The sequence below is a fragment of the Acidiphilium sp. JA12-A1 genome (assembly GCF_000724705.2).
GTDB lineage: Bacteria > Pseudomonadota > Alphaproteobacteria > Acetobacterales > Acetobacteraceae > Acidiphilium > Acidiphilium multivorum.
The window spans coordinates 57,212-105,781 of sequence record NZ_JFHO01000063.1 but is presented as its reverse complement, the minus strand read 5'-3'; the positions used below and the strand labels follow the sequence as shown (position 1 = coordinate 105,781).

Sequence of the window (48,570 nt, the reverse complement as noted above, 5' to 3'; positions counted from 1 at the left end):
CTCTGCCACGCCCTCGGCCTGCGCCCGCCGCCGGCGCTGCGCCGCCTCAAAATCCCCGATCCAGCTCCCGATCCGGCAGCCGATACCGCGCCCGATCCCGCCGCCCTGCGGCCACCGTGCGCCGCGCCACCGGCTTCGGCCGCGGGCCCGCCGCCCGCCACGCGATGCGCGCCTTCTCCCCCCGCAAGCCGGCGCCGCCGAAACGGCGCCTGACCCGCGCCGCCTCACCACGCCATTTTCGTTACGTTATCAAAACAAGATACGGCTGACCCGGCTCAGGCCGCCCGGCCGAGCCGGGCGGTATCCTGCCGGCGCAGCAGCTCGCGATAGGGGCCGGGACGCGACGCCAGCGCCGCCGGCGATCCCTCGTCGACGATCCGCCCCTCCGCCATCACCACGATGCGGTCGAAATCGCGCAGCGTCGCCAGCCGGTGCGCCACCGCGATCACCGTCCGGTTGCGCGCCAGCCGGTCGATCGCCTCCTGCACCGCCGCCTCGCTTTCGGAATCGAGCGCCGACGTCGCCTCGTCGAGCAGCAGCACCGGCGCGTCGCGCAGCACCGCCCGCGCGATCGCGAGGCGCTGCCGCTGCCCGCCCGACAGCTTCATCCCCCGCTCGCCGACCAGCGTGTCATACCCCTGCGGCAGGGCCATGATGAAGTCATGCGCGTTGGCCGCCCGCGCCGCCGCCTCCACCTCGGCATCGCCGGCATCGGGCCGGCCATAGCGGATATTCTCCCGCACCGAGCGATGGAACAGCTGCACGTCCTGCGAGACGACCGACAGGATTTCCGCGAGGCCCTGGCGGCTGAGCGCGGCGATGTCGGTGCCATCGATCGTCACCCGCCCGCGCGCCGGATCGTATTGCCGTTGCAGCAGGGCGAGCAGCGTCGTCTTGCCCGAGCCCGACCGGCCGACCAGGCCGACCTTCTCGCCGGGCGCCACGGTCAGATTCACCTCCTTCAGCACCGCCCGCCCGTCCGGATAGGCGAAATCGAGATCGGCGAAGCTCACCGCCCCGCGCGCCTGCGGCAGGGCCCGCGCGTCCGCCGCGTCCATCATGTCGTGCGGGATCAGGAGCGAGGCCAGCGCCTCGTGCAGCCGCGCCCAGTCCTGCACCATCTCGACCAGCGCGATCGCGAGATCGCGCGTGCCGTGCAGGACGGTGAAGCCGAGCGTCGTCACCAGCACGACGTCGCCGGGACTCGCCGCATGGTCGAGCCAGCGGTCGATGATCCAGGCGAGCATGCCGGCCGTCAGCAGCGCCGTGGTGACCGCGTGGAAGCTCCGCAGCCCTTCAAGGTAGTTCAGGCTCGCCCGGCGCGCGCGCATCTCGCGCCCGACATCCTCGGCGAAGCGCTGCCGCTCGCGGAACATCGCGCCGAAGGCGCGGACGACGGCGACGTTGTTGATCACATCGACCAGCTCGCCATCCACCGAGGCCGCGGCCTCGGCATAGTCGCGATGCAGCCGCCGCCCCTTCGCCGCCAGCCAGGCCAGCACCGCCCCCAGCGCCAGCGCGATGCCCAGCAGCGCCAGCCCCATCGCCGGATCGACGCTGGTGATCATCACGATCGCGAGAACGACCGCCAGCGCCGGCGGCAGCACGTTCCACACCATCAGGTTCTCGAGCCGGAAGACCGCATTGCCGGTGACGCCGATGCGGCCGGCCAGCATGCCGGGCCGGCGGTCGGCGAAGAAGCCGGGCGAATGGCCGAGCGTGTGGTTGAACAGCGCGCGCCGCAATTCCCCCGTCACCGCCACGAAACTGCGCGCCGCGACGAACCCGCCGATCCGCCATGCGAGATTGTCCGCGGCGATCAGCCCGGCGAGGAGCATGAAAGCCCCCCAGACCGCGCCGCGCTGATTGGCGGTCAGCACATCGACCAGGTTCTTCACGGCATATTGCGACAGCACAGAACAGGCGACCGCGGCGACGACGGAAAGCACGATCGTCGCATGTCCCGGCGCGTGCCGCAGGATCGCCCGCAGCAGAAAGCGCTGCGGACGCGATGCCGGCGGTGCGGAGAGCGGAATGGCAAGCGGCGCCGATGCTTCCGGCGCCGGCGATCGGCGGGGTGCGCTTTCGATTCCTTCCGCTTCTGCAATCGCCTTTTTGTGATCCGGCATGGTCTCGGGCTCCATCGGTGCGGGTCTTTATCGAGGGGCGCCGCCAAATTTCCTGTCTTCATGTGGCATTTCGGCAATAGCGCCAGCCGGCGGCGCCACCGGCAGTCCCTACCTTGGCATCGAATGCGGCAGCATTTGGGCAAATACCGCCCGATGACTGCCACATCGGGGCGTCCTGCTAACGCTCGTAAAAACAATCCAGCAGCGAGGAGTCAGGCACTCATGAAAATCGCCCAGATTGCACCTCTGACTGAAGCGGTTCCGCCGAAATTCTATGGCGGCACCGAACGTGTCGTCTCCTTCCTGACGGAAGAACTCGTCGCGATGGGTCACGACGTCACGCTGTTCGCGAGCGGGGATTCGGTAACCGCCGCCGAACTCGACGCCGTGTGGCCGCGCGCGCTGCGGCTCGACCCCGGCATCCGCGATACGCTCGCGCCGCATTTCATGCTGATGGAACGGGTCTACCGGCGGGCCCACGAGTTCGACGTGTTGCACTTCCATAACGATTACTGGCCGGCCTCGCTGTTCGCGCGTCAGCGCACCCCCTTCGTCACCACGCTGCACGGCCGGCTCGACCTGCCCGAACTCGGCCCCGTCTACGACGAGCTGCCGGTGATGAACCTGATCTCGATTTCCGACTCCCAGCGCCAGCCGCTGCCGGAAGCGAATTTCGTCGCCACGGTCCAGCACGGCCTGCCGAAGGACCTGCTGACGCCGCGCGAGCGTTCGCGCGACTATGTCGCCTTTCTCGGCCGCATCTGCCCCGAAAAGCGGCCCGACCGCGCGATCCGAATCGCCCGCGCCGCCGGCATGGATCTGCGCCTCGCCGCGAAAGTAGACCGTGTCGACGAGGAATATTTCGAAACCGGGATCAAGCCGATGCTGGGCCCCGATGCCTGCCTGATCGGCGAAATCGGCGAGGGAGAAAAATCCGAATTTCTCTCCGGTGCCCGTGCGCTGCTGATGCCGATCGACTGGCCGGAACCCTTCGGCCTGGTGATGATCGAGGCCATGGCCTGCGGCACGCCGGTGATCGCCTGGCGGCACGGCTCGGTGCCCGAGATCGTCGAGGATGGCGTCACCGGCTTCATCGTCGAGAGCGAGGCGGAGGCGGTCGCCGCGCTCGACCGGGTGCACCAGCTCTCCCCGTCCCGCATCCGCGCGACGTTCGAGGCCCGCTTCACCGCGCGGCGGATGGCGGAGAACTATCTCGAGATCTACGAAACCCTCGCGCGCCCGCGCGTCGGGCGTCTCCGCCTCGCGGTCTGACCGCCAGCGGCCGATCGCACGCGCCCCGGCGGCATGGCCCGCCGGGGCGTCGGCGCGGGCGTGAGAAGATCGGCCGGTCCATCGTTCGGGGCAATTCCGCATTGCCGGCATGGCCATGGCACACCGGCGATGCCGGCAAGCCGCGCCAGCTCACTGCATGATAGAATGAATAACTGACGCGGGCGCGACGCTGTCGCGACATCGTGCGGATCGCGGTCGATTGACATGCTCCCATGTCAGTCTAGTGTCACGGCAGGGAAACGTTTGGGACGCACTCCATGCCAACCGAACTGCCGGTCACGCCCGATCCGCATCCGCCGGCGCCGGCCGCGAACCCGGAAGCGCCGGTGCTGCGGGTGTCGGGCATCGGCAAGTCCTACGGTCATATCCGCGCCCTCACCGATGTCAGCCTCGACATCCATCCGGGCGAAGTCGTCGGCCTCGTGGGCGATAACGGCGCCGGCAAGTCCACCCTCGTCAACATCATCGCCGGCGCGATCCGTCCCTCCGCCGGGCGGCTCGCCGTCGATGGGCGCGAGGTGCAGTTCGGCTCGGCGCTCGATGCCCGCCTCGCCGGGATCGAGGCGGTGTATCAGGATCTCGCCCTCGCCCTCGATCTCGACATCTGGGCCAATGTCTTTCTCGGCCGCGAAAGGCTGCGGCCCGGCCTGCTCGGGCGCCTCGGCTTTCTCGACAAGGCGGCGATGCGGGAAACCGCGCTCGGCGGATTGCGGCGCACCGGCATCCGCATCGGCTCGGTCCGCACGCCCTGCCGCGCGCTGTCCGGCGGCCAGCGCCAGGCCGTCGCGGTCGCGCGCGGGCTGATCTGGGGGTCGCGCCTGCTGCTGCTGGACGAACCGACCGCGGCCCTCGGCGTCGAGCAGCAGGCCAAGGTCGGCGAACTCATCGCCGCCGTGCGCGACCAGGGCATTCCCGTGATCCTGGTCAGCCACAACATGCCGCAGGTCCATGCGCTGTGCGACCGGATCGTGGTGCTGTTCCGCGGCCGCAAGGTGGCCGACCGGGACGCGCGGTCGATGACGATCGAGGACACGATCGCCTGCATCACCGGCGCCGGCCTGGCGAGCGCGGATGCGGCGGGGAGCGCGCCGTGAGCGGCCCGTCGAACCCGCCGCGCGGCGCGGAGGCGGCGGTCGTGGCGCCGGGTGCGCGGGACGGCTCGCGCGCGCTGCTCGAATTCCTCTCCCGGCACGGCGAGATCTGGACGCTGTTCATCCTGCTCGCGCTCATCGCCGTGTTCGGCATCGCGAGTCCGGATTTCTTCAGCCGCGCGAGCTGGCTCGCCACCTCGCAATTCGCGGTCGAATACCTGCTGCTCGGGCTTGGCGAGACCTTCGTGATCATCACCGGCGGCATCGATCTCTCGGTCGGCGCCATTCTCGGCCTCTCCGGCATGGTCGGCGGCCTGGTCATGCGCGCGCTGATCCATGCCCATGCGGCGAATGGCGTGACCATCGCCGCCGGCATCGCCGCGGCACTGGCGAGCGGCGCGCTGGTCGGCTGGGTGAACGGCACGCTGATCACCCGGCTGCGGCTCACCCCCTTCGTCGTCACGCTCGGCATGCTGTCGATCTGCACCGGCGGGATCTACCTGCTCAATGGCGGGCGCAATGTCGGCACGATTCCGGACATCGTCGGCGCCGCCGGCTCCTTCGCGATTGGCGGCTGGATGCCGGTGACCGTGCTGGTCGCCGCGGTGTTCTGCATCATCTGCGCCGTGGTGCTGGCGCAGACCCGCTTCGGGCTGCGGACCTACGCGGTGGGCTCGAACCCGCTGGGGGCGGGGCGCGCCGGCATCGACGTGCGGCGGCATCTGGTGAGGATCTACACGCTGGCGGGATTTCTTGCCGCCGTCGCCGGGCTGATGGTGATGGCGCGCTTCGCCTCGGCCTCGGTCCAGGCCGGCGCGAACGACGAACTCGACGCGATCACCGCCGTCGTCATCGGTGGCGCCAGCCTGTTCGGCGGTCGCGGCACCATCCTTGGAACCGTGGTCGGCGGCTTCGTGATCACGGTCATGGTCACCGGGCTGATCCTGATCGGCGTGCAGCCGTTCTGGCAGCAGGTGGCCGTCGGCGCGATCCTGATCCTGGCCGTCGCCATGGACCAGCTTCGCGACAGGCTGCTGGAGTCGATCTGACCGGAAACGGCCGCCGCGAACCCGGCGGCAAAGGGGAGGACATCATGGCCACAACACGCAGACAACGGATTTCCCGCCGCGGCGCCACGCTGGCGCTCGGCATCGCCGGCGGCCTCGCGCTGGCCGGCGGCGCGGCCCGGGCGGGGGGCAAGACGATCGCGCTGGTGCCGGGCATCGCCACCGATCCGTTCTACATCACGATGCAGCATGGGGCGGCGGCGGAAGCGAAGAAGCTCGGCCTGCACCTGATCTGGCAGGGCGGCAGCAGCTTCTCGCCGGAGACGCAGATCCCGGTGCTGCAGGCGCTGCTCGCCAAGCACCCGGCCGCCCTGCTCGTGGCGCCGACCAACGAGAAGGCGCTGATCAACCCGATCAGGCAGTTCATCGCCGCCGGCATTCCGGTGATCTCGGTCGACACCACGATCAGCGATACCGCGATCCTGAAAAGCCGGATCACGTCGAACAACGTCCAGGGCGGCGCCTCGGCGGCGCGGGCGATCGCCGGCTTCGCGCACGGGAAGGGCGATGTCGCGGTGATCAACGTCAAGCCCGGCATCTCGACGACCGATGCGCGCCAGAAGGGCTTCCTCGCGCAGATGAAGCACTACAAGGGCATGAAGGTCGTCGCCATCGAATACGATGACGACAGCCCGACCAAGGCCTTCACCGAAGCCCAGCTGCTGCTGCTCAAGTATCCTCACCTCAAGGGCATCTTCGCCACCAACGTGTTCTCCGGCGAGGGCGTCGGCAAGGCGGTGGTCGCCGCCGGCAAGAAGGGCAAGGTGGATGTCGTCGGCTACGACGCCGAGCCGGGCGAGGTGAAGCTGCTCAAGCAGGGGGTGATCAGCACCCTGATCGTCCAGCGCCCGGCCGAAGAAGGCCGCCTCGGCGTGAAATACGCCTATGACATCCTGACCGGAAAGAGCGCGCAGGTGCCCGCCTCGAAGCGGCTCGCCAATATCACGGTCACGACGGCCGAGGCGTCGAACCCGACCTACGCCAAATACTTCTACAGCGCGCATCTGTCGCACTGAGGCGGCCGGCCGGGCGTCCTGGCCGGGGCGTCCGGAAACGGCGGTCCGCCGGGCCATCATGTCCGAAAACGGCGAGCATCCGGCGTCGCGCCGTGCCATGATGCGTTCATGGAACTCGACCCCGATGCCTGCTACCGCGCCCTCGCCACGCGCGACGCCCGGTTCGACGGGCGCTTCTTCACCGGCGTGCGCACCACCGGAATCTATTGCCGGCCGGTCTGCCCGGCGCGCACGCCGCGGCGCGAGAATGTCCGCTTCTTCGGCTCCGCCGCCGCCGCCGAGGCCGCCGGGTTCCGCTCCTGCCTGCGCTGCCGGCCGGAATCCTCGCCCGATCTCGCCGCCTGGCGGGGCACGTCGAACACGGTCAGCCGCGCCCTCGCCCTGATCGCCGAGGGCGGGCTCGACGGCGCGGCGGTCGACACGCTGGCCTTCCGGCTCGGCCTCGGCGAGCGGCAGTTGCGGCGGCTGTTCCGCCAGCATCTCGGCGCCTCGCCGATCGCCGTGGCGCAGACAAGGCGGGTGCTGTTCGCCCGGCAACTGCTCACCGAAACCGCGATGCCGCTGGCCGACGTGGCGCTCGCCGCCGGCTTCGGCAGCGTGCGCCGCTTCAACGCGACCTTCCGCGCGCTCTATGGCAGCGCGCCGGGCGCGCTGCGCCGCGCGGGACAGGTAGCGGCGGCAGAACCGTCGGGCATCACCCTCACCCTGCCCTACGCGCCGCCCTATGACTGGGCGGCGATGGCGGATTTCCTCGCCGCGCGGGCGATCGACCAGGTCGAACGGATGGACGATGCCGGGCGATACCACCGCAGCGTCGCGCTCGGCGGCGCGCGGGGGACGGTCAGCATCGCGCATGACGCGCAGGCCTGCGGGCTGAGGGCGACGATCCGGTTTCCCGCCGTGGCGGCGCTGGCGACGCTGGTCGGCCGCATCCGCCGGGTCTTCGATCTCGGCGCGGACCCGCTCGCCATCGGCCGCCACCTCGCCGCCGACCGGCTGCTCGCGCCGCTGGCCGCGGCCCGGCCGGGGCTGCGCGTGCCGGGCGGCTGGGACGGGTTCGAACTCGCGGTGCGCGCCGTGCTCGGCCAGCAGGTGAGCGTGCGCGCGGCGGCGCGGCTGGCGGGACGGCTGGTCGCCGCCCATGGCGCGCCCCTGGACGGCGGCGGGCCGGCCGGACTCGCGCGCGTCTTTCCCGAACCCGCCGCACTGCTACAGCTCGATGCCGTCGCGCTCGGCATGCCGCGCGCCCGCGCCCGCACGATCGAGACGCTGGCCGCCGCCGCGCTGCGCGACCCCGGCCTGTTCCGGGCCGGGCGCTCGCTCGACGAGACGGTGGGCCGGCTCGTGGCGCTGCCCGGGATCGGGGAATGGACCGCGCATTACATCGCGCTGCGCGCCGCCCGCGAGCCGGATGCGTTCCCGGCGTCCGACGCCGCCCTGCTGCGGGTGGCGGCGCGGCTGACCGGCGCGCGGCCGAACCCGGCCGACCTCGCCGCGCGGGCGGAAGCCTGGCGGCCCTGGCGCGCCTATGCCGCGCAGCATCTGTGGGCGGCGGATGCGGCGCATCATGCACGGGCGGCATCCGCCGCCCTGGCCGAAGGAGACGACGATGGCACCTGAACCGCTGTTCCTCGACCGGATCGACTGCCCGATCGGGACGATGCTGGTCATCACCGATGCGGCGGGCGCACTGCGCGCGCTCGACTGGCCGGATCACGAGGCGCGGATGCGCCGCCTGCTGCGGCGCCATTACAGCGCCGAGGGGACGGGCTTCACGCTCGCGGCGCGGCCGGCCCCCGCCGCGCTGCGCGAGGCGCTTCTCGCCTATTTCGCGGGGCGGGCGGACGCGCTGGGCGGCATCGCGGTGCGGACCGGCGGCACCGCGTTCCAGCGCGCGGTCTGGGCGGCGCTGCGGGGCATTCCGGCGGGGGAGACGCTGAGCTATGGCGCCCTCGCCGCGCGGATTGGCCGGCCGCGCGCCGTCCGCGCCGTGGGGCTGGCCAATGGCGCCAATCCGGTCGCCATCGTCGTGCCGTGCCACCGCGTCACCGGCGCCGACGGATCGCTGACCGGCTATGCCGGCGGGCTGGAGCGCAAGCGCTGGCTGCTCGCGCACGAGGCGGCGATGCAACCGCGCGGGTGGGCAAACGCCGGCACTCCGGGGTAGGTTTCGGTATCGTCACCCCGGAAGGAAATGAGGCCGATGACCCCCGAGTCCCCCGCCCCCCGCAAGCCAGGCCGCCTGTTCTTCGCCAACCCCGGCCCGACCAACATTCCCGACTCCGTGCTGCGGGCGATGGACCGGCCGACGACCGATTTCATGAGCGCCGATTTCATCGAGGTCTATGACCGCGCGGTGGCGGGGCTGAAGCGGCTGCTGTTCACCACCGGCGAGGTGTTCATCTACACCTCCAGCGGCCACGGCGCCTGGGAGGCGACGCTGCAGAACCTGTTCTCGCCGGGCGACCGCATCCTGATGCCGGAGGCCGGGTATTTCTCCCGCGTCTGGGGCGCGATGGCGCGCGCGCTCGGCCTCGAGGTCGAAATGCCGGAGGCCGACTGGCGGCGCGGCCCCGATATCGGCGCGATCGCGGAGCGTCTCGCCGCCGACACGGCGCACGAGATCAAGGCGGTCTGCATCGTCCATAACGAGACCTCGACCGGTGTTGCCGTGCCGCTGCCCGAGATCCGCGCCGCACTCGACGCCGCCGGCCACCCGGCGCTGCTGCTCGCGGACACGATCTCCTCCTTCGGCTCGATCGAATTCCGCATGGCCGACTGGGGGATCGACGCCGTGGTGGGCGGCAGCCAGAAGGGGCTGATGCTGCCCGCCGGCCTCGCCTTCACCGCGGTGAGCGAAAAGGCGCTCGCCGCCCACGCCCAGGCGCGGCTGACGCGGTTCTATTTCGACTGGACCAGGATGATGGCGCGCCGGCACCGCAGCTTCACCGGCACCGTGCCGATCGCGCCGTTCTACGGCCTGCTGGAATCCGTGCGGCTGATCGAGGCGGAGGGGATCGAGGCGGTGTGGCGCCGGCATCACCGCCTCGCGGAAGCGACGCGGCGGGCGGTTTCGGTCTGGAGCGGCAACCAGGGCGTGGCCTTCTATTGCGCCGATCCGGCCAGGCGGTCGGATTCGGTGACGGCGATCCGCATGCCCGAGGGGCACGATGGCGAGGCGGTGCGCCGGATCGCCTATGACCGGTTCAACGTCTCGCTCGGCGCCGGGCTCGATCCGCTCGGCGGCAAGGTGTTCCGCATCGGCCATATGGGCGATCTCAACGAGGCGATGCTGCTCGGCACGCTCGGCGTGGTCGAGATGGCGCTGCGCCTCGCCCGCGTGCCGCACGCGCGCGGCGGCGTGGACGCGGCGATCGAATATCTCGGCGCCGGCTGAACCCGGCCCCGCCGGTTTCGATCACGAACTGTTTACAGGCAGGACATTTTGTGGGAGACCCGGTTCATCGAAGAATCGTAATGAAATGCTTTTCTAAAAGTCGAGGAATTTAATGTGATAATTATTTGTCAATTTTGATTTCCATCTGCCGCGACGGGCATGTCGTGTTTTCAGTATCGTGATGCCCGGCCGCGGCGATCCTTCCGATCAGTCACGCTTTTCAAGAAGAAGAATTTTCCCGTGAGAATCATTCAAAAGACTGCCCTGACGATGATCCCGCTGCTCGCGCTGGCCGGGTGCGGCCGGACCGGCCCCAGTCCGAAAGAGGCGAAGCAGGCGATCAAGAATCAGATCAACGCCGCGCTGCAAAAGGAAATGGCCGCCGCCGGCAGCAACGCCATGGCCCGGAGCATGGCCACCGACGTCGCCCATTCGGCGATTGCCGGGATCGACAAGATCAAGTTCAAGGCGGTTTCGTGCAAGTCCGCGGAGCAGGGCATCTACCGATGCCAGATCAAGATGGCCGCGCCGGACGGCAGCACCGCCACCAAGCCCTTCGACTTCAGGAAGCATGACGGTCACTGGGAATATATCGTCCATCCGGCCGGCATTCTCCCTTAACGCACACGGAACAATCGACATGCAGATGAAACATCTCGCTGCTGCCGCCCTCGCGGCGGCAGCGCTCGCCGGCGGCTGCGCGCCAGCCTCCGCCGCCACGCCCGCGGCGAAGCCGGCCATCGACATCATGGGCATCAAGTTCGGCATGACACCCGCCGATGTGCGGCAGCTGATCGGCGCCCACAAGGACATGTTCCCCAACGCCGCCATCCAGCAGGGGCAGTACCGCATGCCGGACGGCAAGACCTTCGTTGCCGACATGACGGTGACCAGCCATTCCGACCCGCGGAATTTCGCGGATGACATCTCCCAGACGATCTTCATCCAGTACACCTCGCCGGCAAGCGGCAACAAGGTTGTCGCGGTCAACCGCGAGGCGACGTTCCCGTCCGACGCGAAGGATCTCGGCAAGGCGCCGGGCGTGCATGACCTGTTCGCGGCCATGCTGTCGCAATACGGCACGCCGGACGGCTTCACGATCGGCGCGGTCGACTGGACCGGGGCGAACCCGGCCCACAAGCTGGCCGACAATATCTACACGCTGCAGAGCGGCTGCATCTCCGGCGCGTTCAACGCGGTGCCGTCCCAGCTCTACAACGGGTCGAAGGACTGCCCGCAGGTGCTGCAGATCACCATGTCGGCCAACAACAGCTTCGGCGGGCATGTCCAGTTCCTGTCGGAACTGATGCTCGATGCCGGCAGCATCTATAGCGACATCGCGCGCGAGCGCGCGGCCGCGGCAAGCCAGCAGGCGAAGACCGTCTCCCACGCCAACCAGCAGCCGGCGGCGAAGCCCTCGCTCTGAATTCAGGCTTGCCGCCATTCCAGACCGGAGTTCCAACATGTCAGACCAGAATGCCATCGCCAGCGATCTTGCCGCCACCAACGATCGCAACTTCGTCGTGATCTTCACCCTGGCCAGCCTTTTCTTCGGCGTATTCTCGCCGCTCGTCGGCTATTTCGTCGCGAAGGACGGCACCACGACCAGAAAGCAGATCGTCGAACTGCTCAATTTCCAGATCACCGTGCTCGGCCTGATGCTGATCGCCTATCTCCTGACCGCGACGCTGATTCTCTCGGTCGTCGGCATTCCGCTCGCGATCATCGTCGGGGTCGCCGACGTGATCATGCTGATCCTCGGCGCGATCCGGGCCTCCCGCGGCGAGAGCGTGCGCTACCGCTTCACCTTGCGCCTGTTGTCGTGACGCCGGGCGGCGCCTCGCCGGCGCCGCTCACCGCCGCCAGCGGACCGGCGAATTCAGCGGCGCTGCCGCCCACCACGAGCACCAGCTTGTCGCGCGCCTGACCGCCGGCACGCAATGCGAGGCGCGCGGCGCCGACGCCAAGCCACGCGGCCAGCGCCTTCAGAACCGCGTCATTGGCACGGCCGTCTTCCGGCGGCACAACCACGGCCAGGCGGAGACGCGCCGGCGGCCAGCCCGGTGCCGCCGCGGCCGGGACGACCGGGCCAAGCCGCGCCCGGCGCGCGCCAGGCTGAACCTTGAGGGCAACGAGCAACCCCGCCTCGCTCTCCAGCCAGAACGGCACGGATGCGGCTGCCCTCATCGCCGGCGCCATCTTTCCGCGGCATCATGTGAAAGCGGCTCCCGCGATGGCGGCCTGCGGCCGGGCGGATTGTCGGCTGTCTCGATCATGGCTGAGCCCGTACGTGCGCTTCCTTTTGCGGCGTCGCAAGAGCTGCGCCGAATCGGAACATCGCGGCGCGTGCGGAAACACTTTGAAATTTCCGCATCTTTCCGAAAGATGATGATATTTCCTTGGTCATTTCAAACCGTTACCTGAATTGCCGAAGCGGGGCATCCGGATACCACCAATTCATCAAACATCCATCGTACCTGAAGCAGTCGTCGGACGAGATAGCGGCTGATCCGCAGGAAAAATGAACGGCGACACAGCGGCCTGAGGATTCTTGTGGGAGGAACCATGGTCACCATCGTCACCAAAACCCAGGGCCCGCGCCCTGAAGACGTCCGGATGCGGGAGATTCTCCGGCGCAACCAGGGAACGATCACGCGCATCGCCGACCACATCACCGCCGGCGGCTACTCGGCGCGCAAGGCACCGAAGCCGGCCCCCGAGGCCAGCGGCCTGATCATCAGCACGGGCGCTGCCTCGCGCCCCGACACCACGGCGGCCGCCCCATCCGTGCGGATCAGCGTGAATGGGCGTGTCTGCCTCGTCGACGGGAACACCGGCTACCAGCTGCATCACCTGGGAACCCTGCAGCGGCGTGGCGGCGAGGAGATTTTCGTGCTGGCCACCGATGCCAACGGATTCATCGCGCCCGTGGCGCCCGAGATCGCGGCGCCGCTCGGCACGCTGGACGGCACGCGGCTTTCCTCGTCCTATGGCGAGGACGAACTGGCCGCCGAAATCGGCGTTCGGCTGGGCATTGGCTGACGCGATCTCCGCGCCGCGCCGCGCGACCCGCCCGCCGGACGACCTGAAAGGCGGCGATGCGGCGGCACGCGGGCCGCGCACGGAGGAGTTCAGCACCCCCTACGACGAGCACACCACGATGAAGGCGTGGGAGTGCCTGCTCTCCGGCGAGGCCGGGGACGGGCAGCGCCGCTTTCCGGTGCGGCCGCTGATCGGCGATTCATGGTCGCGTTGCGCCTCCTGCGGCATCGATGCGCGGCAGCGGGAAGCTCCCCTGAACCACGGCATCGATGCGCTGATCGAACAGAACCGGGACCTCCTCGCGGCGGCCCGGCGCAGCTTCGGCACGATCGGCCGGCTGCTCGACGGCACCGGCGCGATGCTCGTCCTCGCCGACCGCAACGGCGTGCTGATCGATGCGATCGGCGACCGGCGGACGCTGCATGACGGCATGGACATCAATCTCTCGATCGGCGGCAAATGGACCGAGGATGTCGTCGGCACCAACGGAATCGGAACGGCGCTGTGGGCGGGCGCGCCGGTCTTCGTGCATGCGGCCGAACATTTCTGCGCCGGCATCAAGAGCTGGACCTGCGCCGGCGCGCCGATCCGCGAACCGTTCGACAACAGCATCATCGGCGTCGTCGACCTGTCCGGCCATCCGGACATCTTCCGGCCGCACAATATCGGCCTCGTCGCCGCGGCGGCGCAGGAAATCGAGAAGGCGCTCGCCGAGCAGCGCAACGAGGAGCGCGCGCGGCTGCTGGAGGCATTCATCTCATCCGCGCCCGAATATCGGCGCAGCGACGGATTGCTGATCGTCGATCATCGGGGGCGGCCGATCTATTGCCACAACGTCGCCGAAAGCACGCTGCGCGCGTTCCGCGCCAATCCGCCGACGCCGGCGGCGGAGCGGCGCCTGGTGCGCTTCCTTGAAAGCGGCAACGGCGCCGAACTGGACAATGACGCGATGCTCGCGCTGCAGAACTGCCATTTCAGCCCGCTGCAGGCGGATAATGGCATGCGCGGTGCGGCGCTGGTGTTTCCGACGCGCGAGGCCCGGCCATCCCCCGCGGCGCGGCGCGCCGATGCGGATGCCAGCGACAGCCAGGCCAACTGCATCATCGGCGAAAGCCCGGCGCTGCGGCGTGCGATCGAGATCGCCAGCCGGGTGGCGGCGACGGCGGACGTCACCTCCGTGCTGATCGAGGGGGAAACCGGCGTCGGCAAGGAACTCTTCACCCGGCTGATCCACGGCGGCACCCGCCATCGCTCTGACAGCCCGTTCGTGACACTGAACTGCGGCGCGATCACACGCGAGCTGTTCGGCAGCGAACTCTTCGGCCATGTGCCAGGCGCCTTTACCGGCGCGAGCCGGGACGGCAAGCCGGGCGTGTTCGAACTCGCGAATGGCGGCGCGCTCTGCCTCGACGAGATCGGCGAAATGCCACCCGAGATCCAGCCCTTCCTGCTCAGGGTGCTGGAGGAACGGGTTGTCCGGCGCCTCGGCGACAGCCGGGCCAGGCCGGTGGATGTGCGACTGATCGCCTCGACGAACCGCGACCTGCGACAGGAGGTCGAACAGGGACGCTTCCGGCGCGACCTGTTCTACCGGATCAGCGCGGTGACCATTCACGTCCCGCCGCTGCGCGAGCGCGGCGATGATGTGCTGCTGCTGATCGAGCATTTCAATTCCCGGTTCGCAGCACGCCTCGGCACAGCCCCGCTGACGTTCGCCGCGGAGGCGCTCGATATCCTGCGCGCCTATCGCTGGCCGGGCAATGTGCGCGAATTGCGCAATCTCGTTGAAAAACTCCACATCCTCTGGCGCGGCACGCGCGTGGGCCCGGAGGACCTGCCGGCGGAATTCCACGCCCGGCCGGAGGAGGCCGCCCTTTTGCCCGCAACAGCGCCGCGGCCGCACAGCATCGAGGAAGCCGAGTGCCAGGCGATCCGCGACGTGCTGCTCGCGGAAAAGGGGAACCTGAGCCGCGCCGCGCAGAAGCTCGGAATCTCGCGGCCGACGCTCTACCGGAAGCTCGACCAGTTCGGAATCAGGCGCGGCTTCGTCTGAACGGCAAGGGCGGCCGGAATCCAGCCGCCCTTGACGCCGGAGATCATGCGCGGCCGAGACGCTCGGCGCCGCCGCCGCGGGCGGGAGACGCGGTCGGGTCTTCCTCGTCCTCACCCAGATCGCCCACCAGCGTTTCCGTGGTCAGGATCAGCTTGGCGACCGAGGCGGCGTTGCGCAGCGCCGTGCAGGTGACGCGGACGGGATCGATGATGCCGGCATCGTACATGTTCTGGAACGTGCCGATGGCGGCATTGTAGCCGAAACCGCCATTCACCGCCGAGACCTGAGCGACCACGTGGTCGGGGTCGCCGCCGGCATTGGTCACGATGCGCCAGAGCGGGCGGGTGAGGATGGAGCGGACGAGCTTCACCCCTTCCGCGACATCGCCGCCGACGCCGGCCAGAACCTCGTCGAGCACCGGGCCGATCTGCGCCAGTGCGGTGCCGCCGCCGGCAACCACCCCCTCCTCGCTCGCGGCGCGCACGGCGGCGAGCGAATCCTCGATCAGCTGGATGGTGCGCTTCTGCTCGACCGGCGTCGCTCCGCCGGCATAAAGTATGGCGGTACCGCCGGAAAGCTTCGCGAGGCGCTCGCGCAGCTTGTCCTGCTCGATATTGGGCGGGGCGACATCGTGCATCCGCTGCACCTGCGCCCGGCGCGCGGCGATCGCCGCCGGATCGCCGGCGCCGCCGATGATCGCGGTGTGCGTCGCACTGGTGCGCACCCGCTCGGCGGCGCCGAGATCGGCCGCGGTGACGTCCTCGACCCGGCCGCCAAGATCGCGGGCGATGACGCGGCCGCCGGTGATGATGGCGATATCCTCCATCATCGCCTTGCGCCAGTTGCCATATTCGGGCGGATGCACGACGAGGTAGCGGCCCGGCCCGTCGCGCCCGAGCAGGCTGACGACGACCTCCGGCGCCACCTCCTCGGCGATCACGAGAAGCGGGCGGTGGGCGTCGGCGGCGAGCGCGCGCGCCGCATCGAGCGCATGGGGATCGCGGATCTTGAGATCCGTCATCAGGATCAGCGGCCGTTCGAGCACGGCTTCCATCTTCTCCTGATCGGTCACCATGTGATGCGAGATATAGCCGCGATCGAAGGACATGCCTTCGACGACCTCGAGCGTCGTTGCGGTGGTCACGCTGAAGTCGGTAGTGATCACGCCCTCGGCGCCGACGCGCGCGAAGGCCTCGGCGACCAGCGCGCCGAGATGCGGCTCGGTTGCGGCGATGTTGGCCACCGCGGCGAGCATGCCGTTGCCGGAAGCCGGCCGGGCCGCTTCCTTGAGGGACGATGCCACGCGCTCGACCGCGAGATCGATCCCGCGGATGAGATCGACCGCGCGGGCGCCGCGCTCGCTGGCCTCGACGCCGGCCTGGACGAGCGCGTTGGCGAGCACGATCGCGGTGGTGGTGCCGTCGCCCGCGAGTTCGTTGGTCTGCATCGAGACCTCGCGGACGACCTGCGCGCCCATGTTCTCGAACCGGTTCGGCAGCTCGATCTCCACCGCGATGCTGACGCCATCGCGCGTGACCATCGGCGTGCCGATCGGCCGGTCGATCATCGCGTTCATGCCTTTAGGCCCGAGCGTGGGCTCGACGGCCGCCGCGAGCCGGCCCACACCGCGGGCCAGCGCACGCCGGGCTTCGGAATTATGCAGAAGCAGCTTAGCCATTTTGTCTCCCTTCGGCCGATGGCCGGCGTGCTGCGTGGACCGGCCTATTCGGCGGCGACCGCGAGCGGCGAGGCCGCAAGCGCCGCCTTCTTCGCCGCGATGTCGATGCCGTAGAGCTTCGCGGCGTTGAGGCCGAGGATCTTTTCCTTGATCGCCGGGGTGAGGTCGATGCCGCGCTCCTGCTTCACATCTTCAGGCAGCTCGAAGTTCCAGAATTTCTCGACCAGCCAGCGCGGCGTCCAGATCGCGTAGTCGGAGCCGAACAGGATGCGGTCCTCGCCGAGCCAGAACAGCAGCTCGCCCATGATTTCGGCGAAGTAGCGCGGCCGGGAATGGATGAAGGGCAGGACGACCGCGAGGCCGCCATAGACGTTGGCCTCCTGCACCGCGATCCAGCAGAAATCGTCGATGCGCGGCTGGCCGCAATGCTCGACCACCCAGTTGAGATTGGGGAAGTCGGTCGCCGCATAATCGACGTCGTGAACGTCGAAAGCGTCCTTGCTCAGCGGGATGATGGTCGGGCCCTTGTGGACGTGCATGTTCCTGATGCCGAGCTTCTCGCAAAGCTCGAAGCATTTGTATGCCTCGGGATCGTTCAGACGCCAGCCGCGGGAGGCTCCGTTCCATTCGGCGGTGTAGAGTTTCACGCCCTGGATATTGTATGTTTCTTTCATGTAATGGATGTATTCGAGCGCCTTCTCGCCGTCCCGCGGGTCGAACGCGCCATTGACGATGAAGCGCTCGGGGTAGCGGGCGGCGACGTCCGCATTGCGTTCGATCGTGTTGAAACCTGTCTTGTAGAAATCCTTGAGGTAGGTCGACTGCACGATCGCGACATCGTCGGGGCCGTCGATGAAGAGGTCGCGATAGAGATCATCGGCGCTGTATTTCTCGAACTTCTCCTTCGGCCACAATTTGTCGGCGGGGCTGAGCGCGTTGTGATAGGCGAAGAAGCATTCGATGAACTGCTTGCCGTGAATGTTGCTCTGGTTCGCCGGGCTGCCGTCCCAGAAATGGGTGTGGCCGTCCACGATGAAGATTTCCTTACCCTCAGGCGTTACGAACATGGTTTCCTCCACGTGTTGATTGCTTGCTGGGCGGCGCGCCACGCGCTTGCCGCGCGGGCGCGCCGGAGTGCCGCGGTTCAGATATATTCGAAGACGTCGTCCATGTTGCCGAACAGGATCACGGTGTTGTCATCGACGCGGACCATGCGGCCGTAATGGGTCGAGGTGTTCACCTCGAAGATTTCCGCCGTCATCTCGCGGCCGAGATAATCGCCGATCTCGTCCATCTTGAAGATCAGCTTGCCGTGACCGTCGATACGGATCAGCGCCGGCTGGTAGGTGACGGTGACGCCGGGCTTGTCGCTCATGAATTCGGCGATGGCGCGGGCCTCGACCGAATCGTTCATGGTGACACCGCACTGATCCGAGATCGTCTGCTCGAAGGTGATGTCCTTCATCTGCTTGAAGATGGTCGAATGGGTCGCGTCGCGTGCTGCTGTTGACATGATGTTATCTCCTGTGCGGGGCGTCAGGCGAGGCCGAGTTCGCCGAGGATCTTGCCGATGCGCTCCTGCGACTGCGCCCTGACATCCTGGAACGAGACGGGTTTGGAATGGGGCATCGACCAGATCGGTTGCAGGCCGAGGGCCGCCTTGTCGGCGAGGGCGCGGTGTTTTTCGAGCCAGCCATGGAGAATCGCCCGGTTCTCGCCGCCATGTGTCTCGTCGTTGGCGAGGAGGTAGATGAGGTCGATCGTGTTCGCGAGGTTGCGTTCGTAATCGGCCTCGGCGGCGGAGATCACCGGCGGGGTGACGAAATCGTTGTTGGCGGCGGCGACCTGCATCAGGAAGCCGGAGCGGAACAGCTCGCCCACCAGCGGCTCGAAGACGATGTTGATCGCGAAATACTGTTCGAGATAGTCGCTCGACCCCATGATCGTCTCGACCGCCTCGCGCGTGCCCTGCCAGATCGGGTCTTCGAGCCAGGCGACCTTGCCGAGCTCGTCGTTCCAGCCGGGAATGTCCATGCCGATTTCGGCGAGGTAGAGCGTGATGTCCTGCGCGAGGCGCATCTTGTAGGACGAGTTGGTCAGCGTCGCGTTGTTGATCATCTGCGTGTAGCCATAGCGCTGCGCCTGCATCAGCGAGGTGCCGAGCCCGAATTCGGCATGTTTCCAGGCGCCGAGATGCGTTTGCAGGATGCGCTGCCAGGCCTTGTCGAAATTCGCCGGCGCGCCGGCGCGGCGGGCATTGGCGATCACGCTCTGCACCATGGTCTCGATGCGGGACTGGCGCTGGTAATGCGTGCGCTCCCATTCCTGGTCCGGCGCGCGGAAGGCATGCCAGTTGCTGCTTTTCAGCGCCGTGGCGTCCTTCACATAAGCACCCTTGCCGTTCGCGAAGGAGATGATCCAGTTCTGGATCAGGTAGCGCTCGGGATCGGGCTGGACATCGACCGTGACGTCTTCGTAATGGGTGGCGCGCTTGCCGCGCGGCTCGAAGTAGCGGTAGCGGCGGCTGTCGGAATCCGCGAAGATCGCCGCTCCCGCGGCACCCGATCCGACTGAACTCGACAAGGCTGGCATTGTTTCTCTCCCTGGGTTTCGGTTGGCCCGTGCGGCGCGCGATCAGTGACCGGCGGGTACGGGAACGCTCGAGGATGTGGTGAACCTGTCAAAGAAGACGCGCTCGTTTTCGAAGCCGTTCATGAACAGCACCGGCTGCAGCGCATCGATCATGGGGGGTGGTCCGCAGGCATAGACGTCGCCCTCGCCGTCGATGCCGAGCGCCTTCAGCCTGGCGTCGACACATTCATGCACGAAGCCGCGTTCACCCTCCCAGCCGGCATCGCCGCTCGCGTGCGAGAGAACGGGGATGAATTCCAGCTCCGGGTGGCGGTCCGCAAGCTGCGCGATGCGGTCCAGATGGAACAGATCCTCCCGCGTGCGCGCGCCGTAGAAGAAGTAGACCGGCCGGCTTTCGCCGCTGGCGAAATGGTCGTTCAGGATCGACCAGATCGGCGACATGCCGGAGCCGGCGCCGACCAGGATCAGCGGTCCGGTTCGTCCTTCCCGTCGGAAGCAGGTGCCGTAGGGCCCGGTGAGGGAGACATCGGCGCCGATCCTGATTCCGCCGCTGTCGAGTTCTCCGGAGAATTTTCCTTCGGGATATTTCTTGATGATGAAGGAGAGGCTTTTGGCTTGGTCCGGCGTATTTGCCATGGAAAACGAGCGCGTAATCGTCTCCCCTTTTTCCGTGGTGACGGTAATGTCGACATATTGTCCGGCCCAGAACTTGATCGGGGAGTCGAGGTCGATCGTGATTCCGCGAATGTCGTGCGTCAGCCGCGAAATCTCGCTGATCCGGCCGCTGAAGGTCCGCACCGCGATCGACCGCGACAGAACCTCCTCGTCATAGTTGAGAAGCTCGACCTCCATGTCGGAATAGGCGATCGCGCGGCAGAGCAGGATATGGCCGCTCTCCCGCTCCGTGTCGTTGAGCGCGAAGGTCGAGTACCTGAGCATGTCTACCTCGCCATCCGTCAGGATGCACTTGCAGGCCGAACACTGGCCCTCCTTGCAGCCATGCGGCAGGGCGATGCCCTGGCGGAACGCGGCGTTGAGCACCGTCTCGCCATCCTCGACCTCGAACTCGACCCCGACCGGTTCGAGCCTGACCGTATGCGTACCACCCATCTGGCCGATCTCCCGAAAGTCCATCACGCTCCGGCTGGGTTGCCGGAGATGTCGCGTTGAGAAGGAAGCGGGAGCCGGGGCGAACGGCTCCCGCGAAGTGCGCCGGATCAGTTGAACGGCGTGATCGTGAAGCCCGCGCGATATTCGGCGATATGCTTCGCGCGATCCTCCGGGCTCATCTCCCGCAGCAAGGTGAGCGGCGAGAGCAGGGTGTGGCCGCGCACGTCATCGAGCGTCCACAGTTCGCTGTCCTCAAAGCGCAGATGCGGCTGGGGCACCAGGGTCTTGCCGTCGGAGCGGACGAAGTTGAGATCCTTGATCGCGTCCGCGAGATCCCAGCCGTGATAGACCGTCTCCCACTCGCGCTTGCCGCTGAAGCGGCCCATCGCGGGGGTCGGGCGGCCCTGATATTCGTCGGCGAAGGCCTCGACGGCGGTCCAGCGATCGAGCTCGTGGGCGAAGGTGTGCAGCTTGCCGTCGATTTCGTCGACCACCATGTCCTCGCGGATCAGGCAGGGGACGAGGCAGCTCCAGCAGCGATGCGGATAGACGTAGCCGACATCCTGGTTGAAGGTGATGACCGTCTCGCCGCGATGGCTGAGCTTGTCGTACCACTTCCAGAAATCGCCGAACTTCGCGTACCACCCGGGGTATTTGTGTTCGAACCACTCGAAGTCCGCCTCGCGCTGGGCCTCGATGCGCCAGAAGTTCACCGGCCAGCCGACGGCGAAGAACTGGGCGACGTGGTGGACATAGAGCTTCTCGGTCAGCCGCTTCCACGCGGCCTGGACGTCGTCGTGATGCACCTTGATGCCGTATTTCTCGAGCGGCAGCATGTAGGTGCGGTAGTAATCCTCGAAGATCCAGCGGTGCCACATCTCCGCATAGGATTCCTTCGACTTGTCGCGATTGGTGGTGCCGTATTCGATGAAGGTGCCGATCGCGGCATCGACGATCGCGTGGTTCTGCCAGAAGGCGTAGCGCAGGTCGCGTTCGAGCAGGAGATGGTTGTCCGGCTCCTTGAGGGCGGCCATCAGCATCGAGTGGCCGTTGCCGATATGCCGGCTCTCGTCGGACTGCACCGAGAGGAAGACGGTCGGCAGCGCGTAGTCGCCGTTGCGGGCGGCCTCGGAAGGCATGGCGACGAACAGCGTGTTGGTGAACGCGGTTTCAGCGACGACGGTGAGATACATGCAGGCGGCGGTCATCGTGTCGCCGGTGATGAACCCCTCGCCGAACTGGCGGCCGATCGTGGTCGCGTAGCATTTGCCGAAGGCTTCCTCGGTGATGTCGAAGCCCGCCGGGTCGATGTAGTTCTCCATGTACCATTTCTTGAGGTTCATCTGGATCGTCGAGTGGCGGAACTCGTCGACCATCTGCATGGTGAACCCGGTGCGCAGATCCTCGCCCGGCGCGAGGCGCGCGACCATCGCCATCGAGCGCGCCGCCGAGATTTCCGGGAAGGGGATGATCGCCAGGAACAGCTTCATCCATTCGACCCAGCGCGGCTCGACATTGCGGAACATGTCGCCGCGCAGCGCCGCATCGAGCGCGCCGTAGACGCGGTTGTCCTTCTCTTCCTGCATCGGGAAGTAGGAGCGCAGCACCTGCTTCATCGGATCGCGCGGTGCCTTGGTGATCTTGTAGTCCGTCGGGAAGGTCATCGCTTCCTGGACATAGGTCGGGTTCCACCCGAGGTCGGAAATCTTCCTGGTCGCCTCGCCGACGGATATGCCGCGCTGCGAGGTAATCTTGTTGAGCGTCAAGGACGTCATGTCTTCAAACCTCCACCTTGTTTGCGCCCGGGTCCCCTGACCCCGGCGGAAAGCGGCCACACACGCCGCCGTTCGAGTTGTCGGCGGGATCGAGCCCGCCCAGTGGATCACGGCAAAGGTCTGCGAACGATCCGGTCTGGCAACGACGAAAGCGCGTCGGCCGCCAGCCATGTTTCCTCCGTTCCTTCGTTCTTGTGGCACCGCGCCTGGCGCGATGGGTTTCTTCTGCCCGATGTTCTGCAAGTCGTGTGCCAAGCGGGGCGGGCCGCGCAAAGCCGGCGCCAGGGCCGTTTAGGGCACAGGGCGGCACTGCGCCGGACACATGGGCTGTAAAGAAATCTTACACCTGTAAATGACAGCTGTAATACTGTTGTCATTCCGAACATCTTCGTCTTTTTCTATGAGTTATCAAATTGACTTTGCCGCGGACCGGAAGCTAAGTCTTGGCCCCAGAAGATCGGCGCGGCTCTGCCGGCCGATCGGGCCGAGGAGACGAAGGTGTCCGAAAAGAAGCGGCGAACCCGAAATCCGGCTGCATCCACGTGGAACGAGGACGACGCGGTCGATCAGCTCATGCGGCTGATGTCGCGCGATCTGGTGTTCACCATGACATTTCTCGGCGAGAGCCAGCATAGGATGCAGCGGCATTTCGAGACATTCATCACCGATGCCCTCGCCGCGGCCGGAGTGACTCAGGAGACGCACCCGATGATCCGGCTGTTCATCGAGCGGCATGCCGCCCTGCTGCGGGAATTCGTGTTTGCCGGCGTGGCACTTTCACGGCAGTTCGGGATCGGCGAGATCGAGCGGCTGATCGGCGATGCGTCGTCGCTGCTGCGGATCGATATCTGGGACCAGCTCAGGAGCCATATCGAGATGGCGGAAACCCGGTTCCGCGCCCAGCTTCCCGACCTGCCGCGGCAGCTCGCCGATTTCGAGGCGCCCGCGCCGCCGGAGGCCAGGCCATGAGCGGCGCGATGGCCGAACGGCGGCGGCTGTTGGGCCGCCGCCTCGAACTCGTCGGCGTGATGTGCGGGCTGAATGCCGAGGCATTGCGCGTGTTGCAGAACCTTGCCGCCATCGAGATCGACATCCAGCGGCTGGAGGCCGAGGACGATGGCGATGCGCCGCCGGCGCCGGAGCAGTTGCGCGCCGCCACCGATGAAGCCGCCGCGCTGCGCGATGCGCAGGCCGCGTGCGAGATGCGGATCGAGACGGTGGAGGCGGAGATGTCCGAGATCGACCGGTTGCTGGCGGCGATGACGGACGACTGAACGGAGGAAAGGTGCGATGAACCAGGCTGGCCCGCGAACGCTCACCCTTTTCGATCTGCTCGGACGCGTCTGGCACTGCGGCGCGCCGGCCGGCGCGCTGTGCTTCGGCGGCGATGGCACGGCCGTCGCCTTTGCCTGCGCCGACGGCACGGTGGCGGTGGCGGCGATCGAGGATCCCGAACCGCCGGAGACGCGGATCCGGATCAGCGGCGATGTCGGGCAGGCGACGATCCGCCCGCGCGCGCGACCACCCGCACCGCTTGCCATCTCGCCTTCCCTGCATGACGGCGCGCCGCCGATCGCGGCCGGCGATGGCGGAGGCTTTCTGGCCGGCACGCGGGACGGCGAGATCGTCGTGCTGGGGGCGGACGGCGCGGTGCGCGGCACGCGGGCGCGGATCCACGGCCCGGTGATCGCGCTTGATCATGCGGCTGCGGTGGCGATCACCGCGGTCGCGGGCAGCGACGCGGTGCAGCTGTGCCAGGGCGTGGGTGCGCTATCCGACGAGCTGGCCGACGATGGCGAAGGCGAGATCGTCGGCATCCGCCTCTCGCCCTCCGGACGGCATCTCGCCATTGCGCGGAGCGAGAGCCTGAGCATCGTGGCGATCGACGGCAGCGGCCGGGCGCCAATGGTGTTTGGCCTGCTGTCGCGCCCGCTGTCGCTCGCCTGGCGGGAGGACGAGGCCTGGCTCGCCTGCACGCTGGCCGAGGGCGGGTTCCTGATGATCGATTGCGAGGGCGGACGCAGCGGCACCGTCACCGGGTTTCCGATGGCGACGCGCGATGCCGCCTGGAGCGGGCCGGCCGCGGCGTTCGTGGCATCCGGGGCGTTTCGCGTCGCTGCATGGTCGATGGCGACGCCGCCGCTCGATGGCGACATGACCGGCGCGCTGGTCAGCGGCCGGGCGGGGCTGGTGGCGGTGGAGAGCGTTGCGGCCCATCCGGCGCGGCCGCTCGTCGCGGCGGGTTACGCCAACGGCCAGATCCTGCTCGTCCAGATCGGCGGGCGGGACGAACTGCTCGTGCGCCCCGGCGGCAGCGCGGTGACGGCACTCGGCTGGTCGGCTGACGGGCACCACCTCGCCGCCATCGGGGCGGACGGGATGGTGAGCATCACGGCGTTTCCGGACCGGATGTTCAAATGACCACAGGCGGAGAAAGGGAGACGGACATGCAGGTGCAGATGACCGACGAGGAACGGAGCAAGGACGAGTTCTTCCAGCGCGTTGCCCAGCTTTCGGAAGAGATGGTGGCGCGGCACGGGCGGGAATTCACGATGGGCACGCTTGTGCTCGCCGCGCGCTGGATCGCGGAGAACCGGATCGGCAGCGAGACGGCGCCGTCCTGACGGCGTTTCAGGGGCTCCGCCGGCGATAGAGAATGCACGCGGCGCGCAGCAGCGAGGCGAGATTGTCGATATCGCCGAACCAGTCCTCCGCCTCATCGTGGAGCAGGGCGATCAGACGCGGGACGGAGACGCCTTCCGCCGTGGCGATCTCGCCCAGCGCGTCCCAGAAGACGCGTTCGAGCCGCACGCTGGTCGACCGGCCGGAGAGCCGGACCGAGCGGCTGGTCTGGGCGAAATCCGCAGGGTCGCGGCCTTGCAGAAGATTGCACATCGTTCCTCCCTGCCGCCGCCTTGGTGGCGCCGGCTTCGGGTTCATGACCCGGTTCAGGCACAACCCGTGCAAACGCGGTGCCAGCGCGGCAAGGACAACCGGAACCGAAGGATTTCGTGCCGGACCGGTGATCGGCGCCTGGCGCTCGCTGCTCAGAAACGGAACGATCGTGCGCGGGTTCTGTTCTGCTTCAGGTCAAAGCCGGGCCGCCGCGGAAGCCGCGGGATGGACGGGTTGGGCTGCGGGCGGGACGCCCGTATAACCCGCATCGGAGAAAAGGAGAGACGACGCATGGCCAAAGCGATCCACAGCATGATCCGCGTGCTCGACGAGGCGCGCTCGATCGCGTTCTACGCGCAGGCTTTCGGCCTGGAGATCGCAGATCGGCTCGATTTCGACACGTTCACGCTGGTCTACATGAGCAATGCGGAAAATGATTTTGAACTCGAACTGACGATCAACAAGGGCCGCACCGAACCCTATGCGCTCGGCGATGGCTATGGCCATATCGCCTTCTGCGTCGACGATCTCGACGCCGAGCACGCGCGGTTCGACGCGGCGGGCTGGGCGCCGCGCAAGATCGTCGAGTTCAGGCGCGACGGCACGCTGCTCGCGCGGTTCTTTTTCGTTGCCGATCCGGACGGATATCAGATCGAGGTGCTGCAACGCCACGGCCGCTATCGCTGAGCGGCCGGGGACGGCTCAGCGGAAGGCGCAGCCCGGCTTCATGCCAAGCCGCCGCAGCAGCATGGCGGCGGGGCAGAAGCCGGTGATACCGGCCTGGAACAGGTTGAGCCCCACCAGCGCGGTGAGGACGTAGAACCACGGGCTCACCAGCCAGCCCAGCGCGAGACTGAGCAGCACCATGAAACCCGCGAAGCTGAGAACGGTCTTGTCCACATTCATGACAGCATGTCCCTTGCCCTGGAGCACTTTCCGATCCTGCTGGATCGGATGTCGTGCTCCATCATATTGATAACCTGAGCATCCTTATCCGATCAGATGACGCCATCTGATCGGATGATGCTCTGAACATCACGCCGCCGCCGCGAGGTGGCGGCGCGCGAAATCGACGATCGCCTGAGCGCTCATGGCCCCGGCGCTCTGGCCGATGACCCGACCGCCCCTGAGCAGGAACAGCGCCGGGATGCCGCGCACGCCGAGGCGGGCGGAGATCTCCGGCGCCTCGTCGGCATTGAGCTTGAGCAGCCGGACCTCCGGTTCGAGGATGGTGGCCGCCTGCTCGAATTGCGGCGCCATCATCCGGCACGGTCCGCACCAGGGCGCCCAGACATCGAGCAGGAGGGGAATCCCGTCCCGCTCGGCGTGGCGCTCGAAGCCGGCCTGGTCGACCTCGACGGGATGGCCGTCGAACAGCTTGCGGTGGCAGGCGCCGCATTGCGCGGCCTGCGCCGGGCGCGCCGGCGGGATGCGGTTCACCGCGCCGCAATGCGGACAGACGAGATGGGTTGCGTCAGCCATGGCCCGCGCCTTTCGCCGGCTTGCGGTCGTTGTGGTGAATCTTCGTGATGTTGAGCTGCTTCATCAGGAACCGCTCGTAGAAGGGCTCGCTCTCGCCGGCGCGGATCTTGCGGAGGAAATACTTCTCGAAGGCGACTTTCGCGAGATGCACCCAGGCGCCGGTCGAGGCCCAGTTGACGTCGCGCGGCGGGATCTGCGGCTGGGCGACGAAGGCCACGCCGCCATCGCCGAAATCGGCAAGGCAGACGGCGTTCCACGTCGCCCGCGCGTGCGGCGCCTCGCCGCGCAGCAGCGCGCCGATATTGTGGGCGGTGGCGGTGACCATCGATTCGATCATGAAACCTGTCTTCGGCACGCCGACCGGCACCGGCGTCTTGCCCACCGGCGGGATCGCGACGCAGACGCCGACGCTGAAGACGTTCGGATAGGTCTGGTTGCGCTGGTGCTCGTCGATCAGCACGAAGCCGCGCGGATTGACCAGCCCCTCGATGCCGCGCAGCGCCGGCACGCCGCGAAAGGCGGGCAGGAACATGGTGAAGCGGCTGGGCAGCTCGTGGGTTGCGATCGTCTGGCCGTCCGCGCCGACTTCCTCGGCCACCACCTTTTCGGCATCCACCGCGGCGATCTTCGCGTTGGTGATCCATTTGATGTGGCGGTGGCGCAGCTCGCTCTCCATCAGCGACTTGGTGTCGCCCACGCCATCGAGCCCGAGATGGCCGATATAGGGTTCGGAGGTGACGAAGGTCATCGGCACCTTGCTGCGCAGGCGGCGCTTGCGCAGTTCGCGATCGAGGATGAAGGCGAATTCGTAGGCCGGGCCGAAGCAGGACGCGCCCTGCACCGCGCCGACGACGACCGGCCCCGGATTGGCGCAGAAGCGCTCGAACACCTCGAAAGCGGCGGCGGCGTGGTCGGTCTGGCAGATCGAGACGGTGTTCTGCCCGGGGCCGCAGCCGGGAATCTCGTCGAAGGCGAGTTCGGGGCCGGTGGCGATGATGAGATAATCGTAGGGAATGCTCTCGCCGCCATTGAGCTCGACGCGGTTTTCGGCCGGATGCACGCGGGCGGCGCCCTCGGTGCGGAAGGTGATGTTCTTGCGGCGCGTCACCTTGTCGAGCGAGACCTCGATGTCGGCGCGCTCGCGCCAGCCGACGGCGACCCAGGGGTTGGACGGGGTGAACTGGAACGTGTTCCGCTCGCCGATCAGCGTGATCCTGTCTTCCGGCCGGATCTGTCCCGCGGTTTCGAACGCGGCGAGCGTGCCGCCAAGCCCCGCCCCAAGGACCACAATCTCTGCCATGCTTTCCTGCCTTTCCGAGCGCTCCGGCGAAGGCGGCGCTCCGCCGCGCCCGGAGGGATGTTAATTGGTTTGCGGCGACGCCGGCTTGACCTGGATCAACGCCCGCGCCGGCAGCCGGGAGAAAACTGCGAAAGCGCGGTGCGGCCGGTCGATCCGGCGCCGCCACGTTTGACAATATATGCATATATTCGTATATACGCAAGTATGAAACTGGATATCGACGCGATGAACCTGGCGGCCGACGAGGCCAGCGATCTGCTGAAGTCGCTGGCCAACCGGCACCGCCTGCTCATTCTCTGCCAGCTGCTCGACGGCGAGCGATCGGTGGGCGAGTTGGTCGCGTTCCTGCAGATCCGCGACAGCGCGGTCTCCCAGCACCTCGCGCTGCTGCGCAAGGACGGGCTGGTGACCGCCCGGCGCGAAGGGCAGAGCATCCGGTATTCGATCGCCAGCGCGCCGGCCCGCACGGTGATTTCGGCCCTTGCCGGAATCTATTGTAGCCCGGAGGGCGTCACCTGCGCGGTGCCCGATCCTTCATCGACAACGGAGATTTCGACATGACGACACCTTCCAAGCTGCGCGACCTCGACCCCGCCACCGTGCATGACGACCTGCGCGCCGGCCGCATCCTGCTGGTCGATGTGCGCGAGCCGCAGGAATTCGCGGTGGAGCGCATTCACGGCGCGATGCTGTTTCCGCTCTCCACCTTCGATCCGGCGATGCTGCCGCAGGACCCGGGCAAGCCGATCGTCTTCCAGTGCGGCTCGGGCAAGCGCTCGGCGATGGCGGCGGCGAAGTGCCGCGAGGCCGGCATCGCGGTGAACGCTCATCTCGCCGGCGGCATGATGGCGTGGAAGGCGGCGGGGATGCCGTATGTCTCGCTCGATTCCGCCACCGGCCAGGTGGTCGACCGCCGCTGACCTCCCGCCCGCCGCACCGTCCCCGACAAGGAACGACAGCATGCCCCGCAAGCCATTCCTCCTCTCGCTGCTGCTGCCGCTCCTGCTCCTGTCGGGGATGGCGGCGGGCGCCACAACACCCGTCTCGACCTTTACCGTCGCCGCCCGCATGGTGCCGGACCAGAAGGCCGTGTTCGCCACCGTCGAAAGCCGCAACGTGGTGCCGGCGCGCACGCGGATCGGCGGCACCGTCACCGCGCTTTCGGTGCATGACGGCGACAGCGTGACGGCGGGCCAGGTCATCGCCACCGTGCATGACCAGAAGCTCGAATTGCAGATCAAGGCGCTGGATGCCGAGATTGCGGGGCTGCGGGCCAGCCTCGTCCAGGCGCAGACCGATCTGCGGCGCACCGAGGCGCTGGCGCATAGCGGCGCGGTATCGCGCCAGCAGCTCGACCAGGCGCGGACGGCGGTGGACGTTGCCGCCAGCACGCTCCGCGCGCGGATCGCGCAGCGCGCCGTGGCCGCCCAGCAGCAGGACGAGGGCGCGGTGCTGGCGCCGATCGCCGGGCGGGTGCTGACCGTGCCGGTGACCGACGGCACGGTGGTGCTGCCGGGCGACACGATCGCCACGGTCGCCGAGCAGAACTTCATTCTCCGCCTGCGAATTCCCGAGCGGCACGCGCTGCATCTGAAGGCCGGCGACATGGTGCGGCTGGATGGCGGCGAATTCGGCCTTACCGGCGCGCGGTTCGGCCGCATCACCCTGGTCTATCCGCAGATCGTCGCCGGCGAGGTGCGCGCCGATGCCGAGGTGAAGGGGATCGGCAGCTACTTCGTGGGCGAGCGCGTGCGCGTTTTCGTCCCGGCCGGCGAGCGGCGGACGATCGTGGTGCCGTCAGGCTTCGTCTTCACCCGCTTCGGCCAGGATTACGTGAGGCTGCGGCAGAAGGATGGCAGCGTGATCGACGCGCCGGTGCAGCGGGGGCTGCCGCTGCCGACCCGCGCGATGCCGGACGGGTTGCAGATCCTCGCCGGCCTGGTGCCGGGTGACGTGCTGGTGCGGCCGTGAGGCTCGGCATTTCCGGGCGGCTCGCCCGCGCCTTCATCCGCTCGCCGCTGACGCCGCTGTTCCTGCTCGCGGCGCTGGCGGCCGGGCTGGTCGCCATCACCACCATTCCGCGCGACGAGGACCCGCAGATCCATGTCCCGATGGTGGACGTGATGGTGCAGGCGAACGGGCTCAAGGCGGCGGATGCCGCGGAACTCGTGACCAAGCCGCTCGAGACGATCCTGAAGGCGATTCCGGGCGTCAAGCATATCTACAGCGAGACCCGCGACGACCAGGTTCTGGTCACCGCCCGCTTCAGGGTGGGGACCAACGAGGACGCCGCCGTGGTGCGGGTGAACGACAAGATCCGCGCCAACATGAACCGCATCCCGATCGGCATTCCGCCGCCGCTGGTGGTCGGGCGCGGGATCGACGATGTCGCGATCCTCACCCTCACCCTCGCGCCGAAACCGGGGGCGGCGACGCACTGGACCCAGGGCGCGCTGTCGCAGATCGCGACCAAGCTGCAGGATCAGCTGATCAAGGTGCCGAATGTCGGGCTCAGCTACATCGCCGGGTCGGACCCGATGCAGATCCGTGTCGAACCCGAACCCGACAAGCTGATGCTCTACGGCGTGACACTGCAGCAGCTCGCTTCGCGGGTGGCCGATGCCAACCGCAGCTTCATCGCCGGGCGCGTGTTCGACCATGGCGAGCTGCGCGACGTGGCGGCGGGGCAGACGCTGTTCGGCGTGCCGGATATCGGCCTGCTGCTGATCACCACGCGGGACGGGCGGCCGGTCTATCTGCGGGATGTCGCGCATGTCGTCGTCGGGCCGGCGCCGCTGCAGAGCCATGTCTTCGCCATCACCCATGAGGGCAAGGCCTGGCACACGGCGCCCGCCGTGACGGTGGCGCTGGCCAAGCGCGCGGGCAGCAACGCCGTGGTGGTGGCCGATGACGCGCTGAAGCGGGTGAAGAGCCTCGAGGGGTCGCTCATCCCCTCCGACATCTCGGTGCAGGTGACGCGGGATTACGGGCGCACCGCCAACGAGAAGGCGAACGAGCTGCTGTTCCATCTCGGGCTGGCGACGATTTCGATCGTCGTGCTGATCGCCTTCGCGGTGGGCTGGCGCGAGGCGGTGGTGACGCTGGTGGTGATTCCGACGACCATTCTCGCCACCGTGTTCGCCTCGGAACTGATGGGCTACTCGATCAACCGGGTGAGCCTGTTTGCGCTGATCTTCGCCATCGGCATCCTGGTGGACGATGCGATCGTGGTGGTGGAGAACATCGCAAGGCACTGGGCGATGCCGGGCACGCGCTCGCGCCGGCGGGCGGCGATCGAGGCGGTCGCGGAGGTGGGCAACCCGACCGTCGTCGCGACGCTGACGGTGATCGCCGCGCTGCTGCCGATGCTGTTCGTCTCCGGGCTGATGGGGCCATACATGGCGCCGATCCCGGTGAACGCCTCGGCGGCGATGGCGTTCTCGTTCTTCGTCGCGATGATCATCGCCCCGTGGCTGATGTACAAGCTGGCCGGGCGGGACCGGTTCGCCGAGGAAGACAGGGCGGGAGAAATCGAGTTCCTCGAACTGACGACCCCTGCCCTCGCCCATGAGGCGGGTGCTGCGGCGGCGCATCCGGACCGGCTCGGGCGGCTCTACCGCGCCGTTGCCGCACCGATCCTGCGCACGCGGCGCCGGGCCGGGTTGTTTCTCGCCCTGGTCGGCATCGCCACGATCGCCGCCTGCGCGATGTTTTACACCGAGGCGGTGACGGTGAAGCTGCTGCCGTTCGACAACAAGTCGAGCCTGAACGTGCTGCTCGACCTGCCCGCCGGCAGCACCGTGCAGCAGACCGAGCAGACGCTGTTCGCCGCGGCGCGGATCGCCGAGACGATGCCCGAGGTGCGGGCCCTGCAGGTGTATGCCGGCACGCCGCAGCCCTTCGACTTCAACGGGCTGGTGCGGCATTACTACCTGCGCGACCAGCCCTGGCAGGGCGACCTGCATGTGATGCTGACGCCGAAGGGCGACCGCTCGCAGCAGAGCCACCAGATCGCGGGCGAGCTGCGCCGGCGCCTGCTGAAACGTCTGCCCCTGCCGCATGGGGCGGTGCTGAAAGTGGTCGAGGCGCCGCCGGGTCCTCCGGTGCTCGCCACCCTGCTCGCCGAGATCTACGGCCCGAACGAGGCGACGCGCCTTGCCGTGGCGCGGGAGGTGAAGAAGCTGTTCAGGAAGGTGCCCTATATCGTCGATATCGACGATTCCTGGGGGCATCGGCAGAAGCAGCTGGATATCGCGATCGACCAGGACCGGCTGGAATATTTCGGCGTGCGGCAGGCCGATGTCTATGACACGATCCAGGACCTCTTCGGCGGCATGAAGGTCGGCTATTCCTATCGCGGCGAGAACCGGCTGCCGATCGAGATCGCGATCGGCCTGCCCAACCACGCGCTCGACTGGAGCCAGCAACTGGCGGACACGCCGGTGCCGGCCAATGCGGTGCCGGCGGACAAGTCGGTCGTCGAACTCGGGCAGGTGGTGCACGTGACGCGCACGGAGGGATCGCGCGTGCTCTACCGGCGCGACGGGCATTTCGCCGACATGGTCACCGCCGAGCTGGACGGGAAGTTCGAGGCGCCGATCTATGCGATGTTCGCGGTGGACAAGCTGATCAACCAGCATGACTGGGGCAAGCTGCCGAAACCGACAATCAGCTTCCGCGGCCAGCCGGCGAGCGAGGCGCACCCGACCCTGCTGTGGGACGGCGAGTGGGAGATCACCTATGTCACGTTCCGCGACATGGGGGCGGCGTTCCTCGTCGCGCTGCTCGGCATCTACGTGCTGGTGGTCGCGCAGTTCCGCAGCTTCAAGGTGCCGCTGCTGGTGCTCACCCCGGTGCCGCTGACGCTGATCGGCATCATGCCCGGGCACTGGCTGCTGCACGCGCAGTTCACCGCCACCTCGATGATCGGCTTCATCGCGCTGGCCGGCATCATCGTGCGGAACTCGATCCTGCTGGTGGACTTCATCCGCCACGGCGCGCGGCCGGGGCTGACGCTGCGCGAGGTGCTGCTGGAGGCCGGCGCCATCCGCTTCCGGCCGATCCTGCTGACCGCGCTCGCGGCGATGATCGGCGCATCGACGATCCTGCTCGACCCGATCTTCCAGGGCCTGGCGATCTCGCTGCTGTTCGGCCTTGCCTCGTCCACCCTGCTGACGGTGCTGGTGATCCCGGCGATCTACGTGGTGCTGCGCGACCCCGACCGGATCGTTTCCTGACCCGGCCCTGACCCCGCCGCCCGGCACGCACGGCTGCGTGCCGGGCGCATTCCTGCTCCGAGCAAAATGCGAATCGGCATGGCCTGTCGATTATTTATGATGCCTGAAACGCAGGAGATGATGTTTCAGACATGATTTCTTCCGGCCAGTTGAAGGCGGCGCGCGCCCTGCTCGGCATCGACCAGCGGGATCTGGCGGAATTGTCCGGCCTGTCGCTGCCGACCATCCAGCGGATGGAGGCGAGCGAGGGGGTGATCCGCGGCAATGTCGATTCGCTGATGAAGCTGCTGGACGCGCTGGACCGGGCGGGGATCGTGGTGATCCGGCCGGGCGATGTTTCGGATGCCAGCGGCGGGCGCGGCGTGCGCCTCAAGAGCGGGACGTGACGGCGGCACTGCTGCTCTGCGCCCTGGCCTGGCTCGCGCTCGGCGCGGCCGGCGCAGCACTTTCCCGCCGCGATGCCGGGCGCATCGTGGTCTATGGCGGGTCGCTCGCCGTGTCCCTGATCGCGCTTGGCGTGGCCTTCGCATCGCTTGGCGGCGGAGCGCCAGGCATCACCCTGCCGCTCGGCCTGCCGGGAATCGGCATGCGGTTCGCCGTCGATCCGATGTCGGCCGCGTTCCTCGTGCTGGTCGATCTCGGCGGTGCGGCCGCCAGCCTGTATGCGCTCGGCTACGGGCGGCACGAGGCGGAGCCCTGGCGGGTGCTGCCCTTCTACCCGGTGTTCCTCGCGGCGATGAACCTGGTGGTGATCGCCGCGGACGCCTACGGGTTCCTGCTGTTCTGGGAGCTGATGTCGCTCGCCTCCTGGGCGCTGGTGATGGCGGACCATACGCGGGCGGAGACGAGGCTGGCGGGGTTCGTCTATCTGTTGATGGCGAGCGCGGGCACGCTGATGCTGCTGCTCGCCTTCGGCCTGCTCGCGGGACCGCACGGGACATACGGATTCGCCTCCATCGCGGCGGCGCACCGGGCGCAATGGACAGGGGCGGTCGCGATGCTGCTGGCGCTGCTCGGCGCCGGCTCCAAGGCGGGGCTGATGCCGCTGCATGTCTGGCTGCCGCGCGCGCATCCCGCCGCACCGAGCCATGTCTCGGCGCTGATGAGCGGGGTGATGACGAAGGTGGCGGTCTACGCCTTCATCCGCATCGCCTTCGATCTCGCCGGCCCGGCCGCCTGGTGGTGGGGGCTCGTGGTGCTGGCGGCAGGTGCCGTTTCCGCCGTGCTCGGCGTGCTGCAGGCGCTGCTGGAAGACGATGTGAAGACCGTGCTCGCCTACAGCACGATCGAGAATATCGGGCTGATCTTCGCCGGGCTCGGCCTCGCCCTCGCCTTCCGGGCCGACGGCCTGGCGCTGGCCGCGAGCCTCGCGCTCACCGCCGCCCTGTTCCACGCCTTCAACCACATGCTGTTCAAGAGCACGCTGTTCTTCGGCGCCGGCGCGATCCAGCACGGCGCCGGCACCCGGCGGCTTTCGGAACTTGGCGGGCTGATCCACCGGATGCAGATCAGCGCGGTGCCGATGCTGGTCGCGGCGATGGCGATCGCGGCGCTACCGCCGCTGAACGGGTTCGCCTCGGAATGGCTGCTGTTGCAGGCGGTGCTGCTCAGCCCGTCGCTGCCGCAATTCGGGCTCAAGCTCGCGGTGCCGGCGGCGGGCGCGCTGCTGGCGCTGGCCGCGGCCTTTGCCAGCGCCTGCCTCGTCCGGCTCTACGGCATGGCCTATCTTGGCCGGCCGCGCAGCGCGGCCGCTGCAAGCGCGCATGAGGCCGACGGGATCTCGCGCGCCGCGATGATCGGGCTCGCTTCACTCTGCCTCGTGTTCGGGCTGATGCCGGCGCTGGTGCTCGGCCATCTTGCGCCGGTGGCAAGGGAACTGGTCGGGATATCGCTGCCGGGGCGGCCGGGCTGGAGCGCGCTCACCCTGCTGCCGGTGCCGGCGCGGCAGAGTTCCTACGATCCGCTGCTGATCGCGCTGTTCATCGCGCTGACCGGCAGCCTCGCGGCGCTGGGGCTGCACCGCTTCGGCTCGCGCGCCCTGCGCCGGGCGGTGCCCTGGGGATGCGGCTTTCTCACCGAGGGCAGGGCGGCGCTGCCGGCGGGGACGCAATATTCGCCCGCGGGATTCAGCCAGCCGATCCGCCGCGTGTTCGCCACATCGCTGTTCCGCGCCCGCGACGAGGTGGCGATGCCACCGCCGGGGATGGCCGCGCCGGCGCGCTTCGCCAGCCGCATCACCGATCCGGCATGGGATGGCGGCGCGCTGGCGCTCGCCGCACTGGTCAACCGCGCCGCCGACCGCGCCAACCGGCTGCAGTTCCTGACCATACGGCGCTATCTCGCGATGGTGTTCGTGACGCTGCTGATCCTGCTCGCGACGGTGGCGTTATGGGCCTGATCGTGCATCTTGCCCTGCAGGCGCTGGAAATGGCGATCGCGCTGGCGGCGGCGCCACTGCTCACCGGCTTCGTGCGCAAGGTCAAGGCGCGGTTGCAGCGCCGCGCCGGGCCGCCGCTGCTGCAAGTTTATCGTGATCTCGCCCGGCTGGTGGCGAAGGAGGCGGTGGTGCCCGAGGCATCATCGTGGCTGTTCCGCGTCTCCCCTTACGTGATCTTCGCCGCCACCTGGGTCGCCGCGGCGCTGGTGCCGGAATTCGCGACCAATCTGCAATTCTCCTGGTCGGGCGACCTGATCGTGATCGCAGCCCTGCTCGGCAGCGCCCGCTTCTTCCAGATGCTGGCGGCGCTTGATTCCGGCACCGCCTTCGGCGGCATCGGCGCGAGCCGGGAGGCGATGCTCGCCTCGCTCGCCGAGCCGGCGATGCTGATGATCGTCTTCACCGTCGCGCTCGTCGCCGGCACCAGCCAGCTCTCGGCGATCGCCACCTTCATGCATTCCGGCGCCGAGGGGCTCAGGCTGTCGCTCGCGCTCGGCCTGGTCGCGCTGGTGATGGTGGGGCTGACCGAGACCGGGCGCTTCCCGGTCGACAATCCGGCGACGCATCTCGAACTGACCATGGTGCACGAGGCGATGGTGCTGGAATATTCCGGCCGGCACCTGGCACTGATCGAGCTGGCCGGGGCGATGCGGCTGCTGCTCTACATGTCGCTGATCGCCTGCATCTTCGCGCCGTTCGGCATCGCGCCGCCGGGGGCCGGGCCCGCTTCCCTCGCGCTCGGGCTTCTGAGCTATGCCGGCAAGCTCGGCGCCGGCGCGGTGGCGCTGGCAGGGTTCGAGACGACGATCGCCAAGATGCGGGTCTTCCGGATTCCGAATTTCGTCGGCGCAGCACTGATGCTCGGCCTGCTCGGCACGCTGCTGCTGTTCATGTCGGCCTCGCTATGACCCTGATGCTCGCCCCCTTTACGCCCGGCGCAACCGCCTTCGGCCTTGCCCATGTGCTCGCCGGCGCGCTGGTACTGGTCAGCCTGATGATGCTGTATCAGGACCGGCTGCCGGCGCTGGTCAATGTGCTGGCGCTGCACGCCGCCCTGCTCGGTGTGGCGGTCGGCTGGCAGGCCTGGCTGCAGCGGGCGCCGGAACTCTACATCACCGCGGCGATCGCGATCGGGTTCAAGGCGGTGGCGATCCCGCTCGCGCTGCACCGCATCATCGAGCGGCTCGACATCCATCGCGAGGTCGAGACGGTGGGCGGGATCAGCCTGACGATGCTGGCCGGGATCGGGCTCGTCGCGCTGTCGCTGCTGGTGATGCTGCGCACCGCCGCCCAGGCCAACGCGCTGGCGCGGGAGGATCTGGCTCTCGCGCTGTCGGTCATCCTGATCGGCATGCTGATGATGGTGACGCGGCGCAACGCGGTGAGCCAGATCGCGGGATTCATGATGCTGGAGAACGGGCTGATCCTCGCCGCCGCGGGGGCGCAGGGCATGCCGCTGGTGGTGGAGATCAGCGTCGCCTTCTCGATCCTGATCGCCTTCATCGTGATCGGCGTGTTTCTCTTCCGCATCCGCGAGCGGTTCGACACGGTGGACAGCGCCGCACTGGACGCGTTCCGCGGAGAGCTGCGATGACGGGCGCTGCCTTCGCCGCGGTGATCGCCACCCTCGCCATTCCGGCCGGTGCCATGCTGCTGCTCGCCTTCGTGCCGTCGTGGCGGCTGGCGGCGCGGCTGAACGCGCTGGCGAGTTGCGCGACGGTGGCCGCCGCCGCCGTGCTGCTGTTCCACCGGCCGGCGCCGGACGGGCTGTTTCTCGTGGATGGGCTGAACATCGCCTTCCTGCTGCTGAACGGGCTGGTCGGGTTCACCACCAGCCTGTTCAGCGCGAGCTATATCGGCCACGAGATCGGCACCGGCCGCCTCGCGCCGCATCACCTGCGGCTCTACCACGCGATGTACCAGGCGATGATGCTCGGCATGAATCTCGCGCTGGTCAGCAACAATCTCGGGCTGATGTGGTTCGGCGTCGAACTCGCCACGCTGTCGACGGTGATGATGGTGGGGATCTACCGCACCCCGGCGGCGATCGAGGCGTCGTGGAAATATCTCATCCTCGGCAGCGTCGGCATCGCGCTCGCGCTGTTCGGCACGATCCTGGTCTATCTCGCGGCCCAGCCGGCGCTCGGCGGCGGGATGAAGGCGATGCAATGGACCGGCCTGCTCCGCCATGCCGCCGCACTCGACCCGGCCCTGCTCGATGTCGGATTCGTGTTCCTGCTGATCGGCTATGGCACCAAGGCCGGGCTGGTGCCGATGCACGCCTGGCTGCCGGACGCCCATGCCGAGGGGCCGACGCCGATTTCGGCCGTGCTGTCCGGCCTGCTGCTGAATGTGGCGCTCTATGCGCTGCTGCGCTTCAAGATCCTGCTCGCGGCGAGCCATGCCAGCATCGCCGCCGGGACGCTGATGGAGGGTTTCGGCCTCGCCACGCTGTTCTTCGCCGCGATCATGCTCTACCGGCGGCGGGACATCAAACGCCTGTTCGCCTATTCCTCGATCGAGCACATGGGCATCATCACCTTCGCCTTCGGCATTGGCGGGCCGATCGGCAATCTCGCCGGGCTGTTGCAGATGGCGATGCACAGCCTGACCAAGTCGGCGATTTTTTTCGCGGTCGGGCATGTGGCGCAGGCCAAGGGGACGCAGAAGATCGCCGAGATCAGCGGGCTGACGGCGAGCCATCCCTTTCTCGGCTGGACGCTCGTGGCGGGCATCGCGGCGATCGCGGGCCTGCCGCCCTTCGGCATCTTCACCTCGGAATTCCTGCTGATCACCTCGACCTTCGCCCGCGCCCCGCTGCTCGCGGTGCTGCTCGGCCTCGGCATCCTGCTTGCCTTCGGCGCGCTGCTGCTGCGGATGACCGGGCTGTGTTTCGGCGCGCCGAGCCCGGGCAACGCGCCGAGTTCCGCCGCGGCGACCCCGCTGCTGCTGCATCTCGGCCTCGTGCTTGCCGTCGGCATCGCGCTGCCGGGATTTCTGTATGACTGGTTCGCCCATGCCGCCGCCCTGCTCGGCTGACGCGCCGCCGATGGTCGACGCCGCCGGATGGCGCGCGGCAGGTGCTGCACTCGCTTCGGGGGAGCGCGTGCTGGTCGCGCTCTGGGCGGCGCGGGATGATGCGGGGGCGCGCGTTCATCTGGCGACACGACGGCCCAACGGGAGCGATCTCGCGGTGATCGCCCTGCGCGCGGAGGACGGTTCCTATCCGTCGATCGGGCGGTATCATCCGGGGGCGATCCTGATGGAGCGGGCCTTGCAGGATGCGAGCGGGCTCCGCGCCGAGGGATTGCCCGATCCGCGCCCCTGGCTCGACCATGAGCGGGACTTCGCCTTCCTGCCCGCCGAGGGCGAGGGGCTGCACCGGATACCGGTGGGGCCGATCCATGCCGGGACGATCGAGCCGGGCCATTTCCGCTTCACGGTGAACGGCGAGACGATCGTGCGGCTGGAGGCGCGGCTCGGCTACACGCACAAGGGCACGCTCGGGCTGATGCGGGGAGCGACACCGGATGCGGCGTCGCGTCTCGCCGGGCGGGTTTCGGGCGATTCGACCGTGGCCTATGCGTGGGCCTTTGCCCGCGCGGTCGAGGCGGCACTCGGGGTTGTCGTGCCGAAGCGGGCGTCAGTGCTGCGCGGGGTGATGGCCGAGCTCGAACGCCTCGCCAATCATGCCGGCGATTTCGGCGCGATTTGCAACGATGCCGGGTTCCCGCTGATCAACGCCCATGCCGGCGCGCTGCGCGAGACGATCCTGCGCCAAGCCGAGGCCTGCTTCGGCCACCGGCTGATGATGGACCGGATCGTCCCCGGCGGGGTTGCCGCCGATATGGCGCCGGCTTCCGCCGCCTCCCTGCTTGCCGAATTGCCGTCCTGGCGCGGGCGGTTCGAGCGACTGGTCGAACTCTATGGCAAGACCGCCTCGTTGCAGGACCGGGTGGTCGGCGCCGGAAGACTCGCCCCCGACCTTGCCCGCCGCCTCGGCTGCGGCGGCTATGTCGGCCGCGCCGCGGGGCAGGATTTCGACGCCCGGCGCGATGCGCCCTACCCGCCCTATGACCGCCATGCGCCCGACGTGCCCGCGCTTGCGGCCGGCGATGTCGATGCGCGGGTGCGGATCCGGATCGCCGAGATCCGCGCCAGCGTCGCGCTGATCGGCGCGTTGCTCGGCGATCTGCCGGAGGGCGACATTCGCGCCTCACTGCCGGAGAACGGTGGCGAGGCGTTCGGCTGCGCGCTGGTGGAAGGGTTCAGGGGCGATGTCTTCGCCGCGGTGCGGCTGCGCGGCGCGGTGGTGGCGGATGCGTTCCTGCGCGATCCGTCGTGGTTTTTCTGGCCGGCGCTGGAAGCGGCGATCGAGGGCAACATCGTCGCCGACTTCCCGCTCTGCAACAAGAGCTTCAACGCCGCCTATTCGGGGTGCGACCTGTAATGCGCAGAACCCTCTTCGAAAGCCTCCATCGCGGCACGATGACCGAACCGGCCCCGCCGCGCGACGCCGAAACCGCCGCGCTGGTCGCGGAACTCGACCGGGCGGCGTTGCGGCGGCTCGGCCGGTCGCTGGCGATCCGCGCGGTGGATGCGGGATCGTGCAATGGCTGCGAGCTCGAAATCATCGCCCTCGGCAACGTGCTTTACGATCTCGAACGGTTCGGGCTGAAACTGGTCGCTTCGCCGCGCCATGCGGATGTGCTGCTGGTGACCGGCCCGATGACGCGGAACATGAGTGCCGCGACGCGGCTGGCCTACGAGGCGATGCCGGCGCCGAAATTCGTCGTTGCCGTGGGCGATTGCGGGCGCGATGGCGGGGTGTTCGCGGCGAGCCCGCATTGCCTCGGGGGCACGGCGTCGGTCCTGCCGGTCACGCTCACGATTCCGGGCTGCCCGCCGACGCCGGCCGCGCTGTTGCGCGGGCTGATCGGCCTGCTGGGGTAGCGGTTCGGCGACGGCGCGGCAGGCGTTTCAGCCGTGGCCGCCGGTCTCGATCGAAAGCAGGTCCTGCATGTCGGTCGCGTGCTCGCTTTCCTCTTCGAGGATGTTGGTGAGCATCAGCGCGGTGACCGGGTCGTGCGGCTCGAAATGGTCGATCATCCGGCGGTAGAGGCCGATCACCTCGCGCTCGGCGGCGAGGTTCTGTTCGACGAGGCCGGCGAGATCCGCCCTGGTGCCGAATTCGCCGAAGCGGGTTTCGAGCCCGTGCGGGGAGAAATCCGGCGTGCCGCCGAGTTCGCGGATGCGCTGCGCGATGGCGACCATGTGGCGGCGCTCGTCATTCGCCTGTTCCTGGAACTCGGCGCCGATGCGCGGCTGTTTCAGCCCGGCGAGCGAGACCGACATCATGGTGTAGCGCCAGACGCAGAGGATTTCGGCCGTGAGCGCGCTTTGCAGGAGAACGAGCGCGGGATCGGCGCCCTCCGACTCCTCATCGAGCAGCGCGCCGTGCATCCGCGCCGAGATGGCGCGCACATCCCTCAGGAACGCGTTCGGCGCTGCGCTTTCGACCTGGTCCATCACGCTGTCCACTCCGCTGATCGCCGCTTCGATATGGCGCCCTTATGATGACAGAATCGGGACGCCAACTCAACGCGCGCCACGGCGGCCGCGCGCAAGTTCGGTGACGATGCCATGCAGCGTGCGCAATTCCTGTTCCGTCACCTCGCCGCGCTGGAAGAAGTGGCGGATGTTGCGCACCATGCCGGGCCGTTTCTGCTCGTTGCGCAGGAACCCGGCCTCGTCGCATTCGGCGATCAGGTGGGTGAGGAAGTTTTCCAGCTCGCCCTTGGTCGCGACATGGGTCTTGTGGGTCTGCAGCGTGCGGACCGGCGCGGCCTCGCCGGCGATCCACCATTCATAGGCCATCACCATCACCGCCTGGGCGAGGTTGAGGGACATGAAGCGCGGGTTGAGCGGGTAGCGGATCAGGCTGTCGGCGCAGGCGATGTCGTCATTGTCGAGGCCGGCGCGCTCGGGGCCGAACAGGATGCCGCATTTCAGGCCGCGAGCGCCGATCTCGCGCAGTTCGGCGGCGGCACCGCGGGCGGTGAGCAGCGGCTTGACGATGTGGCGCGGGCGCGGACAGGTGGCGAAGACGCGGTGCAGGTCGGCCACCGCGTCGGCCACCGTGTCATGCACCGTCGCGGCTTCGAGGATGCGGTAGGCGCCGGAGGCGGTGCGCATCGCCCGGTCCTGCGGCCAGCCATCGCGCGGAGCGACGAGGCGGAGATGGAACAGCCCGCCATTGCCCATTGCCCGCGCGACCGAGCCGATATTCTCGGCAAGCTGCGGGCGGACCAGGATGATGACGGGGGACGGGTCGATCGGCGCGAGATCAGCGCCTTCATCGCGCCCGGTCATGCGCGCCGCCAGGTGGTGCCGCCGGGACCGTCCTCGAGCAGGATGCCGGCGGCGGCGAGTTCGGCGCGGATCGCGTCGGCGCGGGCGAAATCCTTGTTCCTCCGCGCGGCCAGACGCTCGGCGATCAGCGCGTCGATCCGCGCATCGTCGGTCGCCTCACCGCGGAACCACTGGTCGGCAGTGTGATTGAAGATGCCGATCAGCATGCCGGCGGCGCGCAGGCCGGCGGCGCTGGCGGCATCGCCCTGCATCGCCGCATCGGCCAGCGCGTGGAGTTCGGCAATCGCGCCGGGGGTGTTCAGGTCATCCGCCAGGGCCTCGATGAAGGCGGCGGGCGGTGTGGCGGCGGACGCGGGGTCGGCATGCTTTTCCAGTGCGCGGTAGAACCGGTCGAGCTCCCGCTTCGCTTCGGCCAGCGCGGCGGTGGAGAAGTCAAGCACGCCGCGATAATGCGTCTTGAGCAGCAGGAAGCGCACCGCCTCGCCCGGCGCCTCGCCCAGCACGTCCTGCACGGTGCGGAAATTGCCGAGGGATTTCGACATTTTCTGCCCGTTCACCTGCAACATGCCGGCATGCACCCAGACGCGGGCGAACTCCGAGCCGGGAAAGGCGCAGCAGGACTGGGCGATCTCGTTCTCATGATGCGGGAAGATCAGGTCGGCGCCGCCGCCATGGATGTCGATCGTCTCGCCGAGGGTGGCGTGGATCATCGCCGAGCATTCGATGTGCCAGCCCGGCCGGCCGCGGCCCCAGGGGCTGTCCCAGCCCGGCAGGTCGGGCGGCGAGGGTTTCCAGAGCACGAAATCGCCCGGATCGCGCTTGTAGGTGGCGACGTCCACCCGCGCGCCGGCCAGCAGTTCCTCGGGCGAGCGGCCGGAAAACTTGCCGTATTGCGCATCGGTCGCGACGGCGAACAGGACATGGCCCTCGGCGGCATAGGCGTGGCCGCGGGCGATCAGGCGCTCGATGAGGGCGATGATGTCGCCGATATGCCCGGTGGCGCGCGGCTCGATATCGGGCGGGGCGCAGTACAGGGCGGCCATGTCCTCGTGGAACCAGCTTGTCGTCCGCGCGGTGATCTCGCCGATCGTCTCGCCGGTTTCGGCGGCGCGGGCGTTGATCTTGTCATCGATGTCGGTGATGTTCCGCACATAGGTGACGCGCGGGAACAGGTGGCGCAGCAGGCGGACCAGCGTGTCGAACACCACCACCGTGCGCGCATTGCCGAGATGCGCGCGGTCATAGACCGTGGGACCGCAGACATAGAGCTTCACATGCGCGGGGTCGGCGGGGGCGAAGGGCTCGCGCCGGCGTGTTTTCGTGTTGTGCAGCTTGATCTGGATCATGGCCGCGGATTTCCTCTCCGGGCAAGCGGAAGTCAACCGGCGCGTTGACGCAGAGCCATGGAACGGTCGGCGCGTTGACAGGACCTGTGAGGTCCTGTATTCACCATGACCATCAGTTGAGAATAATTCTCATTCTCAATTAACCCGGAGACCGCTCTTGTCGCAAACCGCCGTGTCACCGCGTTCCCGTCGTTCGCGCCTGCCCTTCCTCGCCGTGCTCGGCCCTGGCATCGTCGTCATGCTCGCGGATACCGAGGTGGGCAGCATCATCACGGCGTCGCAATCCGGCGTGGCTTGGGGCTATCGGCTGCTGCTGCTGCAGTTCATCCTGATTCCCATTCTCTTTGTGGTTCAGGAACTCACCGTCCGGCTCGGCATCTTCACCGGCAAGGGCCATGGCGAACTGATCCGCGACACGTTCGGCAAGGGCTGGGCCTGGCTTTCGGCCGGGGGCCTCGCGGTTGCCACCGTCGGCGCGCTGCTCTCGGAATTCTCCGGTGTGGCCGGCGTGGGCGAGCTTTATGGCATCCCCCGCGCGGTGACGCTGACGCTCGCCGTCGTGTTCCTGCTCGTGGTCGCGTTCACCGGCTCCTATCGCCGGGTCGAGCGGGTGGCGATCGCCTTGGGCCTGTTCGAGCTGGTGTTCTTCGTCATCGCCTTCGTCTCGCGGCCGGATGTCGACCAGATCGCCGCGCAGACCTTCCAGCCGGCGCTGGGCAATCCAGGTTATCTCTACCTCGTCGCCGCCAATATCGGCGCCGTGATCATGCCGTGGATGATCTTCTACCAGCAATCGGCGGTGGCGGATAAGCGGCTGACGCCGGCGGATTTCAAGTATGCGCGCTGGGATACCGCGATCGGCGCGGTGGTCACCCAGCTCGTCATGGCGGCGGTGCTGATCTCGACCGCCGCGACGATCGGCCGGCACAACCCCAATGCCAGCCTCGACACGGTGGGCGACATCACCGCGGCCCTCACCCCCTATCTCGGCGTCGCGATGGGCAAGCTGGTGTTCGGCGCCGGCGTGCTCGGCGCCGGGCTGGTGGCGGCCATCGTCGCCTCGCTCGCGCTGGCCTGGGGACTTGGCGAGGTGGCGGGGTATCGCCGCTCGCTGGAGGATCACCCGCTGCGCGCAAGGTGGTTCTACGGCGTCTATGCCGCCTGCCTGATCCTCGGCGCAGTGCTGGTCGGCGTAGTGCCGAACCTCGTGATCCTGAACATCGCCGTCGAGGTGATGAACGCGCTGCTGCTGCCGCTGGTGCTCGGCTTCCTGGTGATGCTCGGCCTCAAGGCGCTGCCGCCGCAGGTGCGGCTGCGGGGCTGGTATGCCGGGCTTGCCATCGCGATGTCGGCGGTCACCGCGGGGCTTGGCGTCTATGGCGGGCTGTCCGGGGCCGGCCTGTTCTGATCCTGCCCGCCCTTTCTTGACAGCCGCCGCCCCGGCTTCTCAAATCGCCGCCAGAAAAACGGGGGCGGCGATGACACTGGATCCGGATCTGGCGGCAAGGCTGATGGACGCCGTGGATGCCGGGTTCGACGAGCAGGTCGCCTTCACCCAGGCGCTGGTGCGCTTTCCCTCCACCCGCGGCGCCGAGGCGCCGATCCAGGATTTCGTCCATCGCGCGCTGCGAGACCGCTTCTACGCGATGGACCGCTTCACCATGGACCGCGACGCGCTGGCGCGGCATGCGGGTGCGGGCCGGATTTCGGCCGAGCATTCCGACGCGCCGATCGTGATCGGCACCCATCGCCCGCGGCGCGACACCGGCCGCTCGCTGATCCTGCAGGCGCATGTCGACGTCGTGCCGACGGGCCCGGCGGAGATGTGGCGGCATCCGCCCTTCGAGCCGGTGATCGCGGAGGGGTGGATGCACGGGCGGGGCGCGGCCGACATGAAGGCCGGCCACGCCGCCAACATCTTCGCGCTCGACGCGCTGCGCCGCGCCGGGTTCCAGCCGGCCGGAACCGTGCATGTCGAATCGGTGGTGGAGGAGGAGTCGACCGGCAACGGCGCGCTGATGACGCATCTGCGCGGCTATCGGGCCGATGCCGCGCTGATTCCCGAACCGCAGGACGAACGCCTGGTGCGCGCCAATGTCGGCGTGCTCTGGTTCGAGATCGAGGTGCGCGGCGCGCCGGCGCATGTCCGCGCCATGGCGGAGGGCGCGAACGCGATCGATGCCGCGTATCGCATCATCGCCGATCTGCGCGGGCTGGAGGCGGAGTGGAACGCGCGCAAGGGCGGGCATCCGCATTTCGCCGCCGAGCCGCACCCGATCAATCTCAATCTCGGCCGGATCGAGGGTGGGGACTGGGCCTCCTCGGTGCCGAGCCGATGCCGGCTTTCCTGCCGGATCTCGCTCTATCCGGGCACGCGGGCGGGCGATGCCGCGCGCGAGATCGAGGCGCGGATCGCCGCCTTCGCCGCGACGGACCCGATGCTCGCAGCCAACCCGCCGCGCGTCAGCTTCAACGGCTTCTTCGCCGAGGGCTACGTGCTGGAGCCGGGATCGGCGGCGGAGGCGGCGCTGGCCGACGCCCATGCGGCGGCGACCGGCGCGCCGCTCGGCACGATGATGACCGGCGCCTATCTCGATGCGCGGGTGCATGCGCTTTACGACCGGATTCCGGCGCTGTGCTACGGCCCGGTCTCGCGTGGGATTCACGGGATCGACGAGGCGGTGGACCTCGCCTCGGTGCGGCGGGTGACGAAGGCGATCGCGCTGTTCGTCGCGCAATGGTGCGGATTGGAGCCGGGCTGAACCGGCGGAGACGACAGGAGCGATAATGACCGAACTCTGGCAACTCACCGCATCCGACCTCGCCGCGCGCATCCGCCGACGCGAGGTTTCGGCGCGCGAGGCGGCCGCCGCCGCGCTCGCCCGGCTGGACGAGGTGAACCCGGCGATCAACGCCGTGATCGACCATCGCCCGGAACGGGCGCTGGCCGCCGCCGGGCGGATCGACGCGGCACTCGCCCGCGGCGATGATCCGGGCCCGCTCGCCGGCGTTCCCGTCACGGTGAAGGTGAATATCGACCAGAAGGGATTCGCCACCACCAACGGAATCCGCCTGCAGATGGATCTCGTTGCCCAGAGCAACAGTCCGGTGGTCGACAACCTGGAACGCGCGGGGGCGGTCATCATCGGCCGCACCAATACCCCCGCCTTCTCGATGCGCTGGTTCACGACCAACCAGTTGCACGGTGACACACGAAATCCGCACGATCCGGCGCTGACGCCCGGCGGCTCGTCCGGCGGGGCGGCGGCGGCGGTTGCGAGCGGGATCGGCGCCTTCGCCCACGGCACCGACATTGCCGGCTCGATCCGCTACCCGGCCTATGCCTGTGGCCTGCACGGGTTGCGGCCGAGCATCGGCCGTGTCGCGGCGTTCAACGCCTCGGGGCCCGAGCGCGGCATCGGCGCGCAGATTACCGCCGTCTCCGGCCCGATCGGGCGCAGCATGGCGGATCTGCGCCTCGCCGTCGCGGCGATGGCCCAACCCGACCCGAGCCCGGAGGGCCCACGCGACCCGTGGTGGTGCCCGGCGCCGCTCGACGGGCCGGATTTGCCGCGGCGGGCGGCACTCTGCCTGCGCCCAGGCGGGATGAAGGTGGTCCCCGAAGTCGAGGCGGCGCTGATCGCGGCGGGCCGGGCGCTCGAGACGGCGGGCTGGGCGGTCGAGACGATCGACGACCTGCCGCACATGCGCGAGGCGGTCGAGGTGCAGATCCAGCTCTGGCTCGGCGATGGTTTCGACGCGCTGGCCTCGACCGTCGCGCAGGAGGGCGATCCCGGCGCGATGACGGTGATCGACTCCTTCCGCGAGCTGGCGAAATCCTGGCCGGGCGACGTGGTTGCGCAGGCGCTGAAGCGCCGCGCCACCATCGCCCGCGCCTGGCGCCAGCTGCTCGCCCGCTTCCCCGTGCTGATGATGCCGACCTCCGGCGAGCTGCCCTTCCGCGACGGGCTCGACCTCGCCGGGCCGGACTCCTTCCGCCGCGTGTGGGATGCGCAGGCGACGCAGATCGCGCTGCCGCTGGTCGGGCTGCCGGGCCTCAATGTCGCGACCGGGTTCGCCGGCCGTGCGCCGCTGGGCGTGCAACTCGTCGCCGCCCCCTTCCGCGAGGATGTGCTGCTCGCCGCCGGCGCCGCGATCGCGCGGGACGATGCGCCGATCATGCCGGTCGACCCGCGCGGCGCCGGCTGATCCTCCGCCCCGTTCCGGCTGGCGCAAACCAGCGCTACGCGGAACGCCGGGGCATATCCATATGGATCAATGCGGAGAACGGCAGACAGTCGCATTCTTCTCCCGTGACCTCGTGGATGAAGGAGGCTCGATCATGAACAGGCTGAAACGGATTGCTGCACCGGCCGCGCTCGCCGCCCTGCCGGGCCTCGCCTTCGCGCAGGGCGGGGCGGGACCTGGCGGGTTCGGCTACGGACCGGGCATGATGTGGTGGGATGATGGGTGGACGACGATGTTTCTCGGACCTTTCTTCATGATCCTCGTTCTCGCCGTGATCGTCATGGTGGCGGTGGCGCTGCTGCGCTCCGCCGGCACGTTCACCCACGGGCCGGCGCATCCGCCGCAGCGGACGGCGCTCGATATCCTGAAGGAGCGCTTCGCGCGCGGCGAGATCGACGCTGCCGAGTTCGAGTCCCGGCGGCGCACGCTGGGGGATTGATCCCCCTGGCGTCGCCGGAGGCCCGCGCCGTTACAGGATGAAGCGGCCGAGATCGCCGCGCGCGGCGAGCGGGGCGACCTTGTCGTTGACCAGGGCGGCGTCGACCGTCACGGTCTCGCCGGCGCGGTCGGTCGCGGCGAAGCTGATCTCCTCGAGCAGCCGCTCCAGCACCGTGGCCAACCGACGCGCGCCGATATTCTCGACCCGGTCGTTGATGTCGGCCGCCAGCGCCGCCACGGCATCGACCGCGTCGTCGGTGAAGTGCAGGTCGACATTCTCGGTCTTCATCAGCGCGACATACTGCTTGAGCAGGGAATGTTCCGGCTCGGTCAGGATGCGGCGGAAATCCTCGCGCGAGAGCGAGGCGAGCTCGACGCGGATCGGCAGCCGCCCCTGCAGTTCCGGCAGCAGGTCAGACGGCTTGGCGACGTGGAACGCGCCCGAGGCGATGAAGAGAATGTGATCGGTCTTCACCGGACCGTATTTGGTCGAGACCGTCGTGCCCTCGATCAGCGGCAGCAGGTCGCGCTGCACGCCCTCGCGCGAGACGTCGCCACCGCGGAAGCCGCTT

At 68.4% G+C, this 48,570-nt stretch carries 48 protein-coding genes (1 of these 48 running past the window's edge); 32 read left to right on the top strand and 16 right to left on the bottom strand.

Going from position 1 to position 48,570, the window contains the following annotated elements:
* Positions 1–275 precede the first annotated feature (275 nt).
* Positions 276–2,129 (bottom strand): ABC transporter ATP-binding protein, encoded by a 1,854-nt coding sequence (locus RT91_RS12920; RefSeq protein WP_240314285.1) that lies wholly within the window; start codon positions 2,127–2,129, stop codon positions 276–278.
* 222 nt (positions 2,130–2,351) lie between these two features.
* Here RT91_RS12920 and RT91_RS12915 point away from each other — a divergent pair, with 222 nt between their 5' ends.
* From RT91_RS12915 to RT91_RS12870, 10 genes are all read left to right on the top strand, one after another.
* Positions 2,352–3,401: a glycosyltransferase family 4 protein gene (locus tag RT91_RS12915; RefSeq protein WP_007423455.1), complete on the top strand. Its 1,050-nt coding sequence runs from the start codon at positions 2,352–2,354 to the stop codon at positions 3,399–3,401.
* Positions 3,402–3,679: 278 nt separating this feature from the next.
* Positions 3,680–4,516 carry an ATP-binding cassette domain-containing protein gene (locus RT91_RS12910; RefSeq protein ID WP_011942188.1) on the top strand — a complete coding sequence of 279 codons (837 nt, stop codon included), beginning with the start codon at positions 3,680–3,682 and terminating at the stop codon, positions 4,514–4,516.
* The gene (locus RT91_RS12905; protein ID WP_035187598.1) at positions 4,513–5,562 is read left to right on the top strand and encodes an ABC transporter permease; all 1,050 of its coding nucleotides are present in this window, start codon (positions 4,513–4,515) and stop codon (positions 5,560–5,562) included. The genes RT91_RS12910 and RT91_RS12905 overlap by 4 nt, the downstream gene beginning before the upstream one ends.
* 44 nt (positions 5,563–5,606) lie before the next feature.
* Entirely contained in the window at positions 5,607–6,596 is a 990-nt protein-coding gene (locus RT91_RS12900; RefSeq protein WP_013639975.1) for an ABC transporter substrate-binding protein, read from the top strand.
* Between the two features lie 108 nt (positions 6,597–6,704).
* Positions 6,705–8,216 (top strand): AlkA N-terminal domain-containing protein, encoded by a 1,512-nt coding sequence (locus tag RT91_RS12895; RefSeq protein ID WP_035187595.1) that lies wholly within the window; start codon positions 6,705–6,707, stop codon positions 8,214–8,216.
* Complete coding sequence (locus RT91_RS12890; protein ID WP_035187616.1) at positions 8,206–8,763, top strand: methylated-DNA--[protein]-cysteine S-methyltransferase; 558 nt, start codon at positions 8,206–8,208, stop codon at positions 8,761–8,763. Before RT91_RS12895 ends, RT91_RS12890 begins: the two co-directional genes overlap by 11 nt.
* A gap of 36 nt (positions 8,764–8,799) precedes the next feature.
* Positions 8,800–9,993 (top strand): alanine--glyoxylate aminotransferase family protein, encoded by a 1,194-nt coding sequence (locus RT91_RS12885; RefSeq protein WP_035187593.1) that lies wholly within the window; start codon positions 8,800–8,802, stop codon positions 9,991–9,993.
* Between the two features lie 159 nt (positions 9,994–10,152).
* Entirely contained in the window at positions 10,153–10,614 is a 462-nt protein-coding gene (locus RT91_RS12880) for a hypothetical protein (RefSeq protein WP_035187591.1), read from the top strand.
* A gap of 19 nt (positions 10,615–10,633) precedes the next feature.
* Complete coding sequence (locus RT91_RS12875; RefSeq protein ID WP_035187589.1) at positions 10,634–11,419, top strand: hypothetical protein; 786 nt, start codon at positions 10,634–10,636, stop codon at positions 11,417–11,419.
* Between the two features lie 37 nt (positions 11,420–11,456).
* Positions 11,457–11,819, top strand: a complete 363-nt coding sequence (locus tag RT91_RS12870; RefSeq protein ID WP_007423733.1) for a DUF4870 domain-containing protein — start codon at positions 11,457–11,459, stop codon at positions 11,817–11,819.
* On the opposite strand, the gene RT91_RS12865 is transcribed toward RT91_RS12870, so the two are convergent.
* Positions 11,797–12,180, bottom strand: coding sequence for a DUF167 domain-containing protein (locus RT91_RS12865; protein WP_158320257.1), 384 nt, complete (start codon positions 12,178–12,180; stop codon positions 11,797–11,799). The genes RT91_RS12870 and RT91_RS12865 overlap by 23 nt on opposite strands.
* A gap of 378 nt (positions 12,181–12,558) precedes the next feature.
* Here RT91_RS12865 and RT91_RS12860 point away from each other — a divergent pair, with 378 nt between their 5' ends.
* Together RT91_RS12860 and RT91_RS12855 are read left to right on the top strand one after the other, a co-directional pair.
* The gene (locus tag RT91_RS12860; protein ID WP_035187587.1) at positions 12,559–13,035 is read left to right on the top strand and encodes a hypothetical protein; all 477 of its coding nucleotides are present in this window, start codon (positions 12,559–12,561) and stop codon (positions 13,033–13,035) included.
* Positions 13,028–15,088, top strand: coding sequence for a sigma-54-dependent Fis family transcriptional regulator (locus tag RT91_RS12855; protein ID WP_035187585.1), 2,061 nt, complete (start codon positions 13,028–13,030; stop codon positions 15,086–15,088). Before RT91_RS12860 ends, RT91_RS12855 begins: the two co-directional genes overlap by 8 nt.
* A 43-nt stretch (positions 15,089–15,131) precedes the next feature.
* Here RT91_RS12855 and RT91_RS12850 read toward each other — a convergent pair whose 3' ends face one another.
* From RT91_RS12850 to RT91_RS12825, 6 genes are all read right to left on the bottom strand, one after another.
* The gene (locus RT91_RS12850) at positions 15,132–16,766 is read right to left on the bottom strand and encodes a molecular chaperone GroEL (RefSeq protein WP_013639984.1); all 1,635 of its coding nucleotides are present in this window, start codon (positions 16,764–16,766) and stop codon (positions 15,132–15,134) included.
* A gap of 44 nt (positions 16,767–16,810) precedes the next feature.
* Entirely contained in the window at positions 16,811–17,833 is a 1,023-nt protein-coding gene (locus tag RT91_RS12845) for an amidohydrolase family protein (RefSeq protein WP_013639985.1), read from the bottom strand.
* Between the two features lie 77 nt (positions 17,834–17,910).
* The gene (locus RT91_RS12840) at positions 17,911–18,279 is read right to left on the bottom strand and encodes an MmoB/DmpM family protein (protein ID WP_007421823.1); all 369 of its coding nucleotides are present in this window, start codon (positions 18,277–18,279) and stop codon (positions 17,911–17,913) included.
* Positions 18,280–18,302: 23 nt separating this feature from the next.
* Positions 18,303–19,358 (bottom strand): aromatic/alkene monooxygenase hydroxylase subunit beta, encoded by a 1,056-nt coding sequence (locus RT91_RS12835; RefSeq protein WP_007421822.1) that lies wholly within the window; start codon positions 19,356–19,358, stop codon positions 18,303–18,305.
* A 42-nt stretch (positions 19,359–19,400) separates the two neighbouring features.
* Complete coding sequence (locus RT91_RS12830) at positions 19,401–20,468, bottom strand: NADH:ubiquinone reductase (Na(+)-transporting) subunit F (protein ID WP_240314284.1); 1,068 nt, start codon at positions 20,466–20,468, stop codon at positions 19,401–19,403.
* Positions 20,469–20,575: 107 nt separating this feature from the next.
* Positions 20,576–22,243, bottom strand: coding sequence for an aromatic/alkene/methane monooxygenase hydroxylase/oxygenase subunit alpha (locus RT91_RS12825; RefSeq protein ID WP_013639986.1), 1,668 nt, complete (start codon positions 22,241–22,243; stop codon positions 20,576–20,578).
* 498 nt (positions 22,244–22,741) lie between these two features.
* Between RT91_RS12825 and RT91_RS12820 the strand changes: the two genes are divergently transcribed.
* Genes RT91_RS12820 through RT91_RS22185 form a run of 4 tightly spaced genes read left to right on the top strand, consistent with a single transcriptional unit; the run spans position 22,742 to position 24,867 of the window.
* Positions 22,742–23,212 carry a hypothetical protein gene (locus RT91_RS12820; protein WP_007421818.1) on the top strand — a complete coding sequence of 157 codons (471 nt, stop codon included), beginning with the start codon at positions 22,742–22,744 and terminating at the stop codon, positions 23,210–23,212.
* On the top strand, positions 23,209–23,517 hold the full coding sequence (locus RT91_RS12815; RefSeq protein ID WP_007421817.1) for a hypothetical protein: 309 nt from the start codon (positions 23,209–23,211) through the stop codon (positions 23,515–23,517). The genes RT91_RS12820 and RT91_RS12815 overlap by 4 nt, the downstream gene beginning before the upstream one ends.
* Before the next feature lie 16 nt (positions 23,518–23,533).
* Positions 23,534–24,664 carry a WD40 repeat domain-containing protein gene (locus tag RT91_RS12810; protein ID WP_035187582.1) on the top strand — a complete coding sequence of 377 codons (1,131 nt, stop codon included), beginning with the start codon at positions 23,534–23,536 and terminating at the stop codon, positions 24,662–24,664.
* 26 nt (positions 24,665–24,690) lie between these two features.
* On the top strand, positions 24,691–24,867 hold the full coding sequence (locus RT91_RS22185; RefSeq protein ID WP_011942204.1) for a hypothetical protein: 177 nt from the start codon (positions 24,691–24,693) through the stop codon (positions 24,865–24,867).
* Between the two features lie 7 nt (positions 24,868–24,874).
* Here the strand turns inward: RT91_RS22185 and RT91_RS12805 are convergent, their stop codons facing one another.
* Positions 24,875–25,138, bottom strand: a complete 264-nt coding sequence (locus RT91_RS12805) for a ribbon-helix-helix domain-containing protein (RefSeq protein ID WP_011942205.1) — start codon at positions 25,136–25,138, stop codon at positions 24,875–24,877.
* Positions 25,139–25,429: 291 nt separating this feature from the next.
* On the opposite strand from RT91_RS12805, the gene RT91_RS12800 reads away from it, so the two are divergent.
* The gene (locus tag RT91_RS12800) at positions 25,430–25,825 is read left to right on the top strand and encodes a VOC family protein (RefSeq protein WP_007421814.1); all 396 of its coding nucleotides are present in this window, start codon (positions 25,430–25,432) and stop codon (positions 25,823–25,825) included.
* Between the two features lie 15 nt (positions 25,826–25,840).
* On the opposite strand, the gene RT91_RS12795 is transcribed toward RT91_RS12800, so the two are convergent.
* The 3 genes from RT91_RS12795 to RT91_RS12785 form a co-directional block, all read right to left on the bottom strand.
* A complete protein-coding gene (locus RT91_RS12795) occupies positions 25,841–26,044 on the bottom strand; it encodes a DUF2892 domain-containing protein (RefSeq protein ID WP_011942207.1) in 204 nt (67 codons plus the stop codon).
* 129 nt (positions 26,045–26,173) lie between these two features.
* Complete coding sequence (locus RT91_RS12790) at positions 26,174–26,620, bottom strand: co-chaperone YbbN (RefSeq protein ID WP_007421811.1); 447 nt, start codon at positions 26,618–26,620, stop codon at positions 26,174–26,176.
* Positions 26,613–27,920 (bottom strand): NAD(P)/FAD-dependent oxidoreductase, encoded by a 1,308-nt coding sequence (locus RT91_RS12785; RefSeq protein WP_035187580.1) that lies wholly within the window; start codon positions 27,918–27,920, stop codon positions 26,613–26,615. The genes RT91_RS12790 and RT91_RS12785 overlap by 8 nt, the downstream gene beginning before the upstream one ends.
* Positions 27,921–28,145: 225 nt before the next feature.
* Between RT91_RS12785 and RT91_RS12780 the strand changes: the two genes are divergently transcribed.
* From RT91_RS12780 to RT91_RS12730, 11 genes are all read left to right on the top strand, one after another.
* Entirely contained in the window at positions 28,146–28,481 is a 336-nt protein-coding gene (locus RT91_RS12780) for a helix-turn-helix transcriptional regulator (protein WP_231295394.1), read from the top strand.
* The gene (locus RT91_RS12775) at positions 28,478–28,840 is read left to right on the top strand and encodes a rhodanese-like domain-containing protein (protein WP_007421808.1); all 363 of its coding nucleotides are present in this window, start codon (positions 28,478–28,480) and stop codon (positions 28,838–28,840) included. The genes RT91_RS12780 and RT91_RS12775 overlap by 4 nt, the downstream gene beginning before the upstream one ends.
* Positions 28,841–28,880: 40 nt before the next feature.
* The gene (locus tag RT91_RS12770) at positions 28,881–29,891 is read left to right on the top strand and encodes an efflux RND transporter periplasmic adaptor subunit (RefSeq protein WP_013639989.1); all 1,011 of its coding nucleotides are present in this window, start codon (positions 28,881–28,883) and stop codon (positions 29,889–29,891) included.
* Positions 29,888–33,157, top strand: coding sequence for an efflux RND transporter permease subunit (locus RT91_RS12765; protein ID WP_011942209.1), 3,270 nt, complete (start codon positions 29,888–29,890; stop codon positions 33,155–33,157). Before RT91_RS12770 ends, RT91_RS12765 begins: the two co-directional genes overlap by 4 nt.
* Before the next feature lie 131 nt (positions 33,158–33,288).
* Entirely contained in the window at positions 33,289–33,543 is a 255-nt protein-coding gene (locus tag RT91_RS12760; protein ID WP_007421805.1) for a helix-turn-helix domain-containing protein, read from the top strand.
* A complete protein-coding gene (hyfB, locus tag RT91_RS12755; protein ID WP_035187578.1) occupies positions 33,540–35,555 on the top strand; it encodes a hydrogenase 4 subunit B in 2,016 nt (671 codons plus the stop codon). The genes RT91_RS12760 and hyfB overlap by 4 nt, the downstream gene beginning before the upstream one ends.
* The gene (locus tag RT91_RS12750; RefSeq protein ID WP_011942211.1) at positions 35,546–36,502 is read left to right on the top strand and encodes a respiratory chain complex I subunit 1 family protein; all 957 of its coding nucleotides are present in this window, start codon (positions 35,546–35,548) and stop codon (positions 36,500–36,502) included. The genes hyfB and RT91_RS12750 overlap by 10 nt, the downstream gene beginning before the upstream one ends.
* The gene (locus tag RT91_RS12745) at positions 36,499–37,188 is read left to right on the top strand and encodes a hydrogenase-4 component E (RefSeq protein ID WP_011942212.1); all 690 of its coding nucleotides are present in this window, start codon (positions 36,499–36,501) and stop codon (positions 37,186–37,188) included. Before RT91_RS12750 ends, RT91_RS12745 begins: the two co-directional genes overlap by 4 nt.
* On the top strand, positions 37,185–38,633 hold the full coding sequence (locus RT91_RS12740; protein ID WP_007421801.1) for a hydrogenase 4 subunit F: 1,449 nt from the start codon (positions 37,185–37,187) through the stop codon (positions 38,631–38,633). Before RT91_RS12745 ends, RT91_RS12740 begins: the two co-directional genes overlap by 4 nt.
* On the top strand, positions 38,596–40,044 hold the full coding sequence (locus RT91_RS12735; protein ID WP_082468591.1) for an NADH-quinone oxidoreductase subunit C: 1,449 nt from the start codon (positions 38,596–38,598) through the stop codon (positions 40,042–40,044). The genes RT91_RS12740 and RT91_RS12735 overlap by 38 nt, the downstream gene beginning before the upstream one ends.
* Positions 40,044–40,547 carry an NADH-quinone oxidoreductase subunit B family protein gene (locus tag RT91_RS12730; protein WP_007421799.1) on the top strand — a complete coding sequence of 168 codons (504 nt, stop codon included), beginning with the start codon at positions 40,044–40,046 and terminating at the stop codon, positions 40,545–40,547. Before RT91_RS12735 ends, RT91_RS12730 begins: the two co-directional genes overlap by 1 nt.
* Positions 40,548–40,574: 27 nt before the next feature.
* On the opposite strand, the gene RT91_RS12725 is transcribed toward RT91_RS12730, so the two are convergent.
* The 3 genes from RT91_RS12725 to cysS all read right to left on the bottom strand — a co-directional run bounded on the left by RT91_RS12725 (position 40,575) and on the right by cysS (position 43,312).
* Positions 40,575–41,123, bottom strand: coding sequence for a bacterioferritin (locus RT91_RS12725; protein ID WP_011942215.1), 549 nt, complete (start codon positions 41,121–41,123; stop codon positions 40,575–40,577).
* Between the two features lie 69 nt (positions 41,124–41,192).
* Positions 41,193–41,966 (bottom strand): RNA methyltransferase, encoded by a 774-nt coding sequence (locus tag RT91_RS12720; RefSeq protein ID WP_007421797.1) that lies wholly within the window; start codon positions 41,964–41,966, stop codon positions 41,193–41,195.
* Positions 41,963–43,312, bottom strand: coding sequence for a cysteine--tRNA ligase (gene cysS, locus RT91_RS12715; protein ID WP_035187574.1), 1,350 nt, complete (start codon positions 43,310–43,312; stop codon positions 41,963–41,965). The genes RT91_RS12720 and cysS overlap by 4 nt, the downstream gene beginning before the upstream one ends.
* A 172-nt stretch (positions 43,313–43,484) precedes the next feature.
* Between cysS and RT91_RS12710 the strand changes: the two genes are divergently transcribed.
* From RT91_RS12710 to RT91_RS12695, 4 genes are all read left to right on the top strand, one after another.
* A complete protein-coding gene (locus RT91_RS12710; RefSeq protein ID WP_231295395.1) occupies positions 43,485–44,720 on the top strand; it encodes an NRAMP family divalent metal transporter in 1,236 nt (411 codons plus the stop codon).
* A 70-nt stretch (positions 44,721–44,790) separates the two neighbouring features.
* On the top strand, positions 44,791–46,074 hold the full coding sequence (locus RT91_RS12705) for an ArgE/DapE family deacylase (RefSeq protein WP_035187572.1): 1,284 nt from the start codon (positions 44,791–44,793) through the stop codon (positions 46,072–46,074).
* A gap of 25 nt (positions 46,075–46,099) precedes the next feature.
* Positions 46,100–47,521, top strand: coding sequence for an amidase family protein (locus tag RT91_RS12700; protein WP_035187570.1), 1,422 nt, complete (start codon positions 46,100–46,102; stop codon positions 47,519–47,521).
* A gap of 133 nt (positions 47,522–47,654) precedes the next feature.
* Positions 47,655–47,999, top strand: a complete 345-nt coding sequence (locus RT91_RS12695; protein ID WP_035187612.1) for an SHOCT domain-containing protein — start codon at positions 47,655–47,657, stop codon at positions 47,997–47,999.
* A 30-nt stretch (positions 48,000–48,029) separates the two neighbouring features.
* Here RT91_RS12695 and hslU read toward each other — a convergent pair whose 3' ends face one another.
* Positions 48,030–48,570, bottom strand: the final stretch of a protein-coding gene (gene hslU / locus RT91_RS12690) for an ATP-dependent protease ATPase subunit HslU (protein ID WP_007421791.1). Its footprint extends 779 nt past the window's final position; the window shows 541 of its 1,320 coding nt (coding positions 780–1,320); its start codon lies beyond the right edge, outside the window; its stop codon occupies positions 48,030–48,032.

Coding starts and splice junctions, on each gene's coding strand:
- RT91_RS12920 (WP_240314285.1), bottom strand. CDS start 2,129: ATGCCGGATCACAAAAAGGCGATTGCAGAAGCGGAAGGAATCGAAAGC.
- RT91_RS12915 (WP_007423455.1), top strand. CDS start 2,352: ATGAAAATCGCCCAGATTGCACCTCTGACTGAAGCGGTTCCGCCGAAA.
- RT91_RS12910 (WP_011942188.1), top strand. CDS start 3,680: ATGCCAACCGAACTGCCGGTCACGCCCGATCCGCATCCGCCGGCGCCG.
- RT91_RS12900 (WP_013639975.1), top strand. CDS start 5,607: ATGGCCACAACACGCAGACAACGGATTTCCCGCCGCGGCGCCACGCTG.
- RT91_RS12895 (WP_035187595.1), top strand. CDS start 6,705: ATGGAACTCGACCCCGATGCCTGCTACCGCGCCCTCGCCACGCGCGAC.
- RT91_RS12890 (WP_035187616.1), top strand. CDS start 8,206: ATGGCACCTGAACCGCTGTTCCTCGACCGGATCGACTGCCCGATCGGG.
- RT91_RS12885 (WP_035187593.1), top strand. CDS start 8,800: ATGACCCCCGAGTCCCCCGCCCCCCGCAAGCCAGGCCGCCTGTTCTTC.
- RT91_RS12880 (WP_035187591.1), top strand. CDS start 10,153: ATGTCGTGTTTTCAGTATCGTGATGCCCGGCCGCGGCGATCCTTCCGA.
- RT91_RS12875 (WP_035187589.1), top strand. CDS start 10,634: ATGCAGATGAAACATCTCGCTGCTGCCGCCCTCGCGGCGGCAGCGCTC.
- RT91_RS12870 (WP_007423733.1), top strand. CDS start 11,457: ATGTCAGACCAGAATGCCATCGCCAGCGATCTTGCCGCCACCAACGAT.
- RT91_RS12865 (WP_158320257.1), bottom strand. CDS start 12,180: ATGAGGGCAGCCGCATCCGTGCCGTTCTGGCTGGAGAGCGAGGCGGGG.
- RT91_RS12860 (WP_035187587.1), top strand. CDS start 12,559: ATGGTCACCATCGTCACCAAAACCCAGGGCCCGCGCCCTGAAGACGTC.
- RT91_RS12850 (WP_013639984.1), bottom strand. CDS start 16,766: ATGGCTAAGCTGCTTCTGCATAATTCCGAAGCCCGGCGTGCGCTGGCC.
- RT91_RS12845 (WP_013639985.1), bottom strand. CDS start 17,833: ATGTTCGTAACGCCTGAGGGTAAGGAAATCTTCATCGTGGACGGCCAC.
- RT91_RS12840 (WP_007421823.1), bottom strand. CDS start 18,279: ATGTCAACAGCAGCACGCGACGCGACCCATTCGACCATCTTCAAGCAG.
- RT91_RS12835 (WP_007421822.1), bottom strand. CDS start 19,358: ATGCCAGCCTTGTCGAGTTCAGTCGGATCGGGTGCCGCGGGAGCGGCG.
- RT91_RS12830 (WP_240314284.1), bottom strand. CDS start 20,468: ATGGGTGGTACGCATACGGTCAGGCTCGAACCGGTCGGGGTCGAGTTC.
- RT91_RS12825 (WP_013639986.1), bottom strand. CDS start 22,243: ATGACGTCCTTGACGCTCAACAAGATTACCTCGCAGCGCGGCATATCC.
- RT91_RS12815 (WP_007421817.1), top strand. CDS start 23,209: ATGAGCGGCGCGATGGCCGAACGGCGGCGGCTGTTGGGCCGCCGCCTC.
- RT91_RS12810 (WP_035187582.1), top strand. CDS start 23,534: ATGAACCAGGCTGGCCCGCGAACGCTCACCCTTTTCGATCTGCTCGGA.
- RT91_RS22185 (WP_011942204.1), top strand. CDS start 24,691: ATGCAGGTGCAGATGACCGACGAGGAACGGAGCAAGGACGAGTTCTTC.
- RT91_RS12805 (WP_011942205.1), bottom strand. CDS start 25,138: ATGTGCAATCTTCTGCAAGGCCGCGACCCTGCGGATTTCGCCCAGACC.
- RT91_RS12800 (WP_007421814.1), top strand. CDS start 25,430: ATGGCCAAAGCGATCCACAGCATGATCCGCGTGCTCGACGAGGCGCGC.
- RT91_RS12795 (WP_011942207.1), bottom strand. CDS start 26,044: ATGAATGTGGACAAGACCGTTCTCAGCTTCGCGGGTTTCATGGTGCTG.
- RT91_RS12790 (WP_007421811.1), bottom strand. CDS start 26,620: ATGGCTGACGCAACCCATCTCGTCTGTCCGCATTGCGGCGCGGTGAAC.
- RT91_RS12785 (WP_035187580.1), bottom strand. CDS start 27,920: ATGGCAGAGATTGTGGTCCTTGGGGCGGGGCTTGGCGGCACGCTCGCC.
- RT91_RS12780 (WP_231295394.1), top strand. CDS start 28,146: ATGAACCTGGCGGCCGACGAGGCCAGCGATCTGCTGAAGTCGCTGGCC.
- RT91_RS12775 (WP_007421808.1), top strand. CDS start 28,478: ATGACGACACCTTCCAAGCTGCGCGACCTCGACCCCGCCACCGTGCAT.
- RT91_RS12770 (WP_013639989.1), top strand. CDS start 28,881: ATGCCCCGCAAGCCATTCCTCCTCTCGCTGCTGCTGCCGCTCCTGCTC.
- RT91_RS12760 (WP_007421805.1), top strand. CDS start 33,289: ATGATTTCTTCCGGCCAGTTGAAGGCGGCGCGCGCCCTGCTCGGCATC.
- RT91_RS12750 (WP_011942211.1), top strand. CDS start 35,546: ATGGGCCTGATCGTGCATCTTGCCCTGCAGGCGCTGGAAATGGCGATC.
- RT91_RS12745 (WP_011942212.1), top strand. CDS start 36,499: ATGACCCTGATGCTCGCCCCCTTTACGCCCGGCGCAACCGCCTTCGGC.
- RT91_RS12740 (WP_007421801.1), top strand. CDS start 37,185: ATGACGGGCGCTGCCTTCGCCGCGGTGATCGCCACCCTCGCCATTCCG.
- RT91_RS12735 (WP_082468591.1), top strand. CDS start 38,596: ATGACTGGTTCGCCCATGCCGCCGCCCTGCTCGGCTGACGCGCCGCCG.
- RT91_RS12730 (WP_007421799.1), top strand. CDS start 40,044: ATGCGCAGAACCCTCTTCGAAAGCCTCCATCGCGGCACGATGACCGAA.
- RT91_RS12725 (WP_011942215.1), bottom strand. CDS start 41,123: ATGGACCAGGTCGAAAGCGCAGCGCCGAACGCGTTCCTGAGGGATGTG.
- RT91_RS12720 (WP_007421797.1), bottom strand. CDS start 41,966: ATGACCGGGCGCGATGAAGGCGCTGATCTCGCGCCGATCGACCCGTCC.
- cysS (WP_035187574.1), bottom strand. CDS start 43,312: ATGATCCAGATCAAGCTGCACAACACGAAAACACGCCGGCGCGAGCCC.
- RT91_RS12705 (WP_035187572.1), top strand. CDS start 44,791: ATGACACTGGATCCGGATCTGGCGGCAAGGCTGATGGACGCCGTGGAT.
- RT91_RS12700 (WP_035187570.1), top strand. CDS start 46,100: ATGACCGAACTCTGGCAACTCACCGCATCCGACCTCGCCGCGCGCATC.
- RT91_RS12695 (WP_035187612.1), top strand. CDS start 47,655: ATGAACAGGCTGAAACGGATTGCTGCACCGGCCGCGCTCGCCGCCCTG.